General features: G+C 34.9%; 47 protein-coding genes and 4 tRNA genes (2 of these 51 running past the window's edge). 28 read left to right on the forward strand and 23 right to left on the reverse strand.

What is annotated here, in order from left to right:
• From ASE21_RS17025 to ASE21_RS17120, 20 genes are all read left to right on the forward strand, one after another.
• Positions 1-765, forward strand: the 3' portion of a protein-coding gene (locus ASE21_RS17025) for a ComEA family DNA-binding protein (protein ID WP_057123932.1). 111 nt of this gene lie to the left of the window's left edge; 765 of the gene's 876 nt are visible here — the last part of the coding sequence; its start codon lies off the left edge, out of view; it ends in the stop codon at positions 763-765.
• Between the two features lie 14 nt (positions 766-779).
• Positions 780-1,922: an acyl-CoA dehydrogenase family protein gene (locus tag ASE21_RS17030; RefSeq protein WP_057123933.1), complete on the forward strand. Its 1,143-nt coding sequence runs from the start codon at positions 780-782 to the stop codon at positions 1,920-1,922.
• A gap of 133 nt (positions 1,923-2,055) precedes the next feature.
• Positions 2,056-2,250: a 30S ribosomal protein S21 gene (gene rpsU / locus ASE21_RS17035; RefSeq protein WP_012024008.1), complete on the forward strand. Its 195-nt coding sequence runs from the start codon at positions 2,056-2,058 to the stop codon at positions 2,248-2,250.
• 130 nt (positions 2,251-2,380) lie between these two features.
• Complete coding sequence (locus ASE21_RS17040; RefSeq protein ID WP_057123934.1) at positions 2,381-3,274, forward strand: tyrosine-type recombinase/integrase; 894 nt, start codon at positions 2,381-2,383, stop codon at positions 3,272-3,274.
• A 34-nt stretch (positions 3,275-3,308) separates the two neighbouring features.
• A complete protein-coding gene (gene hpf, locus ASE21_RS17045; protein WP_053472330.1) occupies positions 3,309-3,611 on the forward strand; it encodes a ribosome hibernation-promoting factor, HPF/YfiA family in 303 nt (100 codons plus the stop codon).
• Positions 3,612-3,701: 90 nt separating this feature from the next.
• A tRNA-Thr gene (locus ASE21_RS17050) sits at positions 3,702-3,775 on the forward strand.
• 61 nt (positions 3,776-3,836) lie between these two features.
• Positions 3,837-3,917 (forward strand) — tRNA-Tyr (locus tag ASE21_RS17055).
• A gap of 81 nt (positions 3,918-3,998) precedes the next feature.
• Positions 3,999-4,070, forward strand: a tRNA-Thr gene (locus tag ASE21_RS17060).
• Positions 4,071-4,125: 55 nt separating this feature from the next.
• On the forward strand, positions 4,126-5,313 hold the full coding sequence (gene tuf / locus ASE21_RS17065; protein ID WP_057123935.1) for an elongation factor Tu: 1,188 nt from the start codon (positions 4,126-4,128) through the stop codon (positions 5,311-5,313).
• A 60-nt stretch (positions 5,314-5,373) separates the two neighbouring features.
• Positions 5,374-5,444, forward strand: a tRNA-Trp gene (locus tag ASE21_RS17070).
• 18 nt (positions 5,445-5,462) lie between these two features.
• The gene (secE, locus tag ASE21_RS17075; protein ID WP_008466927.1) at positions 5,463-5,660 is read left to right on the forward strand and encodes a preprotein translocase subunit SecE; all 198 of its coding nucleotides are present in this window, start codon (positions 5,463-5,465) and stop codon (positions 5,658-5,660) included.
• Between the two features lie 10 nt (positions 5,661-5,670).
• Positions 5,671-6,222, forward strand: a complete 552-nt coding sequence (nusG, locus tag ASE21_RS17080) for a transcription termination/antitermination protein NusG (RefSeq protein ID WP_057123936.1) — start codon at positions 5,671-5,673, stop codon at positions 6,220-6,222.
• A 66-nt stretch (positions 6,223-6,288) separates the two neighbouring features.
• Positions 6,289-6,726 (forward strand): 50S ribosomal protein L11, encoded by a 438-nt coding sequence (rplK, locus tag ASE21_RS17085; RefSeq protein ID WP_008466923.1) that lies wholly within the window; start codon positions 6,289-6,291, stop codon positions 6,724-6,726.
• A 13-nt stretch (positions 6,727-6,739) separates the two neighbouring features.
• On the forward strand, positions 6,740-7,429 hold the full coding sequence (gene rplA, locus ASE21_RS17090; protein ID WP_012024013.1) for a 50S ribosomal protein L1: 690 nt from the start codon (positions 6,740-6,742) through the stop codon (positions 7,427-7,429).
• A 22-nt stretch (positions 7,430-7,451) separates the two neighbouring features.
• The gene (gene rplJ, locus ASE21_RS17095) at positions 7,452-7,955 is read left to right on the forward strand and encodes a 50S ribosomal protein L10 (protein WP_057123937.1); all 504 of its coding nucleotides are present in this window, start codon (positions 7,452-7,454) and stop codon (positions 7,953-7,955) included.
• 92 nt (positions 7,956-8,047) lie between these two features.
• Positions 8,048-8,419 carry a 50S ribosomal protein L7/L12 gene (gene rplL / locus ASE21_RS17100; protein ID WP_057123938.1) on the forward strand — a complete coding sequence of 124 codons (372 nt, stop codon included), beginning with the start codon at positions 8,048-8,050 and terminating at the stop codon, positions 8,417-8,419.
• Positions 8,420-8,683: 264 nt separating this feature from the next.
• Positions 8,684-12,496 (forward strand): DNA-directed RNA polymerase subunit beta, encoded by a 3,813-nt coding sequence (gene rpoB, locus ASE21_RS17105; protein WP_057123939.1) that lies wholly within the window; start codon positions 8,684-8,686, stop codon positions 12,494-12,496.
• A gap of 287 nt (positions 12,497-12,783) precedes the next feature.
• Complete coding sequence (gene rpoC / locus ASE21_RS17110) at positions 12,784-17,091, forward strand: DNA-directed RNA polymerase subunit beta' (RefSeq protein WP_057123940.1); 4,308 nt, start codon at positions 12,784-12,786, stop codon at positions 17,089-17,091.
• A 10-nt stretch (positions 17,092-17,101) separates the two neighbouring features.
• The gene (locus ASE21_RS17115; RefSeq protein WP_012024017.1) at positions 17,102-17,413 is read left to right on the forward strand and encodes a DUF3467 domain-containing protein; all 312 of its coding nucleotides are present in this window, start codon (positions 17,102-17,104) and stop codon (positions 17,411-17,413) included.
• Positions 17,414-17,762: 349 nt separating this feature from the next.
• Entirely contained in the window at positions 17,763-18,497 is a 735-nt protein-coding gene (locus ASE21_RS17120) for a hypothetical protein (protein ID WP_057123941.1), read from the forward strand.
• Positions 18,498-18,575: 78 nt separating this feature from the next.
• Here the strand turns inward: ASE21_RS17120 and ASE21_RS17125 are convergent, their stop codons facing one another.
• Positions 18,576-20,168, reverse strand: coding sequence for a peptide chain release factor 3 (locus ASE21_RS17125; RefSeq protein ID WP_057123942.1), 1,593 nt, complete (start codon positions 20,166-20,168; stop codon positions 18,576-18,578).
• A gap of 150 nt (positions 20,169-20,318) precedes the next feature.
• Positions 20,319-21,761: an alpha-amylase gene (locus tag ASE21_RS17130; RefSeq protein WP_057123943.1), complete on the reverse strand. Its 1,443-nt coding sequence runs from the start codon at positions 21,759-21,761 to the stop codon at positions 20,319-20,321.
• Between the two features lie 476 nt (positions 21,762-22,237).
• Between ASE21_RS17130 and ASE21_RS17135 the strand changes: the two genes are divergently transcribed.
• The 5 genes from ASE21_RS17135 to ASE21_RS17155 all read left to right on the forward strand — a co-directional run bounded on the left by ASE21_RS17135 (position 22,238) and on the right by ASE21_RS17155 (position 31,759).
• Positions 22,238-23,665: a peptidylprolyl isomerase gene (locus tag ASE21_RS17135; RefSeq protein ID WP_057123944.1), complete on the forward strand. Its 1,428-nt coding sequence runs from the start codon at positions 22,238-22,240 to the stop codon at positions 23,663-23,665.
• A 78-nt stretch (positions 23,666-23,743) separates the two neighbouring features.
• On the forward strand, positions 23,744-24,697 hold the full coding sequence (locus ASE21_RS17140) for an AAA family ATPase (protein WP_057123945.1): 954 nt from the start codon (positions 23,744-23,746) through the stop codon (positions 24,695-24,697).
• Positions 24,698-25,107: 410 nt separating this feature from the next.
• A complete protein-coding gene (locus ASE21_RS17145) occupies positions 25,108-27,879 on the forward strand; it encodes a bifunctional aconitate hydratase 2/2-methylisocitrate dehydratase (RefSeq protein ID WP_057123946.1) in 2,772 nt (923 codons plus the stop codon).
• A gap of 122 nt (positions 27,880-28,001) precedes the next feature.
• On the forward strand, positions 28,002-30,266 hold the full coding sequence (locus ASE21_RS17150; protein ID WP_057123947.1) for an aconitate hydratase: 2,265 nt from the start codon (positions 28,002-28,004) through the stop codon (positions 30,264-30,266).
• A 350-nt stretch (positions 30,267-30,616) separates the two neighbouring features.
• Positions 30,617-31,759: a peptidoglycan endopeptidase gene (locus tag ASE21_RS17155; protein ID WP_057123948.1), complete on the forward strand. Its 1,143-nt coding sequence runs from the start codon at positions 30,617-30,619 to the stop codon at positions 31,757-31,759.
• Here the strand turns inward: ASE21_RS17155 and ASE21_RS22340 are convergent.
• The 3 genes from ASE21_RS22340 to ASE21_RS17170 all read right to left on the reverse strand — a co-directional run bounded on the left by ASE21_RS22340 (position 31,751) and on the right by ASE21_RS17170 (position 34,405).
• A complete protein-coding gene (locus ASE21_RS22340) occupies positions 31,751-32,017 on the reverse strand; it encodes a two-component system response regulator (RefSeq protein ID WP_317039158.1) in 267 nt (88 codons plus the stop codon). The genes ASE21_RS17155 and ASE21_RS22340 overlap by 9 nt on opposite strands.
• A 124-nt stretch (positions 32,018-32,141) precedes the next feature.
• Complete coding sequence (locus ASE21_RS17165; protein WP_057123949.1) at positions 32,142-33,575, reverse strand: sensor histidine kinase; 1,434 nt, start codon at positions 33,573-33,575, stop codon at positions 32,142-32,144.
• 437 nt (positions 33,576-34,012) lie between these two features.
• The gene (locus ASE21_RS17170; protein WP_057123950.1) at positions 34,013-34,405 is read right to left on the reverse strand and encodes a hypothetical protein; all 393 of its coding nucleotides are present in this window, start codon (positions 34,403-34,405) and stop codon (positions 34,013-34,015) included.
• A gap of 289 nt (positions 34,406-34,694) precedes the next feature.
• Between ASE21_RS17170 and ASE21_RS17175 the strand changes: the two genes are divergently transcribed.
• On the forward strand, positions 34,695-36,104 hold the full coding sequence (locus tag ASE21_RS17175) for an APC family permease (RefSeq protein ID WP_057123986.1): 1,410 nt from the start codon (positions 34,695-34,697) through the stop codon (positions 36,102-36,104).
• A 137-nt stretch (positions 36,105-36,241) separates the two neighbouring features.
• On the opposite strand, the gene ASE21_RS17180 is transcribed toward ASE21_RS17175, so the two are convergent.
• Both ASE21_RS17180 and ASE21_RS17185 read right to left on the reverse strand, forming a co-directional pair.
• Positions 36,242-37,075 (reverse strand): alpha/beta hydrolase, encoded by an 834-nt coding sequence (locus tag ASE21_RS17180; RefSeq protein ID WP_057123951.1) that lies wholly within the window; start codon positions 37,073-37,075, stop codon positions 36,242-36,244.
• Positions 37,076-37,095: 20 nt separating this feature from the next.
• Positions 37,096-38,127, reverse strand: coding sequence for an alpha/beta hydrolase (locus ASE21_RS17185; RefSeq protein ID WP_082603497.1), 1,032 nt, complete (start codon positions 38,125-38,127; stop codon positions 37,096-37,098).
• 205 nt (positions 38,128-38,332) lie between these two features.
• Between ASE21_RS17185 and ASE21_RS17190 the strand changes: the two genes are divergently transcribed.
• Positions 38,333-38,584 carry a hypothetical protein gene (locus ASE21_RS17190; protein WP_128414715.1) on the forward strand — a complete coding sequence of 84 codons (252 nt, stop codon included), beginning with the start codon at positions 38,333-38,335 and terminating at the stop codon, positions 38,582-38,584.
• Positions 38,585-38,608: 24 nt separating this feature from the next.
• Here ASE21_RS17190 and ASE21_RS17195 read toward each other — a convergent pair whose 3' ends face one another.
• The 6 genes from ASE21_RS17195 to ASE21_RS17220 form a co-directional block, all read right to left on the reverse strand.
• Complete coding sequence (locus ASE21_RS17195; RefSeq protein WP_057123954.1) at positions 38,609-39,073, reverse strand: DUF1810 domain-containing protein; 465 nt, start codon at positions 39,071-39,073, stop codon at positions 38,609-38,611.
• Between the two features lie 155 nt (positions 39,074-39,228).
• Entirely contained in the window at positions 39,229-39,855 is a 627-nt protein-coding gene (locus ASE21_RS17200) for an alpha-ketoglutarate-dependent dioxygenase AlkB family protein (RefSeq protein WP_057123955.1), read from the reverse strand.
• A gap of 7 nt (positions 39,856-39,862) precedes the next feature.
• Positions 39,863-40,639: an exodeoxyribonuclease III gene (xth, locus tag ASE21_RS17205; RefSeq protein WP_057123956.1), complete on the reverse strand. Its 777-nt coding sequence runs from the start codon at positions 40,637-40,639 to the stop codon at positions 39,863-39,865.
• A gap of 73 nt (positions 40,640-40,712) precedes the next feature.
• Positions 40,713-42,092, reverse strand: a complete 1,380-nt coding sequence (locus ASE21_RS17210) for an exonuclease domain-containing protein (protein WP_057123957.1) — start codon at positions 42,090-42,092, stop codon at positions 40,713-40,715.
• Between the two features lie 38 nt (positions 42,093-42,130).
• Positions 42,131-43,390: a Y-family DNA polymerase gene (locus ASE21_RS17215; protein ID WP_057123958.1), complete on the reverse strand. Its 1,260-nt coding sequence runs from the start codon at positions 43,388-43,390 to the stop codon at positions 42,131-42,133.
• Positions 43,391-43,403: 13 nt separating this feature from the next.
• The gene (locus ASE21_RS17220) at positions 43,404-43,853 is read right to left on the reverse strand and encodes a LexA family protein (protein WP_082603498.1); all 450 of its coding nucleotides are present in this window, start codon (positions 43,851-43,853) and stop codon (positions 43,404-43,406) included.
• A 98-nt stretch (positions 43,854-43,951) separates the two neighbouring features.
• On the opposite strand from ASE21_RS17220, the gene ASE21_RS17225 reads away from it, so the two are divergent.
• A complete protein-coding gene (locus ASE21_RS17225) occupies positions 43,952-44,725 on the forward strand; it encodes an XRE family transcriptional regulator (protein WP_057123959.1) in 774 nt (257 codons plus the stop codon).
• Between the two features lie 179 nt (positions 44,726-44,904).
• Here ASE21_RS17225 and ASE21_RS17230 read toward each other — a convergent pair whose 3' ends face one another.
• From ASE21_RS17230 to ASE21_RS17270, 10 genes are all read right to left on the reverse strand, one after another.
• Positions 44,905-46,623, reverse strand: a complete 1,719-nt coding sequence (locus tag ASE21_RS17230; protein WP_057123960.1) for an ATP-binding protein — start codon at positions 46,621-46,623, stop codon at positions 44,905-44,907.
• A gap of 91 nt (positions 46,624-46,714) precedes the next feature.
• Positions 46,715-47,842 carry a histidine kinase gene (locus tag ASE21_RS17235; protein ID WP_057123961.1) on the reverse strand — a complete coding sequence of 376 codons (1,128 nt, stop codon included), beginning with the start codon at positions 47,840-47,842 and terminating at the stop codon, positions 46,715-46,717.
• 198 nt (positions 47,843-48,040) lie between these two features.
• Entirely contained in the window at positions 48,041-49,117 is a 1,077-nt protein-coding gene (locus tag ASE21_RS17240) for a porin (protein ID WP_057123962.1), read from the reverse strand.
• A gap of 327 nt (positions 49,118-49,444) precedes the next feature.
• Entirely contained in the window at positions 49,445-49,996 is a 552-nt protein-coding gene (locus tag ASE21_RS17245) for a K(+)-transporting ATPase subunit C (protein WP_057123963.1), read from the reverse strand.
• A gap of 161 nt (positions 49,997-50,157) precedes the next feature.
• Positions 50,158-52,215 carry a potassium-transporting ATPase subunit KdpB gene (gene kdpB, locus ASE21_RS17250; RefSeq protein WP_057123964.1) on the reverse strand — a complete coding sequence of 686 codons (2,058 nt, stop codon included), beginning with the start codon at positions 52,213-52,215 and terminating at the stop codon, positions 50,158-50,160.
• Between the two features lie 272 nt (positions 52,216-52,487).
• Positions 52,488-54,209: a potassium-transporting ATPase subunit KdpA gene (gene kdpA, locus ASE21_RS17255; protein WP_057123965.1), complete on the reverse strand. Its 1,722-nt coding sequence runs from the start codon at positions 54,207-54,209 to the stop codon at positions 52,488-52,490.
• Positions 54,210-54,313: 104 nt separating this feature from the next.
• A complete protein-coding gene (gene kdpF / locus ASE21_RS21635) occupies positions 54,314-54,391 on the reverse strand; it encodes a K(+)-transporting ATPase subunit F (protein ID WP_073099479.1) in 78 nt (25 codons plus the stop codon).
• 178 nt (positions 54,392-54,569) lie between these two features.
• On the reverse strand, positions 54,570-54,851 hold the full coding sequence (locus ASE21_RS17260; protein ID WP_057123966.1) for a hypothetical protein: 282 nt from the start codon (positions 54,849-54,851) through the stop codon (positions 54,570-54,572).
• Between the two features lie 200 nt (positions 54,852-55,051).
• On the reverse strand, positions 55,052-56,395 hold the full coding sequence (locus tag ASE21_RS17265; protein ID WP_057123967.1) for a sigma-54-dependent transcriptional regulator: 1,344 nt from the start codon (positions 56,393-56,395) through the stop codon (positions 55,052-55,054).
• A gap of 49 nt (positions 56,396-56,444) precedes the next feature.
• Positions 56,445-57,671: the 3' portion of a sensor histidine kinase gene (locus ASE21_RS17270; protein WP_057123968.1), read on the reverse strand. Its footprint extends 1,215 nt past the window's final position; only the last 1,227 of its 2,442 coding nucleotides appear in the window; the start codon falls outside the window, past its right edge; it ends in the stop codon at positions 56,445-56,447.

Below are 57,671 nucleotides of genomic sequence, written 5' to 3' on the forward strand. Positions count from 1 at the left end.
TATGAAAAAACTTTTCCTGAAGAGGAAAAATGGTTATCCTTACAAAAGGAAATAGATATGGCAAAAGAAGCCAAATATAATGCAAAGCAAAAGGTATATACTTTTAATCCTAATTTCATAACTGATTATAAAGGATACAAACTCGGAATGTCTGTTGCTGAAATTGATCGTCTGCTGGCATTTCGAAAAGAAAACAAATATGTAAACTCGCCAGAAGAATTTCAGAAGGTAACCCAAATTTCAGATTCATTATTACAGGTAATAGCGCCTTTGTTTAAATTTCCGGACTGGACACAAAATAATACTGGCTTCAAAACGCAAAAAAAAGAATATATCCAGAAAACATTTTCTAAAAAAGAAAATATAGTCATTGAAGATATAAACCAGGCAAGTCAGGAAGATTTAGTTGCAATATATGGCATTGGCGAAGCCTTGTCTTCAAGAATATTAAAACAAAAAGAAATTTTAGGAGGTTTTGTTTCAATGGAACAGCTGGAAGATGTTTGGGGACTTTCTCCGGAAGTTATAACGCAGCTCAACAGTCATTTTAAAGTTGTAATGCCGTCCGGTTTTAAGAAGATTGCTATAAACGACGCCTCGTTAAAAGAATTATCACAGTTTCCGTACTTTAAATATGCACTTGCAAAACAAATCATAACTTATAGAAGTATGAATGGAAATTTTAATAATATTGAGGATTTGTCAAAAATTAAAGGTTTTCCTGTTGAAAAAGCAAAAATAATTAGTTTATATTTGGAGTTCTAAAAAATTACTAACTAATGAATTTTGAATATAACGAAATGCAGTCTATGATTGCTCAATCTATAAAAGACTTTGCAGAAAAAAATATAAAGCCACACATAATGGAGTGGGATGAAGCCCAGATTTTTCCAATAGACTTGTTTAAAAAGCTTGGAGAAATGGGGTTTATGGGAGTTTTAGTGCCTGAAGAATATGGAGGATCGGGATTAGGTTATCACGAATACATTACAGTTGTCGAGGAGATTTCAAAAGTAGATCCTTCAATAGGTTTGTCTGTTGCAGCGCATAATTCGCTTTGTACAAATCATATCCTGACATTTGGAAATGAAGAACAAAAGAAAAAGTTTTTGCCAAAATTGGCTACTGCTGAGTTCATTGGTGCGTGGGGCTTAACAGAACATAATACAGGTTCTGATGCAGGCGGAATGAATACAACTGCAGTTAAAGACGGAGATTTTTGGGTTATTAACGGAGCCAAAAACTTTATTACACATGCAATATCCGGAGATGTTGCGGTCGTAATTGTTAGAACTGGAGAAAAAGGAGATTCTAAAGGAATGACTGCGTTTGTTTTAGAGAAAGGAATGGCAGGATTTTCTTCGGGTAAAAAAGAAAATAAATTAGGGATGCGTGCCAGCGAAACTGCTGAATTAGTTTTTGATAATTGCCGCGTTCCCGACGCAAACAGATTAGGAGAAGTTGGTCAGGGATTTGTTCAGGCAATGAAAATTTTAGACGGAGGCCGAATTTCAATTGGCGCCCTGTCATTAGGAATTGCGAAAGGAGCTTACGAAGCCGCATTAAAATATTCAAAAGAAAGATATCAGTTTGGACAGCCGATAAGTAGTTTTCAGGGAATTTCATTTAAACTGGCGGACATGGCAACTGAAATCGAAGCTTCGGAATTATTATTGCATAAAGCAGCCTATTTAAAGCAGCAGCATAAGCCGGTAACTACTTCTGGGGCAATGGCAAAAATGTATGCTTCAGAAGCTTGTGTGAAAATTGCAAATGAAGCAGTTCAGATTCACGGTGGCTATGGGTATACAAAAGATTTTCCGGTAGAAAAATTCTACAGAGATTCAAAATTATGTACAATTGGAGAAGGAACAACTGAAATTCAGAAACTGGTAATATCAAGAAACTTGCTGAAAGAATAAAGAGTAAAGAGTGCTGCTAAAATCTATTTTCTTTACTCTATATTCTATTCTATAAAAAAATCCAGAATTTATAATTCATATTTAATAATTAATTTTTACATTTGCAGCCTTAACGAGAGGAGGTGTCTATATTATGTTAATTATACCAATTAAAGACGGAGAAAATATCGATAGAGCATTAAAGCGCTATAAAAGAAAATTTGATAAAACAGGAACTGTTCGTCAATTAAGAGCACGTACTGCTTTTATTAAGCCTTCTGTTGTAAAAAGAGCTCAAATTCAAAAAGCTGCTTACATCCAAACTTTGAAAGATAGTTTAGAAAGTTAGTATTTCGCTTTTCAAAAATAATTACCGTTAGTCATCAAAAAGTTTTAACTTTGATGCTAACGGTTTTTTTATTTTAAAACTTTCTGGTGATTTATATAATATAGGTATAGATCGAAAAAAAACTTTTCTGATGGAATCAAACAAAGAAGCATTTCGTAATTATTTACAATTGGAAAAAAAGTACTCTCCCCATACAGTGAATGCTTATTTAAATGATATTTCCTTTTTTGAGGAATTTAACAGATCTCATTTTGAAGAAGAAGGAATTGAAAATGTTAGTTACAGTCAAATCAGGAGCTGGATTGTTTCTTTGGCAGATCAGCAGATTTCTAATGTTTCAATAAATCGAAAAATAGCTTCCTTAAAAGCCTTTTATAAATTTCTTTTGAAGATTAAATATATAGAGGTAAATCCAATGCTTAAGCATAAAGCGCTGAAAACTCCTAAAATTATCCAGATTCCGTTTTCTGAAAAAGAAGTTAATGATTTAATGTCAGGAGTAGATTCTCCTGTGGGATTTGAAGAAATAAGGGATAAACTTATTGTAGATCTTTTTTATACAACAGGAATGCGTCGGGCAGAACTGATAGGGTTGCTGGTAAAGAATGTTGATTTGTCTTCAAAGGTTATTAAAGTTTTAGGGAAGAGAAATAAAGAGCGGATTATTCCGCTTCTGCCAATTGTTGCAGATGAAATTAATTTGTATTTAAAAGAAAGACTGGAGGTTGAGGAAATCATAGATTCGGATTATTTTTTTATTTCGAAAAAAGGGTTAAAATTGAGTGAATCGTTTGTGTATCGATTAATAAATTGTTACTTTAGTAGGGTCTCTGAAAAAGTAAAAAAAAGTCCTCACGTGCTTCGGCATACGTTTGCGACTCATTTATTGAATAACGGGGCAGATTTAAATTCAGTTAAGGAATTATTAGGACATTCGAGTTTGGCATCTACACAGGTTTATACTCATAATAGTTTAGCAGAACTTAAAAAAGTTTATTCAGATGCTCATCCGAGAAACAAATAATAATTCTGAAATGTTTAACCCTAAAATTATTATTATGAAGGTAGATGTTCATGCAGTTAACTTTACTGTCGACAGAAAATTGGTGGATTTTATTCAGGAAAGAATGGATAAGCTGGAAAAGTATTACGACCGAGTTGTTTCGGCTGATGTTTTTTTGAAAGTTGAAAGAACGAGTGATAAGGAGAATAAGGCGGTAGAGATTAAGATTAATGTTCCGGGAGATGAATTTTTGGTTAAAAAACAATGTAAATCCTTTGAAGAAGCGGTTGAGCTTTCAGCAGAATCTTTAGAGCGTTTACTGGTAAAAAGGAAAGAAAAAATCAGAGCACATATTTAATTGAAATTTTTTTTAAAAAATGTTTTGATTCAAAGATAAAATAGCTACATTTGCAGTCCGTTAGAAATAGCGGACTTTTTTAATGTAATCGCCGATGTAGCTCAGCTGGCTAGAGCAGCTGATTTGTAATCAGCAGGTCGTGGGTTCGAGTCCCTCTATCGGCTCAAAAATATTTCAAATGCGATTTGAAATTGTTCTTTTAAAGTATTGAAAATTAAAGAATTAGGGGAGATACTCAAGCGGCCAACGAGGGCAGACTGTAAATCTGCTGTGAAAACTTCGCAGGTTCGAATCCTGCTCTCCCCACAAAAAAAAGGTTTAGATTTAGAATTGTAGTTTTAGATTTTGTTAAAATCTGAAATCAAAAATCAAAAACTAGAACTCTCTGCCGGTGTAGCTCAGGGGTAGAGTGCTTCCTTGGTAAGGAAGAGGTCTCGGGTTCAAATCCCGACATTGGCTCAAGTAAGTAGGAAATTGAAAATTAATATATAACTAAGATTAAAAATTAAGTAAAATGGCAAAGGAGAATTTTAATCGTTCCAAACCGCACTTAAACATAGGTACAATTGGACACGTAGATCACGGAAAAACTACATTAACTGCTGCAATTACAAAAGTATTGTCAGATGCTGGTTACTGTCAAGCAAAATCGTTTGATCAAATCGATAACGCTCCAGAGGAGAAAGAAAGAGGTATTACTATTAATACATCACACGTAGAGTATGAAACTGCTAACCGTCACTACGCTCACGTTGACTGTCCTGGTCACGCGGATTACGTAAAGAACATGGTTACTGGAGCTGCTCAAATGGACGGAGCTATCTTAGTAGTTGCTGCTACAGATGGTCCAATGCCACAAACTCGTGAGCACATCCTTTTAGGACGTCAGGTTGGTATTCCAAGAATCGTTGTTTTCATGAACAAAGTGGATATGGTTGATGATGCTGAGTTATTAGAGCTTGTTGAAATGGAAATTAGAGATTTATTATCTTTCTACGAATATGATGGAGATAATGGTCCTGTAGTTCAAGGTTCTGCTTTAGGAGGATTAAACAATGATCCTGCTTGGGTTCCTAAAATTATTGAATTAATGGAAGCTGTTGATGCTTGGATCGAAGAGCCAGTGCGTGACGTAGCTAAACCATTCTTGATGCCGGTTGAGGACGTATTTACAATTACAGGTCGTGGAACTGTTGCTACAGGTCGTATCGAAACTGGAGTTGCTAACACTGGAGATCCTGTTGAAATCATTGGTATGGGAGCTGAGAAATTAACTTCTACTATTACAGGAGTTGAGATGTTCCGTAAAATCCTTGATAGAGGTGAAGCTGGAGATAACGTAGGTTTATTGTTAAGAGGTATTGATAAAGCTGATATCAAAAGAGGTATGGTTATTATTAAGCCAGGTTCAGTAAAACCACACGCTAAATTCAAAGCTGAGGTTTATATCTTGAAAAAAGAAGAAGGTGGACGTCACACTCCATTCCACAATAACTACCGTCCACAGTTCTACGTACGTACAACTGACGTAACAGGAGTTATTTCTTTACCAGCAGGTGTAGAGATGGTAATGCCAGGTGATAACTTAACTATTGAAGTTGCTTTATTAAGCCCAATTGCTATGAACGTAGGTTTACGTTTCGCTATCCGTGAAGGTGGTAGAACAGTAGGTGCTGGACAAGTTACTGAAATCGTAGAGTAATCTATTATAATAAAAAGAAAAAGCCAGTTGATTTTCTTATGAAATCACTGGCTTTTAATTACGGGCGTAGTTCAAGGGTAGAATAGCGGTCTCCAAAACCGTTGATGGGGGTTCGAATCCCTCCGCCCGTGCAATAAAAAATATATCAAATGACAAAAGTTACTAATTATTTATCAGAGGCTTTCGAGGAATTAAAGTCAAATGTTACTTGGCCTGCTTGGGCTGAAGTTCAAAAATTGACAATTGTTGTGGCTGTATTTTCGATTCTGTTCGCTTTGGCAACTTGGGGAGTAGACGAATTTTTTGCAAAAGCTTTGGCTGGATTTTTTAACTGGTTAAAAGGATAATTTTTTTGTGATGGCAGATAATAATGTGAAAAAATGGTATGTAGTTAGAGCTGTAAGCGGCCAGGAAAATAAGGTAAAAGCTTACATCGAAACTGAGATTGCCAGATTAGGTATGGGTGATTATGTTTCCCAGGTTTTGGTGCCTACAGAAAAAGTAGTTACTGTAAAAGAAGGGAAAAAAATGTCTAAGGATAAAGTTTATTTCCCTGGATATGTTATGATTGAAGCCAACTTAGTTGGTGAGATACCTCATATTATTAAATCTGTTACAAGTGTAATTGGTTTCTTGGGTGAAATTAAAGGCGGAGAACCTGTTCCTTTAAGGCTGTCTGAAGTAAACCGTATGTTAGGTAAAGTGGATGAGTTGGCTGTAAATACAGATACTCGTGCTATTCCTTTCACTTTAGGTGAAACGGTAAAAGTGATCGATGGTCCTTTTAATGGTTTTAACGGTACGGTTGAAAAAATCAATGAAGAAAAGCGTAAACTTGAAGTTATGGTTAAAATTTTCGGAAGAAAAACACCATTGGAATTGAGTTTTATGCAAGTAGAAAAAGTATAATTTTTTGTTACACTATAATAACCATTGTAATCGCTTCCATTGATTGCAGTGTTAAATTTTTTAAAAATGGCTAAAGAAATTAGTAAGGTAGTTAAACTACAAGTTAAGGGAGGTGCTGCGAATCCGTCGCCACCGGTTGGACCTGCTTTAGGAGCTGCTGGGGTTAATATCATGGAGTTTTGTAAGCAATTTAATGCTAGAACTCAGGATAAACCTGGCAAAATTTGTCCAGTGCAAATCACTGTGTACAAAGACAAATCATTCGATTTTGTTGTTAAGACTCCTCCAGCAGCAGTTCAGTTAATGGAAGCTGCAAAGCTAAAATCTGGTTCTGGTGAGCCTAATCGTAAAAAAGTAGCTAGCGTTACTTGGGAACAAATTAGAACTATTGCTGAAGACAAAATGCCAGACTTAAACGCTTTCACAATTGAGAAAGCAATGAGTATGGTTGCTGGAACAGCTAGATCTATGGGTATAACTGTATCAGGAGATGCTCCTTTTTAATTAAGAAAAAGACATGGCAAAATTAACAAAAAAGCAAAAAGAGGCTGCTTCAAAAATTGAAAAGAACAAATTATACTCTCTAAAAGATGCTGCGGCATTATTGAAAGTTGTTGCTTCTGCAAAATTTGATGAGTCTGTTGATATCGCAGTTCGTTTGGGTGTAGATCCAAGAAAAGCGAATCAAATGGTAAGAGGTGTGGTAACTTTACCTCACGGAACAGGAAAGGATGTTAAAGTATTAGCATTGGTTACTCCGGATAAAGAGGCTGAAGCAAGAGAGGCTGGAGCAGATCATGTTGGTCTTGATGATTACTTACAAAAAATTAAAGACGGCTGGACTGATGTTGATGTTATCATCACTATGCCTGCTGTTATGGGTAAATTAGGTCCATTAGGTCGTATTTTAGGACCTAGAGGTTTAATGCCAAACCCTAAAACAGGTACTGTAACTATGGATGTTGCAAAAGCTGTTCAAGAGGTTAAAGCTGGTAAAATTGACTTTAAAGTTGATAAAACTGGTATCGTTCACGCAGGAATTGGTAAAGTTTCTTTTGGAGCTGAGCAAATTGTTGACAACGCACACGAAATTATTCAAACATTAATAAAACTTAAACCAACTGCTGCTAAAGGTACATACATTAAAGGTATCCACCTTACAAGCACTATGAGTCCTGCGATTGCATTAGACCCAAAAGCAGTATAATTGGTAGTTAAAAATTTTTAGTATGACTAGAGAAGAAAAATCAATCGCGATTGAAAATTTAACTGCGCAGTTAGCTGGTACAAATATCATTTATGTATCTGATATTTCTGGTTTAAACGCAGAGACAACTTCAAACTTGCGTAGAGCTTGCTTCAAAGCAGGTATCAAATTAGAGGTTGTAAAGAACACTTTGCTTGCAAAAGCAATGGAAGCTTCTGCTAATGATTATGGTGATTTACCTACAGTTTTAAGTGGTAACAGTGCTATATTTATTTCTGATGTTGCTAATGCACCTGGTAAAATTATCAAAGATTTCCGTAAGAAATCTGATAAACCAGTTTTAAAAGGAGCTTACATCAACTCTGAAGTATATATTGGAGACAACCAATTGGAAGCATTAGCTACAATTAAATCTAAAGAAGAGCTTATCGGAGAAATCATTGGATTATTACAATCTCCAGCTCAAAGAATTATTTCTGCTTTACAAAACAAATTCGCTGGCAGCGAAGAAGAAACTGAAGCATAATAATCAATGCATGGAAGCTCGCTTCCTTGCTGCTTAATTAGCGCACAATAATTAAATTATATTTTACAAAATCATTTTAAACGATAGAAAAAATGGCAGATTTGAAACAATTCGCAGAACAATTAGTTAACTTAACAGTTAAAGAAGTTAACGAATTAGCAACAATATTAAAAGACGAGTATGGTATCGAGCCTGCTGCTGCAGCTGTAGTAGTTGCTGCTGGTGGTGGAGAAGGTGCTGCTGAAGAAGCACAAACTGAATTTACAGTTGTATTAAAAGATGCAGGAGCTTCTAAATTAGCTGTTGTAAAATTAGTTAAAGAATTAACTGGTTTAGGTCTTAAAGAAGCTAAAGATGTAGTTGACGGTGCTCCATCAAACGTAAAAGAAGGTGTTTCTAAAGAAGAGGCTGAAGGTCTTAAAAAATCATTAGAAGAAGCTGGAGCTGTTGTTGAGTTAAAATAACAAAACGCAGTTTAGAACTAGGTTTAGACCTTGGATGGAATCATCCAAGGGTCTAAACCATTTTTCGTATAATAAAATATATCAAATTTTATTATCAAATAGTTTAAAATACGAAAAAGTTTTTGATCAATACGAAGAAAAAAAATAGAACTCACTTTTGCTGTTTATTTTTAAAGATGTATTGATTATAATAAGAAAGTATAGATTAAACAGTGTGTTTTACACAAAAAAATTACTTTTTTTTAATCAAAATTTTGTCCATTGATGATAACAAATCAGACTGAAAGATTGAATTTTGCCTCTACAAAAAATATCCCTGATTATCCGGATTTCTTGGATGTTCAGGTTAAATCTTTTAAAGATTTCTTTCAATTAGAAACTAAATCTGACGAAAGAGGCAACGAAGGGTTATACAACACCTTCATGGAAAACTTCCCAATTACAGATACAAGAAATAACTTTGTATTGGAGTTCCTAGATTATTTTGTTGATCCGCCGCGTTATACAATTCAAGAATGTATAGAGAGAGGTCTTACTTATAGTGTGCCTTTAAAAGCCAGGTTGAAACTATACTGTACAGATCCAGAACACGAAGATTTTGAAACAATTGTACAAGATGTTTATCTTGGAACAATTCCTTATATGACTCCTAGCGGTACCTTTGTGATCAATGGTGCTGAGCGTGTAGTAGTATCACAATTACACCGCTCTCCTGGAGTTTTCTTTGGACAGTCATTCCACGCAAATGGAACTAAACTTTATTCTGCCAGAGTAATTCCTTTTAAAGGATCTTGGATAGAATTTTCTACAGATATCAACAGCGTTATGTACGCGTATATCGATAGAAAGAAAAAATTACCTGTAACAACTTTATTCCGTGCAATCGGATTCGAAAGAGATAAGGATATTCTTGAAATTTTCGACTTAGCGGAAGAAATTAAAGTTTCTAAAACGGGTATTAAGAAATATATTGGAAGAAGACTTGCTGCACGTGTTTTGAATACATGGCACGAGGATTTCGTAGATGAGGATACTGGAGAAGTAGTTTCTATCGAACGTAACGAAATCATCCTTGATCGTGACACTATTATCGACAAAGATAATGTTGAAGAGATCATCGATTCTAACGTAAAATCTATTTTGTTACACAAAGAGGATAATAACCAGGCAGATTATGCTATTATCCACAACACGTTACAAAAAGATCCAACTAACTCTGAAAAAGAAGCTGTAGAGCACATTTACCGTCAGCTGCGTAACGCTGAACCGCCTGATGAGGAAACTGCTCGTGGTATTATAGATAAATTGTTCTTCTCTGACCAACGTTATAACTTAGGTGAGGTAGGTCGTTACAGAATGAACAAGAAATTGAATTTAGATATCCCTATGGATAAGCAAGTGCTTACTAAAGAAGATATCATTACAATCGTAAAATATTTGATCGAATTGATTAACTCTAAAGCAGAGATTGATGATATTGATCACTTATCAAACCGTCGTGTTAGAACAGTTGGTGAACAATTGTCTCAACAATTCGGTGTTGGTTTAGCACGTATGGCCAGAACCATTCGTGAGAGAATGAACGTTAGAGATAACGAGGTGTTTACGCCAATTGATTTGATTAATGCTAAAACATTATCATCAGTTATCAACTCTTTCTTTGGAACTAACCAGTTATCTCAATTTATGGATCAAACGAATCCATTAGCTGAGATTACACACAAAAGAAGACTTTCTGCACTTGGACCAGGTGGACTTTCGAGAGAAAGAGCTGGTTTCGAGGTTCGTGACGTTCACTATACGCACTATGGACGTTTATGTCCGATTGAGACTCCAGAGGGACCAAACATTGGTTTGATTTCATCTCTTGGTGTTTACGCTAAAGTAAACGGAATGGGATTCATCGAAACACCTTACCGTAAAGTAACTAATGGTGTAGTTGATTTAGAAAGTACTCCAGTTTACTTGAGTGCTGAAGAAGAAGAAGGTAAAATGATTGCTCAGGCAAACATTGAAATGGACGCTTCTGGTAAAATTACAGCTAGCAATGTAATTGCTCGTGAGGAGGGTGACTTCCCGGTTGTTGAGCCATCAGTAGTTCATTATACAGACGTTGCTCCTAATCAGATTGCTTCGATTTCTGCATCTTTGATTCCTTTCCTGGAGCATGATGATGCGAACCGTGCGTTGATGGGATCAAACATGATGCGTCAGGCAGTTCCTTTGATCCGTCCTGAAGCACCAATTGTAGGTACAGGTTTAGAGCGTCAGGTAGCTTCAGATTCAAGAGTATTAATCAATGCTGAAGGGCATGGAACTGTTGAATATGTTGATGCTAATATCATTACTATTAAATACGATCGTACAGAAGACGAAAGAATGGTTAGTTTTGATGCTGATGAAAAAACTTACAACCTAATTAAATTTAGAAAAACCAATCAGGGTACAAGTATCAACTTGAAACCAATCGTAAGAAAAGGTGACAGAGTTGTTCCTGGACAAGTATTATCAGAAGGTTATGCTACTCAAAATGGAGAATTAGCTTTAGGTAGAAACTTAAAAGTTGCGTTCATGCCATGGAAAGGATACAACTTCGAGGATGCGATTGTTATTTCTGAAAAAGTAGTTCGTGATGATATTTTTACTTCTATCCACGTTGATGATTATTCATTAGAGGTTAGAGATACTAAGTTAGGAAATGAAGAGTTAACAAACGATATTCCTAACGTTTCTGAAGAAGCTACTAAAGATTTAGATGAAAACGGTATGATCAGAATTGGAGCAGAGGTAAAACCTGGCGATATTTTGATTGGAAAAATTACACCAAAAGGAGAATCAGATCCTACTCCGGAAGAGAAATTGCTTCGTGCAATCTTTGGAGATAAAGCGGGAGATGTAAAAGATGCTTCATTAAAAGCTTCTCCATCTTTACATGGTGTAGTTCTTGACAAAAAATTATTTGCAAGAGCCGTAAAAGATAAACGTAAGCGTACTCAGGATAAAGATGCTTTAGGAGCTCTTGAAATGGAGTTTGAAACTAAATTTGTTGAATTAAAAGACAGATTAGTTGAAAAATTATTCCTGATCGTAAACGGAAAAACATCTCAGGGTGTAATGAATGATTTGGGTGAAGAAGTTTTACCAAAAGGTAAAAAATATACTCAGAAAATGCTTTACGCAGTAGAAGATTTTGCTCACTTAAGCAAAGGTCAGTGGGTTGCTGATGATGCTACTAATAAAATGGTTAATGATTTAATTCATAACTATAAAATTAAGCTGAACGACTTACAAGGAGCGTTAAGAAGAGAGAAATTCACTATTACAGTAGGAGATGAATTACCATCTGGTATCTTGAAATTAGCTAAGATTTATATTGCTAAAAAACGTAAGCTGAAAGTAGGGGATAAAATGGCAGGACGTCACGGTAACAAAGGTATTGTTGCAAGAATTGTTCGTCATGAAGATATGCCTTTCTTAGAAGACGGAACACCGGTAGATATCGTATTGAATCCACTTGGGGTACCTTCACGTATGAACATTGGTCAGATTTATGAGACTGTTCTTGGATGGGCTGGTATGAACTTGGGTAGAAAATTTGCTACTCCAATTTTTGACGGTGCTTCTCTTGACGAGATCAACGCTTTGACTGATGAAGCTAACGTACCACGTTTTGGACATACATATCTTTATGATGGTGGAACTGGAGAGCGTTTTGCACAAAAAGCAACTGTGGGTGTAATTTACATGCTTAAATTAGGACACATGGTTGATGATAAGATGCACGCACGTTCTATCGGACCATACTCATTAATTACGCAGCAGCCGCTTGGAGGTAAAGCTCAATTTGGAGGTCAGCGTTTTGGAGAGATGGAGGTTTGGGCACTTGAGGCTTATGGAGCTTCTAGTACTTTACGTGAAATCTTAACTGTTAAGTCTGATGACGTTATTGGTAGAGCTAAAACTTACGAAGCTATCGTTAAGGGTGAAACTATGCCAGAACCAGGTTTACCAGAATCATTCAATGTATTAATGCACGAATTGAAAGGTCTTGGATTAGATCTTCGTTTGGAAGAATAATAAAGATATTCAGTTACAGTCTCAGTTTTCAGCTTATTGCTGAAGCTGAGACTTAAACTGTTTAATAAATTAAAGTTTTTAAAGATTTATACCCGTAACCCGTTCCGATTTTTTATAATAATGTAAAAACATTTTATAACTAGCACTTCAAATATACATCTGAAGTTTAGAGAAGTAATTCGAGGTAAGCGTAATGATTTAACTCTTTTTTAAAGGAAACTTTTCAAGAGATGTAGATTGTGAATCTAAATCAATTTTTAACAGCAAGTAAATCAATAGTAAAAACTATGATGAATAATAGAAACAATAAAGATAAGAATCCAGTAAAAAGATTTAACAAAATCTCTATTGGATTGGCTTCACCAGAATCTATCTTGAAAGAATCAAGAGGAGAGGTTTTAAAGCCGGAAACAATCAATTATAGAACTCACAAACCAGAGCGTGACGGACTTTTCTGCGAAAGAATCTTCGGACCAGTAAAAGATTTTGAATGTGCTTGTGGTAAGTATAAAAGAATTCGCTACAAGGGTATCATTTGCGACCGTTGTGGTGTAGAGGTTACAGAGAAAAAAGTACGTCGTGACAGAGTTGGACACATCAACCTTGTTGTGCCAATCGCTCACATTTGGTATTTCCGTTCTCTTCCAAACAAAATTGGTTATATCCTTGGTCTTCCATCTAAGAAATTAGATATGATCATTTACTACGAAAGATATGTAGTAATCCAGGCTGGTATTGCTAAAAATGCTGATGGAGAATCTTTACAAAGATTAGATTTCTTAACTGAAGAAGAATACTTAAACATTTTAGATACTCTTCCACAGGAAAACCAATATTTAGATGATTTAGATCCTAATAAATTTGTTGCCAAAATGGGAGCAGAATGTATTATGGATTTATTAGCTCGTATTGATCTTGATGCATTATCTTATGAATTAAGACACAGTGCTAACAATGAAACGTCTAAGCAAAGAAAAACTGAAGCTTTAAAAAGGTTACAAGTTGTTGAGTCATTCCGTGAGTCTAACGAAAACCGCGAAAACCGTCCTGAATGGATGATTATGAAAGTGGTTCCAGTTATCCCGCCGGAATTGCGTCCGCTTGTGCCGCTTGATGGAGGTCGTTTTGCAACTTCAGATTTGAACGATTTATACCGCCGTGTAATCATCCGTAACAATCGTTTAAAAAGATTAATGGAGATTAAAGCTCCTGAAGTTATCTTAAGAAACGAGAAACGTATGTTACAGGAATCTGTAGATTCATTATTTGATAACACTCGTAAAGCTTCTGCTGTTAAAACAGAATCAAACAGACCATTAAAATCATTATCTGATTCCTTAAAAGGTAAGCAAGGACGTTTCCGTCAAAACTTACTTGGAAAACGTGTGGATTATTCTGCCCGTTCGGTAATTGTTGTTGGTCCTGAGTTAAAATTATTCGAATGCGGATTGCCTAAAGACATGGCATCTGAGTTATACAAACCTTTCGTTATCCGTAAATTGATTGAAAGAGGTATTGTAAAAACAGTAAAATCTGCTAAGAAAATCATAGACAAAAAAGAGCCGGTAGTTTGGGATATTTTAGAAAATGTAATTAAAGGACACCCAGTATTACTGAACCGTGCTCCTACTTTGCACAGACTTGGTATTCAGGCATTCCAGCCTAAATTAATTGAAGGAAAAGCAATCCAGTTACACCCATTAGTATGTACGGCATTCAACGCCGATTTCGATGGTGACCAGATGGCGGTTCACTTACCATTAGGACCAGAAGCTATTTTAGAGGCTCAATTATTAATGCTGGCTTCTCATAATATCTTGAACCCTGCAAATGGTGCTCCAATTACTGTACCTTCTCAGGACATGGTCTTGGGTCTATATTATATGACCAAAGAGCGTATTTCTACAGAAGATCACATTATTTTAGGTCAGGATTTGACTTTCTATTCTGCTGAAGAAGTAAATATTGCATTAAACGAAGGAAGATTAGAATTGAATGCTCGTGTGAAAATCAGAGCAAAAGATTTTAATGAAAACGGAGAGTTAGTGTACAAAATTATCCAAACAACTGCAGGACGTGTATTATTTAACGAAGTAGTACCGGAAGCAGCTGGATATATCAACGACGTATTGACTAAGAAAAACCTTAGAGATATTATCGGACACATTTTAAGTGTGACTGATGTACCTACAACGGCAGCTTTCTTGGATAATATGAAAGATATGGGTTATAAATTCGCATTTAGAGGAGGTTTATCATTCTCTTTAGGTGATATTAGAATTCCAGAACAAAAAACTAAATTGATTGCAGATGCCAGAGAGCAAGTTGAAGGTATCTCAACAAACTATAACATGGGTCTTATTACCAATAACGAGCGTTACAACCAGGTTATTGACGTATGGACTTCTGCGAATGCTCAGTTAACAGAATTAGCAATGAAAAATATTAGAGAAGACCAGCAAGGTTTCAACTCTGTATATATGATGCTTGACTCTGGGGCGAGGGGTTCTAAGGAACAGATTCGTCAGTTAACAGGTATGCGTGGTTTGATGGCTAAGCCTAAAAAATCTACTGCCGGTGGTGGTGAGATTATTGAAAACCCGATTCTTTCTAACTTTAAGGAAGGTCTTTCGATCCTTGAGTACTTCATTTCTACCCACGGTGCCCGTAAAGGTCTTGCGGATACGGCTCTTAAAACAGCCGATGCTGGTTACTTAACAAGAAGGCTTCATGACGTTTCTCAGGATGTTATTGTTAACATCGAAGACTGTGGAACTTTAAGAGGTGTTGAAGTTGCAGCATTGAAGAAAAATGAGGAAATCGTTGAGTCATTAGGAGAGAGAATTTTAGGACGTGTTGCTTTACAAGACGTTATCAATCCTCTTACTAACGAAGTAATGGTTCAGTCTGGTCAACAAATTACTGAAGCAATTATGAGAACTATCGAAGCTTCTCCAATTGAAAAAGTAGAGGTTAGATCTCCATTAACTTGTGAGGCTTTAAAAGGTATTTGTGCTAAATGTTACGGTAGAAACTTAGCTACTGGTAAGATGACACAAAGAGGTGAAGCTGTTGGAGTTATTGCAGCTCAGTCTATTGGTGAACCAGGTACACAGTTAACACTTCGTACGTTCCACGTTGGAGGGGTTGCAGGAGGTATTTCTGAAGAGTCTAGTATTGTTACAAGATTCAACGGTAGACTTGAAATTGAAGATTTAAAAACTGTTAAAGGTGAGGATAGTGAAGGTAATGCGGTTGATATCGTAGTATCTCGTTCAACTGAATTAAAATTAGTTGACGAAAAAACTGGAATCGTTTTAAATACACATAACATTCCTTACGGTTCTAGTATCTTTGTAAAAGATGGAGAAACTGTTGGAAAAGGAACTGTAATCTGTAAATGGGATCCATATAACGGTGTAATTGTTTCTGAATTTACTGGTAAGATCGCTTACGAAGATTTAGAGCAAGGACAATCGTTCATGGTGGAAATCGATGAGCAGACTGGTTTCCAGGAAAAAGTAATTTCTGAGGCCAGAAACAAAAAATTAATTCCAACTTTATTGGTTTACGGTAAAGAAGGTGAATTAATTCGTTCATACAACTTACCAGTAGGTGCACACTTAATGGTTGAGAATGGTGAGAAAATTAAAGCAGGTAAAGTATTAGTAAAAATTCCACGTCGTTCTTCTAAAGCAGGCGATATCACGGGAGGTTTACCAAGAATTACTGAGCTTCTAGAGGCTCGTAACCCTTCTAACCCAGCAGTTGTATCTGAAATTGATGGTGTTGTATCTTTCGGTAAAATCAAAAGAGGTAACCGTGAGATCGTTATCGAGTCTAAATTTGGTGAGATTAAAAAGTATTTAGTTAAACTTTCTAGCCAAATCTTAGTACAAGAAAATGACTTCGTAAGAGCGGGAGTACCATTGTCTGACGGTGCAATTACACCAGATGATATCTTAAGAATTCAAGGACCGGCTGCTGTTCAACAGTATTTAGTAAATGAAATTCAGGAGGTTTACCGTTTACAAGGGGTAAAAATTAATGACAAGCACTTTGAGGTAGTTATTCGTCAAATGATGCGTAAAGTAAGAGTTCAGGATCCGGGAGATACTTTATTCTTAGAAGATCAATTAATTCACACTAAAGATTTCATCGTTCAAAACGATAAATTATATGGTATGAAAGTAGTTGAAGATGCTGGAGATTCTTCAGTATTAAAACCAGGTCAGATTATTTCTCCTCGTGAATTGCGTGATGAAAATTCATTATTGAAACGTACAGATAAAAATCTTGTTGTAGCAAGAGACGTAATTACTGCAACTGCAACGCCAGTGCTTCAGGGTATTACAAGAGCTTCGTTACAAACTAAATCATTCATTTCTGCGGCTTCATTCCAGGAGACAACGAAAGTACTTAACGAGGCTGCTGTAGCTGGTAAAGTAGATGATCTAGAAGGATTAAAAGAAAATGTAATTGTTGGACACAGAATTCCTGCGGGAACTGGTATGAGAGAGTACGATAACACTATCGTAGGATCTAAAGACGATTACAACGAAATGATGGCTAATAAAGAAGAATACATTTATTAATTAGGAAACTATGAGTAATCCGAAACAACAACAAGAGCAAATTAATATTGAGTTAGACGAAACTATTGCAGAAGGAATTTATTCTAATCTTGCAATTATCAATCACTCTTCATCGGAGTTTGTTTTAGATTTTGTGAGCATTATGCCCGGTATTCCTAAAGCCAAGGTAAAGTCAAGAATTGTTTTGACACCACAACATGCTAAAAGATTATTAAGAGCTATAGGTGAAAACATCCACAGATTTGAGGCCGCTCATGGCGAAATCAAAGAAACGGAACAAGCACCAATTCCACTTAATTTCGGTCCGGCAGGACAAGCATAAATTATTTAAGCCCCATTTTTTAATGGGGCTTTTTTTTGTAAAATTTAAATTATTGCATTTAATCTGATTTAATTTACTTTCATCGACTAAATTTCTTTTCAATTTTATATTGCGGTAATTTTGCTTATCCTATGAAAGATTAATTTTTGAAATATAATGACTTAGTAAGGTTGATTTAATTCAAATTAAAAAAAACGCTAATCAAATTAGCGTTTTTTTATGCCCAAAAACGAATGATTCAATTTATAATTTGAAAATATTTTAATGCCTTCCCAACCTTTTTATTTAAAATATACTCTATATAAATAAGAACCTTTAACAAAAGGTTTTAACTTAAATAAAGTATAGTATGAAAAAGAAATTCACCTTAGAAATAAAAAATCCTTGTTCTGAAAATTTTGATAAAATGATTCCTAATGCAGGTGGCTCGTTTTGTAATTCATGCATGAAAAATGTAATTGATTTAAGTAAAAAAACGAATTCTGAAGTTGCCAGATTCATTGCCGTAAATAAAGACGCAAACATTTGTGCACGATTAAAAACAACCCAGCTGGAAGAACAATTTGAATACAGTGAGACCTCTAAAATAAATACTTTAAAATATGCAGCAGTAGCTGCGACTGTTTTACTTGCCTCAAATCTTACAGCGCAGGAAAAAGAACCTGTTAAAATCGAAAAAGTATGGGCAGAGCCAATGTATAGATTAGGCAAAGTGGCTTCTAATCAAACTGTAAATGAAGAAGTTCTGATAATAGTAAAAGGGAAATTATTAGAATCAAAAACACATAAACCTTTTAATAAAGAAACATATCCAGATTTAATGTTATCTGTTAATGGTTCAGAAACTCCTGTGAAAGTAAATCCAAAAACGGGAGAATTTTCTATAGCAGCGCAGGTTGTAAAAACCAATAAATCACTAATAGTTACGATCACAGGAAGCGATTATTATCTTTCAAAAGAAATACCTTTTACTATAAAAGCAGTTAAAAATAATGTTTTATCACAAAATATAATTATTGATGCAGGTGAGCTGACTAAAGTTTTTATTGCCGGCGGATTAGGAATTAATTATACAGATCAATAAAACAAATGTTGGGGATTGTAATGAAAAAAAGGCTGTCTAATAATAGACTAGCCTTTTTATGTTTTTCTAAAGAAGTTATTAATCAAATTCAGAAGTGAAGTATAATTTCACACTCGGATATTTACTTTGTGTCATTTGAATTGTAAAATCAGAATCGGCTAAAAATACCAGCTGACCATATTTATCATGTGCAAGGAATTTTTGTTTGATGCGTTTAAATTCTTTGAACTCTTCATTTTTAGCATCATCCGGTTTTACCCAGCAAGCTTTGTGAACAGGGAAGTTTTCGTAAGTACATTTTGCACCATATTCGTGCTCTAAACGATATTGAATTACCTCATACTGAAGTGCTCCAACAGTTCCAATAACTTTACGATTATTCATCTCTAAAGTAAATAACTGCGCTACACCTTCATCCATTAACTGATCAACACCTTTTTCTAATTGCTTAGCTTTCATAGGATCAGCGTTGTTGATGTATCTGAAGTGCTCCGGAGAGAAACTCGGAATTCCTTTAAAACTCATTACTTCACCTTCGGTTAAAGTATCTCCAATTTTAAAGTTTCCAGTATCGTGTAAACCAACAATGTCTCCAGGATAAGAAATATCAACGATTTCTTTTTTCTCTGCGAAAAAGGCATTCGGGCTTGAGAATTTTAAATTTTTCTTCTGGCGAACGTGGTAATAAGGTTTGTTTCTTTCAAAAGTTCCAGAAACAATTTTTATAAAAGCTAAACGGTCACGGTGTTTTGGATCCATATTAGCGTGGATTTTAAATACAAAACCAGACATTTTTTCTTCTGCCGGATCAACCAAACGAGTTTCAGAATCTTTTGGTCGTGGAGAAGGAGCAATTGTCACGAAACAGTCTAACAACTCGCGGACTCCAAAATTATTCAATGCTGATCCAAAAAACACAGGCTGAATTTTCCCGTCTAAATAATCCTGACGTTCAAATTTTGGATAAACTTCATCAATTAATTCTAATTCTTCACGAAGTTTTTCTGCTGCTTTCTGTCCAACAATTTTATCTAATTCAGGATTGTTCTGAACATCAGAGAAAGCAATAGTTTCTTCTATGTTTTTACGGCTGTCACCACTAAAAAGGTTGATATTTTCTTCCCAAAGGTTATAAATTCCCTGAAAGTCATAACCCATTCCGATAGGGAAACTTAACGGAGTAACTTTTAAACCTAATTTTTGCTCTACTTCATCCATCAAATCAAAAGCATCTTTACCTTCACGATCTAATTTATTGATGAAAACAATCATCGGAATATTACGCATTCTGCAGACTGCAACTAATTTTTCCGTTTGTTCCTCAACCCCTTTTGCAACGTCAATAACAACAATTACACTATCAACGGCAGTTAAAGTTCTAAATGTATCTTCGGCAAAATCCTTGTGTCCCGGAGTATCAAGAATGTTGATTTTTTTATCTTTATAGTTAAAAGCAAGTACAGAAGTTGAAACCGAGATCCCTCTTTGGCGTTCGATTTCCATAAAGTCACTCGTTGCTCCTTTTTTTATTTTATTATTTTTTACTGCGCCCGCTTCCTGAATGGCACCTCCAAATAACAATAATTTCTCTGTTAATGTTGTTTTTCCTGCATCGGGATGCGAGATAATTCCAAATGTTCTTCTGCGTTGTATTTCTTTTAAAAAGCTCATATTTCGTATAAATAGGTTGCAAAAGTACTATTAAATTACGGCTTTATAAAAATATTCAGTTCTTAAATTTGGAAGTCTTTTTTTCTAATAGGATTTTCAAAGAAAAAAATAAGGCTGTTTTGCAACAGCCTTAAATAGTCATTTTTAAAATTACTGATTAATTGACCAAATTGAATATCCTTTTGGAGGACATTGTATTTTTACCCATTTATCTGCCTGAGTTGTAGGGAACCATGTTGAATTTCCTGTAAAATCCTTAATTTGAGTATTTGCCCAATTGGTTTGAATCCATCTTTCCTGCCAAACATCAGAATTATTAATGTAAACCACCAATCCCGGGTTTCCGTTATAACCGTTTCTTCTCGCCACATATTCATCATTATCAGAATATAAAATAGAAGTTGTTCCGGTTGCTTTGTTATTGTGAATCCAGATCAGATTATTTAATTTGTTTTTATCCAGCCATTCTTCATAATCTCTATAGAAAATTGTTGGATAACCTTCGTGAGTTAATATGTAAGAATAGGCTAAAAGTTTACTCCAGATTTCATCAGTATCATGATTTGTTACAAACGTAACTGCTTTATATGGATTGCGTTTCCACATCATGTCGTCATTTAAAAGAGCAAGATTATTTCCGTCAAAAGCATCATTCATTTTATAATAACACGCAAAATCAAACACAGAACTATTGGCATTATTGGCCCACCATTCAAGAGTATTTACGTTTGAATCCCAGTATTCTCCAACAGAAAATCCGCCTACATTGGCATTCCAATCGTGTACAACCCAAGGAGCAAAACCTTTTACGTAATCAAATCTCCAGCCATCAAATTTCATGGTGTTTTTGTAATATTTGCCAACTCCGTCAGCTCTCAGCCATAACCAGTCTTGTACGTTTGGCGCTGCGTGACATAAATCAGGAAAGCCGCCAAAAGAGCCTTCATCATTATTTCCGTAGCTGTTTTTATAAAAATCATTATAAGTACGTTTAAATTTTCCGGATGCGATTCCTGTAAAATTAGTCCACGTATTTGTTCCGGTAAAAGGATTAGCTTCAGATTGTCCTCCACTATTATGATTTATTACGATATCTGCATATACTTTAATGTTCTGAGCATGTGCATTTGTAATAAGATTTACTAATTCTGTTTTTGATCCAAATCTTGTTTCGGTACTTCCATTTTGGTTATAATCTCCAAAATCAAAATAATCCGTTGGATCATAACCCATAGAAAATGCACCATTTTGCGCTTTTGAAGCAGGAGGAAGCCAGATTGATCCAATTCCGGCATTACCCCAGGCCGTTACCTTGCTGCTCACGGTATTCCACCAATTTCCGCCTGCAGGAACGTCCCAATAAAACGCCTGCATCATAACTCCGCCCCCTGGGTTATCAACATATTTTCCGGTTAAAGAGGATGATTTTGCACCTGTACTAAAAGGTTTTCCGTCATGATTTGTAACATTGATGATTTTAAATTGCTGACTTTCTGCTTTTGAGTCAACGTCATTTGTTTCGTTTTGCGAACATGAATACAAAAATGCTGTAATAGCAGTAATGAAACACAATCGTGCAATTGGTTTTTTCATAATAATGTGGTTAAGGTTAAATTAATAAAGTTTGTTATTGTTAATTTTAGCGGTTTAAAAACAAGATATTCTTATTTTTTTACGCTATAAATTATTAATAACGCATCTAAAGTAGGAGTTTTTTAATTTGATTTGTTTTTGTAAGAAAATAGTTTTCCAACGAAAACGTTGTAGTGTTTAAAACTTTTTTTCATCACATTGAAAATCAGTACTTATTTTTTAGGAAAGTTTTTTAATAAATATATTTCAGAAGAAGAAAGTATAAGGGAAATGAAACCTTATGCGCTGCATTTAATATAATCCACATAATTTTTTGTTAATACTATGGCTGATAGTTGTATTATGTAATTGAATTGTTATTTTTGTTCGTTTTATATAAGAGAAATAGAAGTTCATTATTTTATTTGAGAGAATAAAATAATAGGCAATTAAATTTTAAAGCACAGATCTTTAACATCCAAATTAAATTTAAAATAATGTTATTAAAAAAATTACAGCTAAAAACAATTGATTATAAGGTAGTCTTAACAATGTGTTTTTTATTTTTTTTCAACTCAATAATTTCAGCTCAGGAAATTATTAAGGATGTTGTAGCTGAAAAGCCGGCAGAAACTGTACACGGGAGACAAAAAATAGATGGTATTATAGCTACAGTTGGAGATTATATTGTTTTAGATTCTGATATTGATAAAGGTTATTTAGAAATTGCAAGTCAGGGTGGTAATACTAAAGATATTACAAGATGCCAGATGCTTGGTAAACTTTTAGAAGATAAATTATATGCGCATCAGGCCATTCAGGATAGTATTATTGTGAGTGATGCTGAAGTAAGAAGTATGATGGATGAGCGTTTGAATTATATGATTCAGCAGGTTGGGGATATTAACAAAGTGGTGGAATATTATAAAAAGAGTTCTGTTGAAGAATTTAAAACGTATTTTGCTGATATCTTAAAAGAGCAAAAGTTAGCCTCAGAGATGAGAGATAAAATTGTAAAAGATGTAGAAATTACTCCCGAAGAAGTTCGTAATTTCTTCAAAAAAATTCCTAAAGATGAATTGCCAACTTTTGGTGCCGAAATGGAAGTAGCACAAATTGTTGCTGAGCCAAAAGTTTCTAAAGAAGACAAACAAAAGGTAATTGACAGATTAAATGCTATCAGACAAGATGTTATAGATGGTTCCAGTTTTGCTACAAAAGCAGTTTTGTACTCTCAGGATCCGGGATCTGCTCCTAACGGAGGATATTATAAAATGACTCGTAAAACGCCTTTCGTAAAAGAGTTTAAAGATGTTGCATTTAGTTTACAGGAAGGTGAAATTTCAAAACCTTTTGAAACTACTTTTGGTTTCCATATTATTATGGTAGATAAAATAAAAGGACAGGAAGTAGAATTACGTCATATTTTAATTTCTCCAGTAGTTTCAGATAGCGCTTTAAAAGAAGCAAAAGAAAGACTTGCTAATGTAAGAGCAAAAATTGTAAGCAAAGAAATTACTTTTGCAGAAGCAGCAAGAACAGAATCTGATGAAAAAGAAACAAGAGCAAACGGAGGTACTTTGATTAATCCAAATACGCAGGATACTCGTTTCGAATTAACCAAAATGGATCCAAGTTTATACGGTCAGGTTTCGAATTTAAAGGATGATGAAGTTTCTCAGCCGCTTTTAAATACAGACGAAAAAGGAAAGAAAACCTATAAGTTAATAACGGTAACAAACAGAATTGACGAACACGTTGCGGATTATGCTAAGGATTACACTAAAATTAAAGAATTAGCATTAAAAGAAAAACAAATCAATGCAATCGCAAAATGGTTTGATGCTAAAATTAAAGATACTTACATCAAAATTATTGGAGAATACAGAGATTGTACTTTTGCTAACAATTGGTTAAAAAAATAATTTTTATTAAATAAAGAAAAAGAGTTAGTTTTATGAATTCATTAAACTAACTCTTTTTAATTTTAAATACATTCATAAATGTCTGACGTAACAGCAATTCACAATTTAGTTCAGAAACGTAACGAATTAAAAAACGAAATAGCAAAAATCATTGTAGGGCAGGACGCCGTTATCGACCAAATTTTACTTTGTATATTTTCTGGAGGGCATGCACTTTTAATAGGAGTTCCGGGTCTGGCAAAAACTTTAATGATCAATACTTTGTCTCAGGCTTTAGGTTTAGATTTTAAAAGAATTCAGTTTACTCCGGATTTAATGCCATCGGATATTTTAGGAAGTGAAATTTTAGACGAAAACAGACATTTTAAGTTCATAAAAGGCCCGATTTTCTCTAATATCATTTTAGCGGATGAGATCAACAGAACACCTCCAAAAACACAGGCTGCTTTGCTGGAAGCCATGCAGGAACGTTCTGTAACCATTGCGGGTCAGAATTATAAATTAGACTTACCTTATTTTGTATTAGCAACCCAAAACCCAATTGAGCAGGAAGGAACTTACCCATTGCCGGAAGCACAGCTGGACCGTTTTATGTTTGCAGTTAAATTGGAATATCCAACTTTTGAAGAAGAGGTAAAAGTCGTTAAACAAACAACATCTGATAATAAAGTAGAAATTAAACCATTATTTACTGCCCAGGAAATTATAGATTTTCAGCATTTGATAAGAAGAATCCCGGTGGCAGATAATGTAATTGAATACGCAGTAACTTTAGTGAGCAAAACACGTCCGGATAATGCTTTGACAAATGATTTTGTAAAAAATTACCTTGACTGGGGAGCAGGACCAAGAGCTTCTCAAAACTTAATTTTAGCGGCAAAAGCTCATGCAGCATTCAATGGTAAGTTTTCGCCGGATATAGAAGATGTACAAGCAGTAGCAACCGGAATTCTGCGTCACAGAATTATTAAAAATTATAAAGCAGATGCTGAAGGAATAACAGAAGAAGTTATTATTAAGAAGCTGATGTAGATCTCAAAATAATAGTATAAATCCTGATAATTTATTGTCAGGATTTTTTTGTTTTAAAAACTGCTTAAATGTAAATCTTCATCAAATTTTAAAATGTGTTTATAGAAGTAAAAATGACGTAAAAATTCGCAACTATAACGTTATAATTATTTATTTAGAACTATTCTTTGCGAAAACAGATGTAAAATCTCACTTACTTCATAACATTAAATTTCGACTTTGTTAATGAAAAGATTTTAAAATATTAATAATTCATTTTTTTAATTCAAAATTGATATTTTAGCAAAAACAAGCAATGAAAATCGTTTTTTAGCAATAATAATTTTTCAAAAGGGGACATCTATTATATTTTTTTTAATTTTCGGCATTAATGCTTAAATTTGCATCAAAAAAATAAATCTGCCTTAATTATGAATATTTATAAGGATTATATCCAAGAGATTGAAGAACGTAAAAATCTGGGACTTCACCCAAAACCAATTGACAGTGCTGAATTATTAAGCGAAATTATTGGACAAATCAAAGATTTAGATAACGAGTACAGAGAAGATTCTCTTAAGTTTTTTATTTACAATACATTACCAGGTACTACAAGTGCAGCTGGTGAAAAAGCTAATTTCTTAAAAGAAATTATTTTAGGGCAGTCAGTAGTAAAAGAAATTACTCCGGCTTTTGCGTTTGAATTGCTATCGCATATGAAAGGCGGACCTTCTATTAAAGTACTTCTTGATTTAGCTTTAGGCAATGATGAAGCTATTGCAAAAGAGGCTGCAAAAGTTCTTAAAACACAAGTTTTTTTATATGAAGCTGATACAGATCGTTTAGTAGAAGCATTCAAAAATAATAATGCAATTGCAAAAGAAATCCTTGAAAGTTATGCTCAGGCTGAGTTTTTTACAAAACTTCCGGATGTAGCTGACGAAATTAAGGTAGTTACTTTTATTGCCGGTGAAGGTGATATCTCGACAGATTTACTTTCTCCGGGTAACCAGGCTCACTCCCGCTCAGACCGTGAACTTCATGGTCAATGTATGATTACTCCTCAGGCACAGCAGGAAATTAAAGCACTACAGGCACAACATCCTGATAAAAGTGTAATGTTGATTGCTGAAAAAGGAACAATGGGTGTAGGTTCTTCAAGAATGTCAGGTGTAAATAACGTGGCTCTTTGGACAGGAAAACAAGCAAGTCCGTACATTCCATTTGTTAATATTGCTCCAATCGTTGGTGGAACAAATGGTATTTCACCAATTTTCCTAACTACTGTTGACGTTACCGGCGGTATTGGTTTAGACCTTAAAAACTGGGTAAAAAAACTTGATGAAAATGGTAATGTTATTCGTAACGAAAATGATGAGCCAATTTTAGAGCAAACTTATTCTGTTGCTACGGGTACTGTTCTTACAATTAATATTAAAGAGAAAAAATTATATAACGGAGATCAGGAATTAATCGACATTTCTAAAGCGTTTACGCCTCAGAAAATGGAATTTATTAAAGCCGGAGGTTCGTATGCTATTGTGTTTGGTAAAAAACTTCAAACATTAGCAGCAAAAATCTTAGGTGTTGAAGCTCCATTAGTATATGCTCCGTCAAAAGAAATTTCACACGAAGGACAAGGTCTTACTGCGGTAGAAAAAATCTTCAACAAAAATGCTGTTGGTATAGCTCCGGGTAAAGTTTTACATGCTGGTTCTGATGTTCGTGTAGAAGTTAATATTGTAGGTTCTCAAGATACTACAGGACTTATGACAGCTCAGGAATTGGAGTCTATGGCAGCGACCGTTATTTCTCCAATTGTGGATGGTGCTTACCAATCAGGTTGCCACACAGCTTCTGTATGGGATAAAAAAGCTCAGGCAAATATTCCAAAATTAATGAAATTCATGAACGATTTTGGTTTAATTACAGCTCGTGATCCAAAAGGCGTTTATCATTCAATGACAGACGTAATCCATAAAGTGCTTAATGATATTACAATCGATGAGTGGGCTATCATTATTGGTGGTGACTCGCATACAAGAATGTCAAAAGGTGTTGCTTTTGGTGCCGACTCAGGAACCGTTGCCCTTGCATTGGCTACTGGTGAGGCTTCAATGCCAATTCCGGAATCTGTAAAAGTAACTTTCAAAGGAGATATGAAAGGATATATGGATTTCCGTGATGTGGTTCATGCTACACAAGCGCAGATGTTACATCAGTTTGGTGGAGAAAATGTATTCCAGGGAAGAATTATTGAGGTTCACATTGGAACTCTTACTGCTGACCAGGCCTTTACATTTACAGACTGGACTGCAGAAATGAAAGCAAAAGCTTCTATCTGTATTTCTGAGGATGATACTTTGATCCAGTCATTGGAAATTGCAAAAGGCAGAATCCAGATTATGATTGACAAAGGTATGGATAACGATAAACACGTTCTTCAGGGATTAATTAACAAAGCTGATAAGAGAATCACTGAAATTAAATCTGCTGAAAAACCAGCTTTAACTCCAGATGCAAATGCGAAATATTATGCTGAAGTTGTAGTTGATCTTGATCAGATTGCTGAACCTATGATTGCAGATCCGGATGTAAATAACGTTGACGTTTCTAAAAGATATACTCACGATACCATCAGACCATTATCTTTCTACGGAGGAGAGAAAAAAGTAGATCTTGGATTTATCGGATCTTGTATGGTGCATAAAGGCGATATGAAAATTCTTGCTCAAATGTTGAAAAATGTTGAAGCACAAAAAGGAAAAGTGGAGTTTAATGCTCCTCTTGTAGTAGCGCCTCCTACATATAATATTGTAGACGAACTTAAAGCAGAAGGTGACTGGGAAGTTTTACAGAAATACTCTGGTTTTGAATTCGATGATAATGCTCCAAAAGGTGCAGCGCGTACAGAATATGAAAATATGTTATACCTGGAGCGTCCCGGATGTAACCTTTGTATGGGTAATCAGGAAAAAGCTGCGAAAGGTGATACTGTAATGGCAACTTCAACCCGTCTTTTCCAAGGAAGGGTTGTAGAAGATTCTGAAGGTAAAAAAGGAGAGTCGTTACTTTCTTCTACACCGGTTGTAGTTTTGTCTACAATTTTGGGCAGAACTCCAACATTAGAAGAATATACAACTGCAGTAGATGGTATAAACTTAACTAAGTTTGCGCCTTCTAATAAGCAGTTGGTTATGTAATCTAACGATTATTAATATTTCAAAGCCCGAGTGATAAACTCGGGCTTTTTCTTTTATAGCTTTTCTATTTTTTGTAACTTGTCATGTTCAAATAAAATAGAAACAAAAACAATTATAAACTTATGGCTTTTGATATTGAAATGATTAAAAAAGTGTATGAGAACATGCCAGGCCGTGTTGATAAAGCACGCGAAATTGTTGGTCGTCCACTTACTTTAACGGAGAAAATTTTGTACAATCACCTTTGGGATGGAAATCCAACGAAGGCATTTGGAAGAGGAGTAGATTATGTTGATTTTGCACCAGATCGTGTTGCTTGTCAGGATGCAACTGCTCAAATGGCATTATTGCAATTTATGCACGCCGGTAAATCTAAAGTTGCAGTTCCTACAACAGTACACTGCGATCACTTGATTCAGGCAAAAGTTGATGCTGCAACCGATTTAGCCAGAGCAAAAACACAAAGTAACGAAGTTTTCGATTTCTTATCGTCAGTTTCTAATAAATACGGAATTGGTTTCTGGAAACCAGGAGCCGGAATTATTCACCAGGTAGTACTTGAAAATTATGCTTTCCCGGGCGGAATGATGATTGGTACTGATTCGCATACCGTAAATGCAGGCGGATTAGGAATGGTTGCCATTGGTGTTGGTGGTGCCGATGCTGTAGACGTTATGTCCGGTATGGCTTGGGAGCTTAAATTCCCAAAATTAATTGGAGTAAAATTAACTGGTAAATTATCAGGATGGACGGCTCCTAAAGATGTTATTCTTAAAGTTGCCGGTATACTTACTGTAAAAGGTGGTACTGGTGCTATTGTTGAATATTTTGGTGAAGGTGCAACAGCAATGTCTTGTACTGGTAAAGGGACTATTTGCAATATGGGGGCAGAAATTGGAGCTACAACTTCAACTTTTGGTTATGATGATTCCATGAGCCGTTACCTGCGTTCTACCAACAGAGCCGATGTGGCCGATGCTGCTGATAAAGTAGCTCCTTACTTAACCGGTGATCCTGAGGTTTATGCTGACCCTGAGAAATATTTTGATCAGGTTATCGAAATCGATTTGTCAAAATTAGAACCGCACTTAAACGGTCCTTTTACTCCGGATTTAGCTACCCCAATTTCTAAAATGAAAGAGGAAGCAATCAAAAATAACTGGCCGTTGCAAATTCAGGTTGGTTTAATTGGTTCTTGTACAAACTCTTCTTACGAAGATATTTCGCGTGCAGCTTCATTGGCAAGACAGGTTGCTGCTAAAAATTTAAAAACAAAAGCTGAATTTACAATCACTCCGGGTTCTGAAGTAGTACGTTCTACAATAGAAAGAGACGGATTTATTGATACTTTCCATAAAATTGGAGCCACTGTTTTTGCTAACGCCTGCGGACCATGTATTGGTATGTGGGATAGAGAAGGAGCAGAAAAAGAAGAAAGAAATACCATTGTTCACTCTTTCAACCGTAACTTCTCAAAACGTGCCGATGGTAATCCTAATACGTTAGCTTTTGTTGGTTCTCCGGAATTAGTAACGGCAATGGCTATCGCCGGCGATTTAGGTTTTAATCCATTGACAGATAAATTAATAAACGAAGACGGTGAAGAAGTAATGCTGGATGCCCCAACCGGAGACGAACTTCCTGCAAAAGGGTTTTATGCCGAAGATCCGGGATTTCAGGCACCTGCCGAAGATGGTTCAGGTGTTCAGGTTGTCGTAAATCCTGCATCAGAACGTTTGCAATTATTAGCTCCGTTTGATGCCTGGGACGGTAAGAATATTACAGGTGCCAAATTATTAATCAAAGCATTCGGAAAATGTACGACTGACCACATTTCAATGGCAGGTCCATGGCTGCGTTTCCGCGGACACTTAGATAATATTTCTAATAATATGCTGATTGGGGCAGTAAATGCTTATTACCAAAAAACAAACTCGGTTAAAAATCAATTAACAGGACAATATGATGCTGTACCTGCAGTTGCTCGAGCCTACAAAGCGGCTGGAGTTCCTTCAATTGTTGTTGGAGATCATAATTATGGCGAAGGTTCATCTCGTGAGCATGCTGCCATGGAGCCTCGTTTCCTAGGAGTTAAAGCGGTATTAGTAAAATCTTTTGCTCGTATTCACGAAACTAACCTTAAAAAACAAGGTCTTTTAGGATTGACTTTTGCAAATGAAGCAGATTACGATAAAATTCAGGAAGATGATACAATTAACTTCCTTGATTTAACCGAATTTGCTCCGGGAAAACACTTAACATTAGAATTTGTTCACTCAAATGGTACAAAAGATATTATTTTGGCTAACCATACATACAACGAAGGACAAATTGGATGGTTTGTAGCAGGTTCTGCACTAAACTTAATAGCAGCCGGAAAAGCTTAATTTTAAGATTTACATATAACCAAACGCTCTGTGAAAACAGGGCGTTTTTTATTTTTATTTTGTGATTTAGGTGATAATCCAAACAAAATACAAAATAGTTTTTTACAAGTTTTAAAGTTAAGTTATTTTTGTTTTTTATAAAATTAGTGATAATTCTTAAAAAACTGCGGTTCAAAAAGTTGGCTCAATTTTTAAGCTGAGCCTGTTAATTTGAAGTAAATTAGTTGTTAAAAAAGGTGCATTTTTTAGTTTAAACAATTAAATTCGCCTTTTAGGTAATATATTTGTGCTTTTCGAGTTTAAATTATTATCTAACTTAAAAAAGGATTAATAAACTTTAATAGGTAAATATGGTTTTTAGATTAATTATAGTATTGTTTTTTTTCAGTGTTGGGGCTTTTTCTCAGGAAAAATTTATCAAACATAAAATTTCAAAAGGAGAAAACCTTACAGTAATTGCTAAAAAATACGGCTTAAAAGCCAAAGATATTAAAGATGCCAATCCCGATGCTCCTAAAGTTTTAAAACTCAATTCAATTTTATTAATTCCCAATAAAAACTCGAAGTCCGGGCAAAATTCACCTGCTGTTGCAAATAATACTTCTGGCCTGCACGAAGTTTTACAAAAAGAAACACTTTGGGGAATTTCTAAGAAATACAATGTTTCTGTAGATGATTTAAAAAAAGCAAATCCTGCACTGGAAACAGAAGGGCTGAAAATACGACAACAAATCGTTATTCCGTCTGCTAATTCGATTGCAGTTTCTGAAAATTCTGCTAAAAATGCGGATGCTGAAAAGCAGGAAACAATTCAATCTACTGATGTTGAAGTTGCAGTAGAAGTACAGCCGAAAGAAACAAAATATGCGATTGCCAAAAAATACGGTATAACTGTAAAAGAATTAGAAAAGCAAAATCCATTTATAAAAGGAAAACTCCCGGTTGGATATGTTTTAAAAATAAAGACAACCAAAGAAATAGCAGATGCTGTAAATGCAGCAAATTCTCCTCAGGCTCCAATACAAGAAGCATCAGCTTCTTCGACTCAAATTGCAGATAATCCGGTTGTTAAAAAAGATTCCACTTTTGTTTATTATGGAAATCATGCCGATTTAGCTGATCAGTTGATTTCAAATGCAACAGAAAATATAGGGACCCGTTATCGTTCCGGAGGAACCACAAAGGCAGGTTTTGACTGTTCCGGATTAATGTTCTGCACCTTTGGAAATTTTGATATTAAGCTGCCAAGAAGTTCAATTGAACAATCTCGTATTGGAACAAAAATTACTTCAACGGAAGCGCAAAAAGGAGATTTGATTTTCTTTAAAACCAACGGAAGACGCCATATTAATCATGTTGGAATGGTGGTTGAAAATGTAGATGGTGAAATAAGATTCGTTCATTCTTCGACCCATGGAGGCGTTATGATTTCTTCTACAAAAGAGCCTTATTATCAAAGAAGTTTTTCGCAGGTAAACCGTATTTTACAATAAATAACTTTTAAGAATTTGTTTTTTAAACTCTTCAATAGGAAAGGGTTTATTTAAAAAATCGACAACATATTCATTTTTATTTATCCGCTCAATTTCATCCTGATCCAAAGTTGAGGATACTACATAAATTTGAATTTCTTTTTTAATTTCTTCGTTTAAGGTTTGAAAAATATCTAAAAACTCAAAACCATTCATTATAGGCATTTGGATGTCTAATAAAATGATTAGGGAATGGCAGATTTTTTTATTTTTAATAATCCACTGTAAGCCTTATAATCCATTATTTGCAACAAAAATCTGTTCTATATCAAGAACTTTTTTCAACAATTGTTTGGTAACAAGCTGATCAATTAAATTGTCATCAATTAATAAAAAAGTAGGTTTAAATGGCATAAGAAGCGGGTATTGTTACAACAAATTTACTTCCGATATTGCTTTCAGAAAATACAGAAATATTTCCTTTGATATTTTCTACAGCTTCTTTTGCAATATAAAGTCCCAGTCCTGATCCTTTATTTTTGTTGGTTCCAAAATACATTTCAAAGATGTAATCCTTGCAGTCATCTTGAATTCCAATTCCATTATCTGATACTTCAATCTTGTTGCATCCTTCATGAATGTAAGTTTTAATAGAAATAAACATTTCTTGTTTAGTGTTATCAGCATATTTGATAGCGTTAGAAAGTAAATTGCTGATAATAATCCTTAAACGTAAACCATCACTCTCAATTTGATCAACTAATAATTCCTGTTTAAAAGTTATTTTGCTGGCATTTTCAATATGCATTAACTGTGAAATAGCTTCATTAAAAATCTCCTGTAGACTTACAGGTTCCATAATAACTTGTTTTCTTTTATTTTTAGAATAATCAATAATGTCACTTATAAATTGGTCCTGCTTGGCGAGGCTTTTATGCATTAATTGCAGGTAATCTTTTATTTGATTAACATCATCTTCTAATTGAGTAATTTCAATTAAACCTTTTAAAGAAGTAATAGGGGATCTTAAATCATGAGATGCGCTGTACACAAACCGATCAAGTTCATGATTAACTAATATTAAATTTTCATTTTTAACCTCAATTTCTTTTTTTGAAATGATGAGGCGTTTGACCATGATCGAATAATAAGAGCAGACACTTAATATAATAATTAGGGTAAAAATGACATTGGTTAAAATTAAAAGATTCTTTATTTCACGTGTTCCCTGACCCAGAGTATTGGAAAAATTACGCTCATTAATAGTAAGTTTGTCACTAATACTGCTAATTTGGTGAAGGAATTTTTTCTGGTCAGCAGTTGTTAATGTATTATGCATGATTTTTGCATTAATTTGTGTTCCAATAATGAAAAGCTTTTCTATTAAAAGATCGCCCTGTTCCCATTCGTGAATAGCTTTTGCCAAAAACGGCACCTTTTTGAAGTTTACAAATAACCAGACAAGATCATCAAGATCATCCCGATGATTTCTGCCGATTAAAAAACCTTTTCTTGCGACCTGATTGTCTCCGGCTTTTAAAAGTGTTTTCCGTGCAATTCCGTCTCCTTGCGGCACTTTTAATTCTTCAAGATACAACTTAAATTGATGCGGATCTTTATTGTATAAATATGTTATAAGGTGAAGTGAAGCATCTTTCTGACCTTTCGAATAATGCGATTCTCCATTTACATACGCCCGGTTTGCAGATAATATTTTGATCGTAAAAAAATTGATGCAGATTAATAATGCACATGAAATAAATACAATTAAAATAAGAATAAAAACATTGGGCAGACGCAGGTCTTTTAAAGATCGAATCTTTTCTATCATTTTCATATTAGTAGGTTAATATTAATATTCGGTCTTAAATTGAGCTTGCATTATTTTTTCGTTTAAAATAGTTTTGAGGCTGACTATTAAAAAAGAATTAATAAACAATTGTTAATGAAAATGCATAAATTTTAAGACTTATGGAGTCTTAACCAAATTTAATAAAAAATATGAATATTTTTACAAAGCACTGTTTTTTCTTGTTTGATTTTGTTTTTTTAATTTTAATTTACTGTTTTTTAAGTATTTGTGATTTTATATTTTACTAAAAAAATAAAATTCAGCATTAAGCTACTATTATATTTGAAATAAAATATTGTATTGAAAAAAGGTTTTTTGTTTAATTCAAAAAGCTGATTATTAAGTAAGATGTTTATGTTTTTTGACTATCATTATTCTCATTTGTGCCTAAAATGACCACATCCATTTTTGCATTCAGTATTTTATCGTCTTCTAGGAGCACTTCTTGTATGAGGCTGAACATACCTTCCATCTTTTCTGGTATATCCTTTTACATGAATTGAACCTCCAGAAGAAGTGATGGTTGTTTTTTCGCTGTAATTTCTATTAGAAGAATTATAATTATTTGTAGAAAAATCTGCATTGCTGTATACTGGATTTATTACCCATCCTTTATAATTTTGCCACTTAACTTTTCGATAATTTTTTGTACTTGTATGAATGTAAGCACCATATCCTTTTGGGATAACGGCTATTACTTCTTTTGCATCCTTAGTGCTGTAAATATTGGCATCCTCATCAATGTTTACAAAATAATAATTTGAAGAACAGGAGTTTAGTAGAGTTAATAATGTTATAAGTAAAAGCTTTTTCATAGTATTAATGTTTTTGATTTCAAATTTAAATACATTCAAAAGTTATATTTTATGGAAAACCGTAATTGAAGTTTTTTATAAAAAAGTTCTTGTGAATGAGTTTGCGTAAGGGATAGAGGCGGTATCCTTTTATGTAGTGAAACGGAGTAAAAGATATAGCCGAAAGCCCGACCCGTAGGGATACGCCCTTAAAAAGAATTTGGAGTTCTTTAGAATTTCTAAAATTTATAACAGAAAATCTAAAATTTCAGAAAAAAGTATATCTTTAACCAACCCAAAAACCAACAAAATGCAAGAAGACAACCAAGAACATTTTAAAAGAGAATTAGGATTATTAGACGGAACCATGCTTGTAGTAGGTTCTATGATCGGATCCGGAATATTTATTGTAAGTGCCGACATTGCCAGACAAGTAGGATCTGCCGGATGGCTTACATTAATCTGGCTGATTTCAGGATTAATTACCATTATTGCCGCTGTAAGTTATGGAGAACTTAGTGCCATGTTTCCTAAAGCAGGAGGGCAGTATGTTTATCTAAAAGAAGCTTACAACAAATTAATTGCCTTTTTGTACGGATGGAGTTTTTTCGCAGTAATTCAAACCGGAACAATCGCAGCAGTTGGAGTGGCCTTTTCAAAATTTGCTGCCTATTTATATGAGCCTTTGAGCGATGAAAACATATTATACGAAATAGGTTCATTTAAACTCAACGCGGCACAATTAGTATCAATTTTTACTATTATTTTATTGACATATATTAATAGCCGTGGTGTGAAAAACGGAAAAATTCTTCAAACCGTTCTTACCATTATCAAAATTTTATCATTGCTTGGTTTAATTGTTTTTGGATTAACACTGGCTGCAAAAGCTTCAGTTTGGGATGCGAACTGGGCAGATGCATGGAATACACGTTCGTTTGATAAAGAAAGCGGTTCGTGGCTGCCAATTGGCGGAACAGCTTTGATTACAGGAATTTCTGCAGCAATGGTTGGATCATTATTTTCCAGTGATGCATGGAACGGAGTTACTTTTATTGCCGGAGAAATTAAAAACCCAAAGCGTAATGTTGGTTTCAGTTTGTTTCTGGGAACTTTTATAGTAACAATTATTTACGTTTTAACAAACATTATGTATTTAGCAGTGATCCCGCTTGATGAAATTGCAACAGCAAAATCTGATCGTGTGGCGGTTGTAGCTTCGCAGTATATTTTTGGAAATATTGGAACTTTAATTATTGCCATCATGATTATGATTTCGACTTTTGCCTGCAATAACGGACTAATCATGGCCGGCGCAAGAGTTTATTATACAATGGCAAAAGATGGTTTGTTCTTTAAAAAAGCTGCCGAGTTAAACAGTTCAAGCGTTCCTGCATGGGCACTTTGGGCACAATGTTTTTGGGCTTCAGCTTTATGTTTGACAGGAAAGTATGGTGATTTATTAGATTTTGTAATTATCATTGTTTTGATTTTTTATATTCTGACAATCTACGGAATCTTTATTTTACGTAAAAAAATGCCGGATGTAGAAAGGCCTTATAAAGCATTTGGATACCCATTTTTACCAATGTTATATATTATTATAGCTGCTGCAATTTGCGTTTCATTGTTGTGGACTAAATTTTCAACTTGCGGCTGGGGAGTACTAATTATGCTGGCAGGAATCCCGGTTTATTACTTAACAAAACCAAAAGAATAGTTTTATTTCAAATTGAAGCTAAATTTATACCTATTAAAAAGCGCCCTTGATTAATTTCAGGGCGCTTTTTTTAAACAAATTTATAACCAAAATAAATATTTAGATTTTACAATCCGCAAAGGCTTTGGACTAAATTCTTAATAAAGCGAATTTGTCAAAACTTTACCTTTTCCAAAATCTTCGTCAGATAAAACATTATCTGCCCAGTTGAGTATAAAATCGGCGTTTTCCTTCCAGGTGTCTAAAAGTAATACGTTGTGATTTCTTCCTTTAAATTCTTTATAATCTAAAATCGAATTATTGCGTTTGTATTTTTTGAAATTACGAGTATTTAAATGCGGAGATAAAAATTGATCTTCGCTGCCGGCAACAAACAATAAAGGCGGATGATTTTTTTTGAAATCAACAGCGGCTGCAGAAGTTAATCCGCCGCGTGCCACCGTTTTAGATTCTGGAATTACGTATTTTTCGTAAGCATCTTTTTGAACACTGAAAGGAAGTCCGTTTACAAAGGCATATTGAAATTTTTCAAAAGACATTAAATACGTTTTCTTCAAAGAAGTAAAAAGGCCTAAAACTTTCCAGCCTGATTTCAAAAAAGTAAATTCATACGGAATGACGCCCATTGGCGGAACAGAATGTACAGCAACTCCAGCCGAAGCCAAATCACGATTTACTAAAATTTGTGTAACTAATCCGCCTAGAGAATGGCCGACAATTAAAGGTTTTTCCGGAAACGATTTAGCAATTTCAGCATAATGGTCGACTAATTGTGTCAAAGTTAAAGTTGCCAAACCAATATCGTTTGGCTGGCGATTGCGGAGTTCTTTTGCAGAAGCATCTTTATAAGGCCAGGGCGGAGCAACGGCAACATATCCTTTTTCATCAAAATATTTTACCCAGCCATCCCAGCAGGTGTGACTTACAAATGCCCCTGTTACGAACATGACATATTTAGAATTTGTTTTCATACAATTTGGATTTTTGGTTGTTATTTCAGATATTTTTTAAGTTCTGCCGCAGCTTGTAAAAACAATGCTTTTGTCTGCGGAATCTCGGCTAAACCGTTCAATAAACCAAAATCATGAATTACATCATTGTAGCGAACCGTGGTTACAACAACTCCGGCATCACTTAGTTTACGTCCGTATGCTTCACCTTCGTCTCTTAAAATATCATTTTCTGCAACCTGAATTAAAGTAGGAGGAAGACCTTTTAATTGCGTTAAACTGGCTTGTAACGGAGAGGCGTAAATCTCTTTTCTTTTAGCAGGTTCCACATATTGATCCCACATCCATTGCATTAAAGTATCTGTCAGAAAACGCTGTTTTCCATATAATTTATACGATTCTGTTTCAAAATTAGCATCTGTCACAGGCCAGAAAAGAATTTGAACTTTGTATAACGGAGTTCCTTTTTCTTTGGCTAAAAGTGCACTTGCTGCAGCTAAATTTCCTCCGGCACTGTTGCCCACAATTCCGAGCCTGTTTCCGTCTACATTAATTTCGTTTCCATGCGCAGCAATCCATTTTGCGGCAGCATAAACTTCATTAACCGGCTGCGGATATTTGTGCTCCGGCGATAAGGAGTAATTTACAAAAACACCAACATAACCCGTTAAAACGGTTAAATCGCGAACCATACGTTTATGGGTAGGATAATCACCTAAAACCCATCCGCCGCCGTGAATAAATAAAAAGACCGGTAATTTGTCTTTTGAACCTTTTGGGCGAACAATGTTTAATTTGATTTTATATCCATCTGAAGTAATTTCTTTTTCAGATTCATCGATTCCGGATAAGTCAACTTTAAATGCATTTTGTGCGCCAACAAGTACATTTCGCGCATCGGCAACAGGAAGCGATTCTAAAGGAGGCCCGCCGCCGTTTAGAGGTTTTAAAAATGCTTTTACTGCAGGAGACAAATGCGGGTCTGCTGCATAATCAGTTTGTGCGTAGCTTTTCATAGTAATATTGGCTAAAGTGATAAAGAGCGTAATTAATAGATTATTGAAAATTTTCATCTTAAATAGATTTAAGTTAATAGTTATTTAACCGAATAAGGAAGCGAAAGATTATTAGCTATTGTTTTCAAACAGGTGCTTCAATACTGTATTTGCCGCATGCTTTTAAGACAGCGTAATTAAAAATGATAAGGCAAAAAATAAACATTGATTTTTTCATAATTCATGTGGTTTAATGTTAATCGATTATAAAAAACCAATTGATATGCCACATAAAAAAAGCCCGAAAAACAAAGGCTTTCGGGCTTTAAGTATTTATTCTGGCTGTTATATATCGCAAATTGAGTTTTATTTAGTGAAATTTCGTTATCAGAAAATAACAGCGGATACTGGTTTTGAATTTTATTTTGAAGCTATTCCCGTTATTTGTTCCAATCGCCTCTCGGAGCTAAAATATTCGTTTAATTATGGGTTTGACAAAAAAAAAGGCACTGCAATTTGCAGTGCCTTATCTTAATAAAATCTATGAGTGCTGTAAAAACTATGCAATAACAGTTTCCTCAGTAGATGATTTTATAGCTGAATTAATAATAGATATAGTAAGCGGATCAATTTCTCCTGAGAAAAAAGCATCCAGAATTTCCTGAAATATAGGATTTGCATTTTCTGCCAAAGAAAATAAAGTCATACAAGAGCGTAATTTTCGGGCATCTAAATCGCCAAAAATTCCGTCTGCCGATTTCATTTTAAAAGTCAGTAACAATTCTGAAATTTCGATAAGATGTTTTCCCAAAATAGGATGCTCCAAATAATCTGAAGCTTCTTTAAGATCGTTAATGGCATACAGATTTGCAGTATCGCTTTTACCCAGTCCTTTAATTTGAGGAAAAATAAACCACATCCAGTGCGTTTCTTTTTTCCCTTTTCCGATTTCAGAAAGAGCAGTAAGATAAAGTTTGTTCTGCGCATCTAAGAAACGCGATAAATCATTGTTTGAATAAGCCATTACGGTATTATATTTAAAAAAAGGTTGCAAAAATAGTAAAAAAGAAAGGCTCAGCCTAATAAAACGCTCATACAATCAGGAATTTAACTTTTTTCGAAAGAATTTTCCTCGTCGTCATTAAATAAAAAATTGGCTGGTTTGTGTTTATGAACAAATTAGATATTTCGGTGCGTTTGTCTAAAAGTTAAATTTATTCTGGGTAAAACATCGCGAGCTGTTTTTGGAACCTGATGCTGCCAAAAACTGTTTGTGGTTCCGGCCATCAGTAAAAAAGAACCATGATGCAGTGGAATTTCAACCTGCGGAATTTCCTTGCTGTATTTATGACGCAGCCTGAACATTCTGGTCTCGCCAAAAGTCACTGAAGCAATAACCGGATTTGGTCCTGTATTGTGTTCTTTATCGCTGTGCCATCCTACGCCGTCATTTCCATCTCTGTATAAATTAAGCAGAACGGTATTAAAATCAAGCTGTGTTTCTTTCTCTACTCGGCCTCTAATAGTCAGCAATTCGTAATTCCAGTCCGGACCTTTCAAGTCTGCTCCGGGATTATCTTTATCTTCATACCAGGCAATCATTCTGGGTACCGTATACGTTTTATCATAAATTTCCATTTGATATTCTCTCCATTTGGTTTTATGGAGAAGCCTGTCATAAAAGCGATCGGATTCTTCTTTTGTAAAGAAATTATCGATCAAAATCAATTCAGAATCGGGAATATCGAATATTTTTTTTCCTCCCAAACCTGTTGTAAATAATTCGGTGTCGTTAAATAGTGTCATTTATTCCTTATTTTTTGTCAATTTCAATCCAGACAGGCGCATGATCGCTGGTTTTTTCCCAACCCCGGACATGACGGTCAACTCCGCCGGAGCGTAAAACTTTCGCCATTTGAGGGCTCAGTAAAAAGTGGTCAATTCGCAGACCTGCATCTCGTTGGTAAGCGTTTCGGAAATAATCCCAAAATGTATAAATTTTCTCATCAGGATATAAAGTACGAATAGCATCTGTCCAGCCTTGCGAAACAATATCGGCAAAAGCTTTTCGAATCTCGGGTCTGAAAAGTGCATCATTAACCCATTTTTCAGGTTTATAAACATCCAGCTCTGTTGGCATTACATTGTAATCGCCAATTAAAATTACAGGAACTTTCAGGTCTAATAATGTTTGAGTACGATGTGCCAGACGATCAAACCATTTTAGTTTGTATTCAAATTTTGGTCCCGGTGCCGGATTTCCGTTTGGAAGATAGAGGCAGGCAATTACAATTCCGTCAATCAAAGCTTCGACATAGCGGCTTTGTACATCGTCATCATCTCCCGGAAGTGTACGGGTTATTTCTTCAATTTCCCTATTTCTGGCCAGGATTGCAACGCCATTCCATTGTTTTTGTCCGTGCCAAATGGCATTGTAACCGGCGTCATTAATGGCTTTAATTGGAAATTTATCCTGTGGTGCTTTCAATTCCTGAAGACATACAATATCCGGTTTAGTTTCTTCGAGCCATTTCAATAAAACATTCAATCGTCCGTTGACTCCGTTTACGTTATAAGTAGCTATTTTCATAGTAGATTTAATTAGTTCGAGTATTAAATTTACAGCTTTTAAAATATTTTATTTCTAAACAAAATCACAATTGTTATTTTAGAAAGTGTTTGTTAAAGAATACTTTACCCGGATATTTTTCGGCGTAAGCAAAAATTAGCTGCTCAATATACTGGTTGCTTTTGTAAAGCGTAACATAACTTTTTACGTCTTCGGGATCATTAACAGCGACCTCTCTCGGGATATATCCCATTCCGTGAAAACGGCCGTTTTCAACCCAGATACAGCTTCTTTCATCTGCAGATCTTCCTTTGTCTATAATCGCAAAAGTGGGCCTGTTATTCAATAAGAAATCAATAGCGTTGTCAACTTGTTCATTATGAAGGAAGACATCCGGAAGTTCTTTTATTTCCGGAGTATAGAAAAATTCTCCTTCTTCAGGTCTTGAATATTTACAAAAACGATGATCTATTTCAAACTGTTCGGCAAGACTTCTTAATAAATTGATTCCCACATGCAGGCTGTTAAATTCATGAATACAGATTTGAAACTTACTTACTTTTCCAATTGCCAGATATTTATAACCATTACGGGCTTCGTACTGATAGATTCCGAACTTGGCTTCAAAACGCTTTAAAGCTCTGTTATAAGTTGGCCAGAGTTTTTTGATTTCGGTGCATTCCAATAATAGCGCCATTAATTCGGTTGCGCAGACTTCAAAAGAAATTCCGTAAATATCCCTTAAAAAATGCTGTCTTTGCGGATTAATGTTATTGCCCGTAAAATGTGAGGTTACCCGTTTTTTCAAGTTGATTGCCTTCCCGACATAAATCACTTTTTTGGCCTGATTATAGAAATAATACACTCCCGGTTTTTCGGGTAAAGCATTAAAATCTTCTGGCGGGAGATTAGGTGGTAACCGCTGATCCTGAGCTGTTTTTTTGATCATTTTATCAATTACGCCTTCATCGTCCCACTCACGCAAAAGTGAAAACAGCAGGGCAGTAGCATCTGCATCTCCGCCGGCACGGTGCCGGTTTTCTAAACTAATATTTAGAGAATTACAAAGATTTCCTAAACTATAAGAGCCCAGTCCGGGTTTGATTTTTCGGGCAGCGCGAACTGTACATAATTTTTTTGCAGACCATTTAAAACCAGCTTGTTCCAGCTGATGATGAACAAATGAATAATCAAAATTAACGTTATGTGCTACAAAAATGCGATCTGTCAGCATTTCGAGAACTTTCTCAGAAATATCATCGAAGATAGGCGCATGGGCAACCATTTCATTATTAATTCCTGTTAATCCAAAAATAGAAGGAGGGATATCTTTTTGCGGATTCACAAGCGTTTCGTAACGGTCGAGTACGGTTGTTCCGTCGTGAATAATAATCGCGATTTCTGTAATACGGCTGTGACTGGCATTGCCGCCTGTGGTCTCGATATCTACTATGGCATATTCCTGCTTCTTCATTTGTATATAACGTAAAATGTTCTATTTCTGTTATTTAATTATGCTTTAACTATAATAACATCTTTAAGAGAAGTAGAAAACTTGGGAGACAGTCTGGTTTGCCTCATTTTCCATTGCCTTCCTAAAGACTGTACACCAAATTTAATTTTGTTATTGCCGTAGTTTTTATTCATTTTATCAATCACGCTCATTAAGGGCTGGTGTTTAGGATTTGATGTTTCGAATAAATTAAGCTGTGTTTCAGTATTTGGTGTCAGCCCCATTACAATAACACCAGCTTTTTTATAACGATATCCTTTTTTAAAAATAGCTTTAAATCCTTTTTGTGCAGCTTCATTAAGCTCTATTGTTGAATTAGTTGGAAAATCTGTAGTAATCGTAATGCTTCGTGAATAATGTGATTCTTCGTTCTTGATAAAGCTGGTTTGAATAAAAACAGTTACCATATTGCAATGACATTTCTGACGTCTTAATTTTTCTGCACAAGATGCTGTAAACGTGCTTATTCGTTCAGATATTTCTTCATACGTGGTGTACCTTTTTTCAAAGGACCTTGTCGTGGCAATCATTTTTCGGTCTGCGGCTTCTTCTAACTCTAAAGTTGGTTTTCCTTCTAATTCATGTTTTAACCGAAGTCCAACTACTGACATTTCTTTTCGTACCCACGCATCCGGAAGCTGGGTAAACTCATAAGCTGTGTTAATTTTTTTTTGTTTAAGACGTTTGGCAAGTTTTCTTCCAATTCCCCAGACATCTTCAATTTTAGTCCATTTTAAGGCTTTGATTCTTTTTTCTTCAGAATCAATACAATAAACACCTTGTGTACGATCTGAAAATTTTCGTGCAATTTTATTGGCCATTTTTGATAAAGCTTTGGTAGGAGCAAAGCCTATACTAACAGGAATGCCCGTTCCTTGTGTGACTTCTTTTCGCATTTTTAAACCCAGCGCATTCAGATCGAATAAATCGTAACCTGAAAATTTCAGGAATGCTTCATCAATACTGTAAATTTCTACTTCGTTAGTATAAGTTCGAAGAAGGCTCATTACCCGATTGCTCATATCGCCATACAACGGATAATTAGAAGAATACACAAAAATATTTTTCTCTTTAAAAACAGACTCATACTTAAAGGCAGGAATCGCCATAGGTATTCCCAAAGCCTTAGCTTCATCAGAACGTGAAATAACACAGCCGTCATTGTTAGAGAGAATAACAATTGGTTTTCCTCTTAAATGCGGTTCAAATACTCTTTGACAAGAAGCATAAAAATTATTACAATCGACCAGGGCAAACATTTTTTAATGTATTTTAAAAAGATTTAATACTATGAATCACAATTCCCCAAATCACAAAATTATTTTCCGGAGTTACTTTTATAGGCTGATAATCTTCGTTTTCGGCAATAAGCCAGATAATGTCTTTCTCTATTTTAATACGCTTTACGGTAAACTCGCCATCAATCTGGCAGACCGCTATTTTGTTATTTTGAGGTTCAAGGCTTTTATCAATAATCAATAAATCACCATCATAGATACCGGCATTTTTCATAGAATGCCCTTTTACTCTGGCAAAATAAGTAGTGTACTCATGTCTGATTAATTCTTTATTAAGATCAATAGAGGATTCAATAAAGTCATCAGCAGGAGAAGGAAAACCAGCGCTGATACCAATGTCAAAAAAAGGAAGTTTTATTTCCGAACGTATGTCCGGAATGTATAATTCTATTGATTTTGTGGTATTTATATTTCTCAATTTCATAATCACTTTCAGAAATTTGATTTTTTCATATCACAAAATTAGTACAGTCGATAACAATTTTTTATATATTTGCTGTTCCAAATTATAACAAATTTATTATGTCCTTATTTTCAGACAACATCAGAGCGTTAAGGGTTAAGCATAAAATATCCCAGGAGAAACTGGCTCAAAACCTTAGCATTACAAGAGGAAGATACGTTAAATATGAAGACGGAACTTCAGAAGCACCTTATGATATTTTAAAGAAAATTGCATTATATTTTCATATGAGTATTGACTTAATATTATCTGTCGATATACGCAAAATTGATGTGCAAAATTTGATAAGATTAGAAGGCAACCGACTTATTCTTCCTATTCAGGTGGATAGTTTTGGAGAAAATTTTATTGAAATTGTATCTCAAAAAGCAAAAGCAGGTTATTTAAACGGATATGCCGATCCAGAGTATATTGAAAGCCTGCAGCAGATCTCGCTTCCGTTTTTAGGTCCTGGAAAACACCGCGGATTTCCGGTTGAAGGAGACTCAATGCCGCCGCACGAAGACGGTTCCATTATTATTGGTCGTTATGTCGAAAGGCTGGGAGAGGTTATGGATGGCAAAACCTATATACTGATTACGAAAAGTGAAGGAATGGTTTATAAACGTCTCAATAAAAATAAAAAGAATGCTTTGGTTTTAGAATCCGACAATAGCTTTTATCCGAATTATGAAGTGAAAGCTTCTGATATTTTGGAAATTTGGGAATATGAATGCAACATCGGCCGTTCAGACAAAAAACAGGAATTGTCTGAAACCGGAGCAATGAAAGATTTGCTTTTAGAATTGAAAAGAGAGGTTAGGGAAATTAAGAATAATACTTCGAATACTTAAAAAACAATAGTAGTTACAATGTCAATTTTTCAAAAATTCTGCAGAAACGATTCATCTTACTAAATATTGGTCAATCTCAGGTTGTCTGTATTAAGAATCCAATTAAACGGATTGAAATTCGGCTCTGCAAAATTTTTAGAGCTAAGACCTTTTTTTATACTTTTTTTAAACACTTTCTCTTAAACTTTCAATGCAAACCAAAACGTACTTCCCAATCCTAAATTACTTTCTACACCAACAGTTCCGTTTTGGGCTTCGATAAATTCTTTGCTGATTGCCAGTCCTAATCCCGTTCCTGATTTTGGACTTCCCGGAATCTGGAAATATTTATCAAAAACTTTGTCTTTGTATCTCGGGTCAATTCCTTTTCCGGTATCGATAACCTGAAAAACCATTTGGTTGTTTTCTTCTTTTAATTTGATAATAATGGTACTTTTTTCAGAAGAATAACGTATTGCGTTTGATAAATAATTAATTAAAACCCAGCCCGTTTTTTCACTGTCGGCTTTTACATGCTGCAGGTTTTCATCGGCATCAATTATTAATTTAATTTGTTTTTGGTCGGCCTGAACCTTTACGGCTTCAGCAGCATAATCTGCAATTGCATACGGATCACTTTTCTCAATATTCAGCTGAATGTTTCCAGTCTCTAACTGTGATAAATTAAGTAATTCTCCTGTAATTTTAAGCAATCTTTGACTGTCATCCTTAATGCTTTCAACAAGCTGTTTCTGGTCGTCATTCATATCGCCCGTTTTTTCATTTTCAAGTAATTGAAGGCTGAGTTTTATAGAGGCAATTGGCGTTTTTAATTCATGCGAAACTGTGGCTATAAAATTGGTTTTGGCAAAATCCAGTTCTTTAAAAAGTGTAATATTTCGCAGAATGATAACATCACCAATATTAATTTCTTTTTCTTCTCCTGTTGGAATTATGGTAATATTCAGGATTTCTTTTTCAAAATAACTTTCTTTTCCGTGAGCATAAATTTTAAGAGGTTGTTTTTTAGGCGTATCGCTATTTTCTTTTAAAATCAAAGACCGAATGAGATCATTGGATAAAGCCAGATCTGAAGTCGATTTTCCAATAACATCTTCCTTTTTAAGACCAATAATTCTAAGGGCTTCATCATTGGCAAACAAAACAATATGTTTGTTATCTAACCCAATAATAGGATCGTGCATATTATTGATAAGTGTTTCCAGCCGTTTCTTTTCGAAAAAGAGTTTATACAAATTACTGTCATTGTATTCCTGAAGTTTCTGCGCCATTGTATTAAATGACTTGGCCAAATCCCCATATTCATTATGATTGGTAAAATGAACACGCTCTGAATAATTTTTATTGGCAATTTCCTTAATACTCAGTGTCAATTCCTTAATTGGATTGGCAATATTATTGGGAAGGTTAATTAATAAATTAAAAGCAATCAAAAAGCATAAAGTTCCCACAATGGCAATCCATAAATTCGCATTTTCGGCGGTATGTTTAGCAATATCGCTTTTCTGTTTTATGGCATCCAGGTTCAGTTTCATAATAGTAAAAATGTCCTGTCTGACCTGTGATTTTAAAGTTGCATCAGAACCATTTTTTTCTAAAAGGGCAAAACTTTTTTCCAGACTTGCAGTTGCTTCTTTTTCTCCGGGTTCTGTAACATTCTGCGTTTGTTTTTCAAGATATTCCTTAAAAATATGAATTTTACTATCTGTCCCTGCCTTAATTTCATCCAGAGATAAAATCATATTTCTGGAATATTCCAGCGTATTATAATTTGCTTTCAGAATATTCTCTGTGTCTGCTTTTATCAAAAAAACAGAATATCCGCTAACTAACGAAAGTATAATGATCATTAAAAATAATAATCCGACACCCAGGTTTAATTTGGTTTTAATTCTCATAAAGTCATTGCGAGGAACGAAGCAATCTCATCCTCTAAATTTAATTGTTGTTTGCAAATGAACATTTTACATCTCACATAATCATCTCCCATTAAGAGAGAATTACAAGATCAACATTTGATAAAGAAAGTTTGTTTAGCAAACGTCTAAAAATTGTTGTAGACAAAATTACTTTAAATAAATTCAAATGCGGTTTTCCGATGCATACAGTTGTAATTTGTTTTTTTTCGGCCGTAATCAAAATGGCATCGGCAATATTTTTATTTTCCAGTTTAATTACTTCTGCGCCCAGTTCTACAGCAAGTTTAAAATTATTAATTAAATGTCTTTGTTTGTCCAAAGCAATTTTTGTGCTGCTTTCCTGCGGGGTTTCTACATACAAGACATACCAGGATCCATTGTAATAACTTGCTAAACGAGCCGCTTTTCTAATTACAATTTTAGCCGTTTTGTCATTACTGCTAATGCAGGCCAAAAGTTTTTCATGCCGCAGAGCATGGAGATTGGGAACCTCATTTTCTACTTTTCGAACAACCTGACTTGCCACTTCTTTCAAAGCCAGTTCACGAAGTTGTAAAATTTGTTCCGATTTAAAAAAATTGGCTAAAGCCGTCTGAATTTTATCCGGAGTATAAATTTTCCCTTCCTTCAAACGCGCAATCAAATCTTCTGAGGTCAAATCGATATTGACTACTTCATCTGCCAGTCGCAGGACATTATCAGGAATGCGTTCCTGAACATCAATATTGGTAATACGTTTTACGTCTTCATTCAGACTCTCAATATGCTGAATATTTACAGCCGAAATTACATTAATTCCAGCTTCAAGAATTTCTAAAACATCCTGCCAGCGTTTTTCATTTTTACTCCCTTCTACATTTGTATGTGCCAATTCATCTACAATAACCACTTCGGGTCTAAGGTTAATTATGGCCTGAACATCCAGTTCTTCCAGTAATTTTCCTTTGTAAAAAATTGTCCTTCTCGGAATTACAGGCAAACCTTCTAAAAGTTCATGCGTTTCTTTTCGCATGTGTGTTTCGATGTAGCCAATTTTTACATCAATTCCGTTTTTTAATAACGAATGCGCTTCCTGAAGCATACGAAAAGTTTTGCCCACACCGGCACTCATTCCAATGTAGATTTTGAATTTTCCCTTTCTTGATTTCTGAATTAAATCAAGAAAATGCTGTGCATTATTTTCGTTTTCGTTTTTCATATTTTTGTCACAAAGACGTTATTTTTTTGCCGAAGATTTGACAGATTAAGAAGTTTTTTTTGCCACGAATTACACCAATTCACTAATTATTTTTGCCTGTTTTTTAAATAAAAATTCGAGAAATTGGTGTAATTCGTGGCAAAAAATCCACATCAAAAAAATCCTTTCAATCTGTGTAATCTGTGGCTAAATATCCTTTTAGAAACTAATCGCTAAAGACGTTGTTAAAAATGTATTCGAGTCTGTAGGCGCATTGTCTTTTGTAAAAATTTCATCTTTGCTAGAAAGGTTTCTTGCTTCAATTCTAAACATAACATTATCAGTAACCAGATAATCAAAATTAGCTGAAAATCCGTAAGTTTTAAAACCGTTTGGCGTTTCTGTCGCGATAATTACACCTTTTTCATCACTATAATATTCACCGCGCGCCGCAAGCTGGATTTTATCTGTTGGTTTGTATTGCAAAATTAAGATTGGAGAAAACCAGGTATCATATTTATTACTGTCTTTAGCCGATTGCTGAGAACCTATATCAAAACCAGCGGTTATATTTGTTTTTTCGCTAATCTTAAATTGCCCGTAAAAATCATTAAAATAACGCCATTTTTTGTCCACATCCGGCTGCTCATTTCCAACATACGTACTCCAGTTCAAAACAACCCGATCAGATGGTTTGTATGTTACCTGGGTTCCAAAAGCCGGAGTCTGATTACCTTCCACTTTCTCAATTCTCTGCCAGCCGTTTAAGTACATTCCCGCCAAATACCATGCTCCGGATTCTGATGTGTAACCAATCTTAACTCCCGCTTCATAATAAGGAGAATTCTCAGCCAGAATACTTCTGGTTAAAGTCTGGCAGTCTTTTCCAATTGCACTTTCAAAACCAATATGTGAAGGCATAATTCCGGCGTCAATCCATAAATTATGGTTTTTCGAAATCTTCACACCAACATTTGCTTCATAAACATTCTTCAATAAACCCTGTTCGGCAGACATATTATACTCGGCATAAGTTCCGGCCATTAAGGCAAAATTCCCGCGGATATTTTCTTTCGAATAATTCACTTTTGCCATCCCTAAATTAAGGTTTACTTCATTGCTTTTATTATAGCTGTAAAAAAAGTTTGGACGCGTATGATTTTCCGGTTTTCCAAAATCATAACTATAATAAACATCAGCATAACCTGAAAATGTAAGCGGACTTTTTAATTCTTCTTGTGCGTGTAAATTGCTGAAACCAAAAGCGATTAAAGCAGTAAATATTATTTTTTTCATATGTCATTGCGAGGAACGAAGCAATCGTCCTCTAATTAAATTAAATATTAAGTAGATTTTTTAGGAGCTAATCCCGCTATCCGTTTCAATCTTTTGGGCGGAACCCCCGCCCCAAAGGATTTCCACTACTATCGGGGCTAGGACATTCGGGGTAAAAAGGTATTTTCATTTCCTGCAGGGTTTTCAAAACCTTGCAGGTATTATTTAAAATCGAGTTTTGATTTCAATTTCGTTTGTTTTTCATTTCGACGTAAGGAGAAATGACAAAAATAGGTGTAAAGCTTCGTCAACCTGACAGGTTTTAAAACCTGTCAGGTTTAAAACGTATTACTTTAACTGATCCAAAGCAATATTCAATTCCAAAACATTAACTGTCTCAGGACCAACAACAGCAGAATTAATTTTAGATTCTACCAAAGCTTTTACTTTAGTTTCGTCTAATTTTCTTTCTTTAGCCACACGTTTTACCTGAATCAAAGCACCCTGAGGAGAAATATTCGGATCTAAACCACTTCCGGAAGCTGTAACCATATCAGATGGAATTTCGCTTTTTTTCAAATAAGGATGAACTACTAAAAAAGTGTCAATTCTTTTTTGGACTAAAGCCAGATATTCTGCATTGCTTGGACCTTTATTGCTTCCGGCACTTCCGGCAGCGTTGTAATCAACAGCCGAAGGTCTTCCCCAGAAATAATTAGATTTATCGAATTTTTGACCAATTTTTTGATAACCAACAACTTTTCCGTTAACAGAAATCGTTTCTCCTTTTCCCTGATTTGGAGCAATTTGTGCAATTCCGTAAATCGCTAGTGGATAAATAACCGCAAAAAGAACTAAAGTAACTGCGGTAAGTTTTAGTATAGAAAATATATTTTTCATTTTGTTTAAGATTCTAGGGACTAAGCTGCTAAGATTCTAAGTTTTCTCTTCAGAACTTAGCAATTCAGAACCGATGTTTTTTATTAAGTTTTTGATAGATTCTTGCTTTTGCGATTCTAAGAGAAAACCTTAGTTCCTTAGAATCTCAGCACCTTAGAACCTTAAATAAAGACAGCTACAATTAAATCGATTAGTTTAATTCCGATAAAAGGGACAATTAGTCCGCCAAGACCGTAAATCAAAAGGTTTCGTTTTAAAATGGCACTTGCTCCAATTGGTCGGTAATCAACACCTTTCAGCGCAAGCGGAATCAAAATTGGAATGATAATCGCATTAAAAATTACAGCCGATAAAATAGCACTTTCCGGACTATGTAAATGCATGATATTTAAACCTTGCAGTGCCGGAATTGCGGTTATGAAAAGTGCCGGAACAATTGCAAAATATTTAGCAACGTCATTAGCGATAGAGAATGTGGTCAACGTTCCGCGAGTCATTAAAAGTTGTTTTCCAATTTCAACAATCTCAATTAATTTCGTTGGGTCGTTGTCAAGATCGACCATGTTTCCGGCTTCTTTTGCTGCCTGAGTTCCGCTGTTCATGGCAACACCCACATTGGCTTGAGCAAGAGCAGGAGCGTCGTTTGTTCCGTCACCCATCATAGCAACCAAACGGCCTTCGGCTTGTTCTTTTCGAATGTAATTCATTTTATCTTCAGGTTTCGCTTCGGCGATAAAATCATCGACACCGGCTGCTTCCGCAATAAATTTTGCCGTAAGCGGATTATCACCCGTAACCATAACCGTTTTGATTCCCATTCTGCGTAAGCGCTCAAAACGTTCTTTCATTCCGGTTTTTATAATATCCTGAAGTTCGATAACACCCTGAACGATATTGTCTTTAATAACCACCAGCGGAGTTCCTCCGTTGGATGAAATCGTAATTACTTGCTGTGCAGTATCTTCAGGAAAAATGTTTCCGGCTTGTTCTGCAATTTTTTTAGCAGCATCCTGAGCACCTTTTCTAATATTAGTTCCGTCTTTTAATACTACGCCGGAAGTTCTCGTTTCAGCAGTAAATTTGATGGTATGCAAAATATTATCTGTAAAAAGTGAAACATCTTCCTGCATTTTGCCATTTAAATTGATCGTTTTGCTCAATTCAATAATACTTTTTCCTTCGGGTGTATCATCTGCGAGTGAACTCAATACGGCAGATTTGATAAAATCATCCAGAGAAATTCCTTTTGTCGGATAGAAGTTTGTCGCTTTTCGATTTCCAATTGTGATTGTTCCGGTTTTATCCAAAAGCAGAACATCAATATCGCCTGCAGTTTCAACCGCTTTACCAGATTTTGTAATTACATTAGCTCGTAAAGCCCTGTCCATTCCGGCAATACCAATTGCAGAAAGCAGACCGCCAATTGTAGTTGGAATTAAACATACAAACAAAGCGATAAAAGCAGCAATTGTAATGGGCGCATTGGCATAATCCGCAAACGGTTTTAGTGTAACGCACACAATGACAAAAATTAATGTAAAGGCGGCTAATAAAATAGTTAATGCGATTTCGTTTGGTGTTTTCTGACGGCTTGCACCTTCAACCAAAGCGATCATTTTATCCAGAAAACTTTCGCCGGGTTCAGAAGTTACTTTTACTTTGATTTTATCAGATAAGACTTTTGTTCCTCCGGTAACGGAAGATTTATCTCCGCCTGCCTCGCGAATTACAGGAGCACTTTCTCCGGTAATGGCACTTTCGTCTATAGTGGCTAGGCCTTCGATAATTTCACCATCGGCGGCAATTAAATCGCCGGCTTCGCAGATAAAAATATCATCTTTTTTTAATGCAGAAGAACTGATATTTTTGATTTCTCCGTTAGGCAAAATTTGTCTTGCAGGAGTTTCTTCTCTTGTTTTTCGCAAACTGTCAGCTTGTGCTTTTCCTCTTGCTTCGGCAATAGCCTCGGCGAAATTGGCAAATAAAAGTGTTGCCAGTAAAATTAAAAATACGATTAGGTTATAAGTAAAACTTCCCTGATCATGTGCTCCCATTAATATTGAAATGCAGACGGCAAACATAATTGCGGTCCCAATTTCTACGGTAAACATTACCGGATTTTTGATCATTATTTTTGGGTTCAGCTTAACAAAAGACTGCAGTAAAGCTTGTTTTACCTGCTGGCTTTCAAATAATGATGTGGATTTATTAGTTGTCATTTTCTTTTAAAAAGTTAAATGTTATTTGTTAAATGTTGTGCCCTAAAAAACACATAGATTATAAAACATAGCTCGTGGTTTCAACCACTGGGACGCAACGTATATCACAATCTTTGTCCTGTAATTCGTTTCCCGTGGTTGAAACCACGGGCTATATTGAAATACGAATAGTAAAATCGTTATTCTAACTATGTGTAAAAACGAGTTTTCTTTTTATTCTTTTTTATTGATTTAGATTCTATGTTTCTATGTGTTTAAAATATCCAGCATTTTTATTTTAGTGTAAAGAATTCCGCTAAAGGTCCAAGCGCTAAAGCCGGAAAGAAAGATAAAGCAGCAATAATTGCAATTACGGCAAAAGTCATTATTCCGAAAATTGATGTGTCTGTTTTTAAAGTTCCTGCGCTTTCCGGAATGTATTTTTTACCAGCCAGTAAACCGGCAATTGCCAATGGACCAATAATTGGAATAAAACGGCTTAAGAGTAAAACAATTCCTGTAGTAATATTCCAGAACGGATTATTATCTCCCAGACCTTCAAAACCAGAACCGTTATTGGCAGCGCTCGAAGTATATTCATATAACATTTCTGAAAATCCGTGATTGCCGGGATTGTTTAGCCAGCCTGTTGCATTGCCGTTGAACCAATAGCCCATTGCAGTATCATGTGCAGCAAAATAAGAAGCCAAAGCAGTTCCTGCTAATATTAATAGAGGGTGAAGAATGGCGATAAAAGCAGCTATTTTAACCTCTCGCGCTTCGATTTTCTTGCCCAGGAATTCAGGAGTCCGACCTACCATTAATCCAGAGATAAATACAGCCAGAATAATAAAAATGTAGTAGTTTAAAATACCCACACCGCATCCGCCGTAAAAGGCATTAACCATCATAGATAATAACTGCATAGCACCAGAAACCGGCATAGAACTATCGTGCATACTGTTTACAGAACCTGTAGAAATTACCGTTGTGGCGATACTCCAGAAACCTGACATTGCGGGACCAAACCGAACTTCTTTTCCTTCCATCGCTCCGGTTGTCTGGGCAATTCCCATTTTTTCGATCGCAGGATTTCCGTTAATTTCGCTCATAACTGTCGGAACAACCAGAAGTAAAAAACCAACGGTCATTACACCAAATATGATATTTGATAATTTTCTTTTGTTTAGAAAAAATCCAAGTGCAAAAATCATGGCAAACGGAATAATCATTTGTGCCCAAAGCTCTACCTGATTGGTGAAATAAGTTGGGTTTTCTAACGGATGCGCTGAGTTGGCTCCAAAAAATCCTCCACCGTTTGTACCAATATGTTTTATGGCAATGAACGCAGCAGCAGGCCCGCGGGAAACTTCTACATGATCACCCTGAAGAGTCGTAATAGTATCTTTACCTTCAAAAGTCATTGGAGTACCGCTAAATAATAATGCAACAGCAACAATTGCTGAAAGCGGCAGTAAAACACGAGTACAGCTTTTGATAAAATAATTATAAAAATTACCCAATTGTTCTGTCGTTTTTTCTTTCATTGCCGTAAAAATCATTGCGGCAGCTGCCATTCCGATACCGGCAGAAACAAATTGAAGAAACATTAAAACGATTTGCGAAAGGTAAGAAACCCCGCTTTCGCCTGAATAATGCTGTAAATTACAATTGACTAAAAACGAAATAGTAGTATTAAATGCCAGATCAGGTGTCATTGATGGATTGTTATCCGGATTAAGCGGTAATGATCCCTGAAACAATAAGACAAAAAAGCAGAGAAAAAACCAGACCATATTGATACTTAAAAGTGCTTTTAAGTGCTGTTTCCAGTTCATTTCTTCGGCAGCATTTATACCGCTGATTTTAAAAATAAATTTTTCAATTGGGTTGAAAATCGGGTCAAGGAGCGTTTTATCTCCCAAATAAACTTTAGCAATATATTTTCCTAAAGGAATTGCTAAAACAATAGTCAGGATAAAAATACCAATAACACCTAATAATTCTGTGTTCATAATGTGTGAGTTTTTGTAAAATGTGAATTGTAAAAAGTGAGATGTGATTTGTAAATATGAATGGCAGATAACATCCAACTTCTCATTTATAACCTTTCACTAGATTAAAATTTTTCGGGTTTGATTAATACATATATCAAATACACGAAAACGGCGATTGAAATAATAAAGAGTGCAGTCATGATTTAGATTTTTTCAAAAAATTCAACTGACAAAAAGCAAATTGCAAACAGCACAACGGCCAATGCGAGTAAAAGAAAAGTGATCATAAAGATTTATTTTAGATTTTAGAATTCAGATTTTATATTTTGTTGACGGTTAACCGATTAAACAATTAAACAATTAACCGATTAAACCAAATTAAACGCCCGATGCATTTACCTGTCTGATATATTCCGTTTTAAGAGTTTGTGGAAAAAGATGTGAAATATTGCAGTGGCGCATTTCCATAAAAGAAGAAACCGAAAAAATATACACATTAGAAATGGCATTTTTAGTTTCGATGCTTCCGGTTATAAACAAACGTTCGGCAAGAGCCAGGCATTTTTTTGCACGAACGATGTTTCCTGAAATAATAGATCTTTTGGTTATCTCGGCAAAGCGTTCAGCTTGTTTGTAGATTGAGGTGACTTGGTTTTTCATTTGGAATGAATTTTTAATGTTCTTCCTCCTTATGCCAAAATATATTCCGAAAATGTCTAATAGTGTGTAAAGTGCTGCAGAATAAGCGATTATTGTTTTGTGCCAAAAATCAGGCACAAAAAAAGCCTATCAAAATGATAAGCTTTTATTAAAATGATAAGCATTATGTCCGAAATTTGCTTTTTAGAATATTAGAATTGCTATTGAATGCCGTATTCTTCAATCTTACGATACAAAGTCGCGATTCCAATTTCTAATAATCTGGCCGTTTCTGCTTTATTTCCTTTTGTATAATTTAAAACTTTTTGAATATGAAGTTTTTCAATACTCTGCATTGAAAAAGCCGACATCGATTTGCTGCCTTTTTCGGTTTGCTGCTGCATTTCGTAAGGAAGGACATCTGAGGTTAAAGTATCGCCATTGCTTAAAATAACTGATCTTTCGATAATATTTTTAAGTTCACGGATATTTCCCGGCCAGGAATAATTTTCTAATTTCTGCAGGAAATCATCACTAATGTGCAATGTTTTTTTATTTGTTTTTTCAGAAAACTGTTTGACGAAATGGTTTGTCAATACAGGAATGTCTTTAATTCTTTCTCTTAATGAAGGTAATTTTATTTCGAAAATATTCAAACGGAAATACAAATCAGAACGAAAACGGTGTTCATCACTTTCTGTTTTTAAATCCCGGTTTGTAGCGGCAATTAATCTGAAATTTGATTTTTTTGGAGTTGTGCCTCCAACCGGAATATATTCGCTGGTTTCTAAAACCCGCAGTAATTTCGCCTGAAGATCAATAGGCATTTCGCCAATTTCATCGAGAAATAAAGTTCCGTCATTGGCTTCTTCAATAAAACCTTTTTTATCTTTTAAAGCTCCGGTAAAGGCCCCTTGTTTATGACCAAAAAGTTCGCTTTCTAAAATTGCTGCACTAAAAGTACTGCAGTTTAATGCCACAAAAGATTTTCCGGCACGATTGCTGTTTTCGTGAATTGCCTGCGCAAAAACTTCTTTTCCGGTTCCGGTTTCGCCGGTGAGTAAAATAGTCGAATCGGTTTTGGCTACTTTTTGGGCAAGATCAATAACCTGTTCAATTCCTTTCGATTTTCCAACAATGGTTTTAAAGGAATATTTATCATTAATGCGCTTTTCAAGCTGTTGTACTTTTTTCTGTAAATGCACTTTTTCAACGGCTTTGTAAAGAAGCGGAATAATCTTATCGTTATCATCACCTTTTACAATATAATCGAAAGCACCGTTTTTCATTGCCTGAACACCGTCTGGAATATTTCCAAAAGCTGTCAGCAAAATAACTTCTGTGAGCGGAAAACTTCCTTTTATATTTTGAAGAAAATCGACGCCATTTCCGTCAGGTAATTTCACATCACATAAAACAACATCAATATCAGTTTGTTCCAGTTTTTTAAAACCCGATTTTAAATCTTTGGCTTCCATAACTTCAAAACCTTCTGATTTTATAATACGAGCCAACAGACTTCTGAGTTTTTCTTCGTCGTCTATAATTAAAATTTTGTGTGTCATTTGAAGATAGCTAAAACCAAATTGATATTTTGATGTACAAATTTAGGTTTTAAATTACTTTCCTTTTTTGATTCAGCGGAAATTCTTGCGAAAATTCGATTTTCAAAATCGTTCCGTTATTATTTTCTATCGTTAATTTTCCTTCAAGGTCATCAGTCAGCCCTTTTATTAAACTCATACCGAAAGAGTTTGCTTTTTTATCGCTGAGGTCAGTATTAAAACCAATTCCGTTATCAGAAATGCTCAGCACATACTGATTTTCAGATATTGTTTCCAGCGTTACATAAATCATTCCGGTTCGATCTTCCGGAAAAGCATATTTGATAGAATTGGTAATGGCTTCATTTAAAATAAGTCCAAGCGGAACAGCCTGTGCCACGTCTAATTCCAGCGGATCAACTTTTATTTCAAAACGGATTCTCTGTCCCAGCGAAAAAGATTCTTTTAAATATTCGACCAGTTCTTTGATATAATTGGGCATATTAATGGTCGAAATATTTTCAGAATTATATAATTTTTGATGAATAAGAGACATCGAATGAATCCGGTGCTGACTGTTTTTTATGGCAGACAAAGCCATATCATTTTCTAAATAAGCCGATTGTGAATTTAAAAGACTAATAACCGTTTGAAGATTGTTTTTTACACGATGGTGAATTTCTTTCAACAGCCATTCTTTCTCGTCTAATAAATGTCTTAAATTCGAATTGGCTTTGCTGATTTCTTTTTCTTTTTGTTCCAGTTTGGCATGATTTCGTTGTTTCAAACGATAACGATTAAATAATAAGGCTATAATTACCAGCAGCAAAATTAAACTCCAGATCGACACACTGTTTAAGAGTTTAGATTTTTGCAGTTCACTTTCCTGCAGTTTAGACTGTTTGTTTAAAAGTGTAATTTTTTCTTCCTTATTCTCCGTTTCATACTGAATTTTTAATTCCTCAATTTGCTTGTTTTTAGAAATATCATAAATAGAATCGCTCAGTTTTTTAAATATTTTATAATGAGCAAGTGCCGACCTGTAATCACCTTTTAAGGAATCAATTCGGTATAAAGATGTCATTAAAGTTTGTGAGTTATATTTTTTATCATATTTACTGGAAAGCGCTAAAACTTTGTTGGAATAATACGTTGCTTTTTCAAGATTTTTTCTTCCTGCATAAAATGCGGCAATAGTCGAGTAGCAATTGGCAACGTCTCTAAAAGTTTCAGGAGAATTTAATTTAGAAGCGTAAGTATCCATTTCAAGAAAATACTTTTCGGCATTTCGATAATC

It is taken from the genome of Flavobacterium sp. Root901 (assembly GCF_001429765.1).
In the GTDB taxonomy this organism is placed as follows: Bacteria; Bacteroidota; Bacteroidia; order Flavobacteriales; family Flavobacteriaceae; genus Flavobacterium.

What these genes read in the sequence shown, in the direction of transcription:
- ASE21_RS17030 (WP_057123933.1), top strand. Translation starts at nt 780, where the DNA reads ATGAATTTTGAATATAACGAAATGCAGTCTATGATTGCTCAATCTATA.
- rpsU (WP_012024008.1), top strand. Translation starts at nt 2,056, where the DNA reads ATGTTAATTATACCAATTAAAGACGGAGAAAATATCGATAGAGCATTA.
- ASE21_RS17040 (WP_057123934.1), top strand. Translation starts at nt 2,381, where the DNA reads ATGGAATCAAACAAAGAAGCATTTCGTAATTATTTACAATTGGAAAAA.
- hpf (WP_053472330.1), top strand. Translation starts at nt 3,309, where the DNA reads ATGAAGGTAGATGTTCATGCAGTTAACTTTACTGTCGACAGAAAATTG.
- tuf (WP_057123935.1), top strand. Translation starts at nt 4,126, where the DNA reads ATGGCAAAGGAGAATTTTAATCGTTCCAAACCGCACTTAAACATAGGT.
- secE (WP_008466927.1), top strand. Translation starts at nt 5,463, where the DNA reads ATGACAAAAGTTACTAATTATTTATCAGAGGCTTTCGAGGAATTAAAG.
- nusG (WP_057123936.1), top strand. Translation starts at nt 5,671, where the DNA reads ATGGCAGATAATAATGTGAAAAAATGGTATGTAGTTAGAGCTGTAAGC.
- rplK (WP_008466923.1), top strand. Translation starts at nt 6,289, where the DNA reads ATGGCTAAAGAAATTAGTAAGGTAGTTAAACTACAAGTTAAGGGAGGT.
- rplA (WP_012024013.1), top strand. Translation starts at nt 6,740, where the DNA reads ATGGCAAAATTAACAAAAAAGCAAAAAGAGGCTGCTTCAAAAATTGAA.
- rplJ (WP_057123937.1), top strand. Translation starts at nt 7,452, where the DNA reads ATGACTAGAGAAGAAAAATCAATCGCGATTGAAAATTTAACTGCGCAG.
- rplL (WP_057123938.1), top strand. Translation starts at nt 8,048, where the DNA reads ATGGCAGATTTGAAACAATTCGCAGAACAATTAGTTAACTTAACAGTT.
- rpoB (WP_057123939.1), top strand. Translation starts at nt 8,684, where the DNA reads ATGATAACAAATCAGACTGAAAGATTGAATTTTGCCTCTACAAAAAAT.
- rpoC (WP_057123940.1), top strand. Translation starts at nt 12,784, where the DNA reads ATGATGAATAATAGAAACAATAAAGATAAGAATCCAGTAAAAAGATTT.
- ASE21_RS17115 (WP_012024017.1), top strand. Translation starts at nt 17,102, where the DNA reads ATGAGTAATCCGAAACAACAACAAGAGCAAATTAATATTGAGTTAGAC.
- ASE21_RS17120 (WP_057123941.1), top strand. Translation starts at nt 17,763, where the DNA reads ATGAAAAAGAAATTCACCTTAGAAATAAAAAATCCTTGTTCTGAAAAT.
- ASE21_RS17125 (WP_057123942.1), bottom strand. Translation starts at nt 20,168, where the DNA reads ATGAGCTTTTTAAAAGAAATACAACGCAGAAGAACATTTGGAATTATC.
- ASE21_RS17130 (WP_057123943.1), bottom strand. Translation starts at nt 21,761, where the DNA reads ATGAAAAAACCAATTGCACGATTGTGTTTCATTACTGCTATTACAGCA.
- ASE21_RS17135 (WP_057123944.1), top strand. Translation starts at nt 22,238, where the DNA reads ATGTTATTAAAAAAATTACAGCTAAAAACAATTGATTATAAGGTAGTC.
- ASE21_RS17140 (WP_057123945.1), top strand. Translation starts at nt 23,744, where the DNA reads ATGTCTGACGTAACAGCAATTCACAATTTAGTTCAGAAACGTAACGAA.
- ASE21_RS17145 (WP_057123946.1), top strand. Translation starts at nt 25,108, where the DNA reads ATGAATATTTATAAGGATTATATCCAAGAGATTGAAGAACGTAAAAAT.
- ASE21_RS17150 (WP_057123947.1), top strand. Translation starts at nt 28,002, where the DNA reads ATGGCTTTTGATATTGAAATGATTAAAAAAGTGTATGAGAACATGCCA.
- ASE21_RS17155 (WP_057123948.1), top strand. Translation starts at nt 30,617, where the DNA reads ATGGTTTTTAGATTAATTATAGTATTGTTTTTTTTCAGTGTTGGGGCT.
- ASE21_RS17165 (WP_057123949.1), bottom strand. Translation starts at nt 33,575, where the DNA reads ATGAAAATGATAGAAAAGATTCGATCTTTAAAAGACCTGCGTCTGCCC.
- ASE21_RS17170 (WP_057123950.1), bottom strand. Translation starts at nt 34,405, where the DNA reads ATGAAAAAGCTTTTACTTATAACATTATTAACTCTACTAAACTCCTGT.
- ASE21_RS17175 (WP_057123986.1), top strand. Translation starts at nt 34,695, where the DNA reads ATGCAAGAAGACAACCAAGAACATTTTAAAAGAGAATTAGGATTATTA.
- ASE21_RS17180 (WP_057123951.1), bottom strand. Translation starts at nt 37,075, where the DNA reads ATGAAAACAAATTCTAAATATGTCATGTTCGTAACAGGGGCATTTGTA.
- ASE21_RS17185 (WP_082603497.1), bottom strand. Translation starts at nt 38,127, where the DNA reads ATGAAAATTTTCAATAATCTATTAATTACGCTCTTTATCACTTTAGCC.
- ASE21_RS17190 (WP_128414715.1), top strand. Translation starts at nt 38,333, where the DNA reads ATGCCACATAAAAAAAGCCCGAAAAACAAAGGCTTTCGGGCTTTAAGT.
- ASE21_RS17195 (WP_057123954.1), bottom strand. Translation starts at nt 39,073, where the DNA reads ATGGCTTATTCAAACAATGATTTATCGCGTTTCTTAGATGCGCAGAAC.
- ASE21_RS17200 (WP_057123955.1), bottom strand. Translation starts at nt 39,855, where the DNA reads ATGACACTATTTAACGACACCGAATTATTTACAACAGGTTTGGGAGGA.
- xth (WP_057123956.1), bottom strand. Translation starts at nt 40,639, where the DNA reads ATGAAAATAGCTACTTATAACGTAAACGGAGTCAACGGACGATTGAAT.
- ASE21_RS17210 (WP_057123957.1), bottom strand. Translation starts at nt 42,092, where the DNA reads ATGAAGAAGCAGGAATATGCCATAGTAGATATCGAGACCACAGGCGGC.
- ASE21_RS17215 (WP_057123958.1), bottom strand. Translation starts at nt 43,390, where the DNA reads ATGTTTGCCCTGGTCGATTGTAATAATTTTTATGCTTCTTGTCAAAGA.
- ASE21_RS17220 (WP_082603498.1), bottom strand. Translation starts at nt 43,853, where the DNA reads ATGAAATTGAGAAATATAAATACCACAAAATCAATAGAATTATACATT.
- ASE21_RS17225 (WP_057123959.1), top strand. Translation starts at nt 43,952, where the DNA reads ATGTCCTTATTTTCAGACAACATCAGAGCGTTAAGGGTTAAGCATAAA.
- ASE21_RS17230 (WP_057123960.1), bottom strand. Translation starts at nt 46,623, where the DNA reads ATGAGAATTAAAACCAAATTAAACCTGGGTGTCGGATTATTATTTTTA.
- ASE21_RS17235 (WP_057123961.1), bottom strand. Translation starts at nt 47,842, where the DNA reads ATGAAAAACGAAAACGAAAATAATGCACAGCATTTTCTTGATTTAATT.
- ASE21_RS17240 (WP_057123962.1), bottom strand. Translation starts at nt 49,117, where the DNA reads ATGAAAAAAATAATATTTACTGCTTTAATCGCTTTTGGTTTCAGCAAT.
- ASE21_RS17245 (WP_057123963.1), bottom strand. Translation starts at nt 49,996, where the DNA reads ATGAAAAATATATTTTCTATACTAAAACTTACCGCAGTTACTTTAGTT.
- kdpB (WP_057123964.1), bottom strand. Translation starts at nt 52,215, where the DNA reads ATGACAACTAATAAATCCACATCATTATTTGAAAGCCAGCAGGTAAAA.
- kdpA (WP_057123965.1), bottom strand. Translation starts at nt 54,209, where the DNA reads ATGAACACAGAATTATTAGGTGTTATTGGTATTTTTATCCTGACTATT.
- kdpF (WP_073099479.1), bottom strand. Translation starts at nt 54,391, where the DNA reads ATGACTGCACTCTTTATTATTTCAATCGCCGTTTTCGTGTATTTGATA.
- ASE21_RS17260 (WP_057123966.1), bottom strand. Translation starts at nt 54,851, where the DNA reads ATGAAAAACCAAGTCACCTCAATCTACAAACAAGCTGAACGCTTTGCC.
- ASE21_RS17265 (WP_057123967.1), bottom strand. Translation starts at nt 56,395, where the DNA reads ATGACACACAAAATTTTAATTATAGACGACGAAGAAAAACTCAGAAGT.